The sequence below is a fragment of the Streptomyces sp. NPDC048473 genome, from assembly GCF_043200155.1.
Lineage (GTDB): Bacteria > Actinomycetota > Actinomycetes > Streptomycetales > Streptomycetaceae > Streptomyces.
In genome coordinates this window covers 55544-112796 of sequence record NZ_JBICXE010000027.1, presented here as the reverse complement: position 1 = coordinate 112796, position 57253 = coordinate 55544, and the positions used below count along the sequence as shown (strand labels likewise).

At 68.9% G+C, this 57253-nt stretch carries 48 protein-coding genes and 5 pseudogenes (2 of these 53 cut by a window edge); 29 read left to right on the top strand and 24 right to left on the bottom strand.

The features are described 5' to 3' along the window. From ACGFU7_RS33095 to ACGFU7_RS33070, 6 genes are all read left to right on the top strand, one after another. Positions 1 to 693 carry the 3' portion of an AraC family transcriptional regulator gene (locus ACGFU7_RS33095; protein ID WP_393700777.1) on the top strand. Its footprint begins 330 nt before the window's first position, so the window shows 693 of its 1023 coding nt (coding positions 331-1023); its start codon lies off the left edge, out of view; its stop codon occupies positions 691 to 693. Positions 694 to 1077: 384 nt separating this feature from the next. Further along, a complete protein-coding gene (locus ACGFU7_RS33090; protein ID WP_393700775.1) occupies positions 1078 to 2136 on the top strand; it encodes a 3-keto-5-aminohexanoate cleavage protein in 1059 nt (352 codons plus the stop codon). A 59-nt stretch (positions 2137 to 2195) separates the two neighbouring features. Next, positions 2196 to 3179, top strand: a complete 984-nt coding sequence (locus ACGFU7_RS33085) for a quinone oxidoreductase family protein (protein ID WP_393700773.1) — start codon at positions 2196 to 2198, stop codon at positions 3177 to 3179. Positions 3180 to 3218: 39 nt separating this feature from the next. After that, entirely contained in the window at positions 3219 to 4136 is a 918-nt protein-coding gene (locus ACGFU7_RS33080; RefSeq protein WP_393700772.1) for a TauD/TfdA dioxygenase family protein, read from the top strand. Between the two features lie 111 nt (positions 4137 to 4247). Then, positions 4248 to 5498 (top strand): MFS transporter, encoded by a 1251-nt coding sequence (locus ACGFU7_RS33075; protein WP_393700770.1) that lies wholly within the window; start codon positions 4248 to 4250, stop codon positions 5496 to 5498. Next, a complete protein-coding gene (locus ACGFU7_RS33070; protein WP_393700768.1) occupies positions 5495 to 6079 on the top strand; it encodes an RBBP9/YdeN family alpha/beta hydrolase in 585 nt (194 codons plus the stop codon). The genes ACGFU7_RS33075 and ACGFU7_RS33070 overlap by 4 nt, the downstream gene beginning before the upstream one ends. A gap of 523 nt (positions 6080 to 6602) precedes the next feature. Here the strand turns inward: ACGFU7_RS33070 and ACGFU7_RS33065 are convergent. The 4 genes from ACGFU7_RS33065 to ACGFU7_RS33050 all read right to left on the bottom strand — a co-directional run bounded on the left by ACGFU7_RS33065 (position 6603) and on the right by ACGFU7_RS33050 (position 13308). After that, complete coding sequence (locus ACGFU7_RS33065) at positions 6603 to 7724, bottom strand: PP2C family protein-serine/threonine phosphatase (protein ID WP_393700766.1); 1122 nt, start codon at positions 7722 to 7724, stop codon at positions 6603 to 6605. Positions 7725 to 7907: 183 nt separating this feature from the next. Next, entirely contained in the window at positions 7908 to 11642 is a 3735-nt protein-coding gene (locus tag ACGFU7_RS33060) for a S8 family serine peptidase (RefSeq protein WP_393700764.1), read from the bottom strand. A 285-nt stretch (positions 11643 to 11927) separates the two neighbouring features. After that, positions 11928 to 12143: a hypothetical protein gene (locus ACGFU7_RS33055; protein ID WP_393700802.1), complete on the bottom strand. Its 216-nt coding sequence runs from the start codon at positions 12141 to 12143 to the stop codon at positions 11928 to 11930. A 421-nt stretch (positions 12144 to 12564) separates the two neighbouring features. Further along, entirely contained in the window at positions 12565 to 13308 is a 744-nt protein-coding gene (locus ACGFU7_RS33050) for a GntR family transcriptional regulator (protein ID WP_393700762.1), read from the bottom strand. Between the two features lie 222 nt (positions 13309 to 13530). Here ACGFU7_RS33050 and ACGFU7_RS33045 point away from each other — a divergent pair, with 222 nt between their 5' ends. The 6 genes from ACGFU7_RS33045 (at position 13531) to ACGFU7_RS33020 (ending at position 19864) form a co-directional block, all read left to right on the top strand. After that, positions 13531 to 14688 (top strand): ABC transporter substrate-binding protein, encoded by a 1158-nt coding sequence (locus ACGFU7_RS33045; RefSeq protein WP_393700761.1) that lies wholly within the window; start codon positions 13531 to 13533, stop codon positions 14686 to 14688. Further along, entirely contained in the window at positions 14685 to 15581 is an 897-nt protein-coding gene (locus ACGFU7_RS33040) for an ABC transporter permease (protein ID WP_393700759.1), read from the top strand. The genes ACGFU7_RS33045 and ACGFU7_RS33040 overlap by 4 nt, the downstream gene beginning before the upstream one ends. Continuing rightward, on the top strand, positions 15569 to 16381 hold the full coding sequence (locus tag ACGFU7_RS33035; RefSeq protein WP_393700757.1) for an ABC transporter permease: 813 nt from the start codon (positions 15569 to 15571) through the stop codon (positions 16379 to 16381). Before ACGFU7_RS33040 ends, ACGFU7_RS33035 begins: the two co-directional genes overlap by 13 nt. Positions 16382 to 16384: 3 nt before the next feature. After that, complete coding sequence (locus ACGFU7_RS33030; protein WP_393700756.1) at positions 16385 to 17461, top strand: ABC transporter ATP-binding protein; 1077 nt, start codon at positions 16385 to 16387, stop codon at positions 17459 to 17461. Between the two features lie 61 nt (positions 17462 to 17522). Beyond that, on the top strand, positions 17523 to 18986 hold the full coding sequence (locus tag ACGFU7_RS33025) for an HAD-IA family hydrolase (RefSeq protein ID WP_393700754.1): 1464 nt from the start codon (positions 17523 to 17525) through the stop codon (positions 18984 to 18986). Between the two features lie 413 nt (positions 18987 to 19399). Then, positions 19400 to 19864, top strand: coding sequence for a hypothetical protein (locus ACGFU7_RS33020; protein WP_393700800.1), 465 nt, complete (start codon positions 19400 to 19402; stop codon positions 19862 to 19864). Positions 19865 to 19910: 46 nt separating this feature from the next. On the opposite strand, the pseudogene ACGFU7_RS33015 reads toward ACGFU7_RS33020, so the two are convergent. Continuing rightward, positions 19911 to 20073, bottom strand: a pseudogene (locus ACGFU7_RS33015) (LysR family transcriptional regulator); the annotation flags it as partial. Between the two features lie 158 nt (positions 20074 to 20231). Here ACGFU7_RS33015 and ACGFU7_RS33010 point away from each other — a divergent pair. From ACGFU7_RS33010 to ACGFU7_RS32990, 5 genes are all read left to right on the top strand, one after another. Further along, complete coding sequence (locus ACGFU7_RS33010) at positions 20232 to 20621, top strand: VOC family protein (RefSeq protein ID WP_393700752.1); 390 nt, start codon at positions 20232 to 20234, stop codon at positions 20619 to 20621. 363 nt (positions 20622 to 20984) lie between these two features. Then, positions 20985 to 22301: an ice-binding family protein gene (locus ACGFU7_RS33005; protein ID WP_393700750.1), complete on the top strand. Its 1317-nt coding sequence runs from the start codon at positions 20985 to 20987 to the stop codon at positions 22299 to 22301. 136 nt (positions 22302 to 22437) lie between these two features. After that, complete coding sequence (locus tag ACGFU7_RS33000; RefSeq protein ID WP_393700748.1) at positions 22438 to 22659, top strand: hypothetical protein; 222 nt, start codon at positions 22438 to 22440, stop codon at positions 22657 to 22659. A gap of 143 nt (positions 22660 to 22802) precedes the next feature. After that, positions 22803 to 23273: a transposase gene (locus ACGFU7_RS32995; RefSeq protein ID WP_393700747.1), complete on the top strand. Its 471-nt coding sequence runs from the start codon at positions 22803 to 22805 to the stop codon at positions 23271 to 23273. Beyond that, positions 23270 to 23593 (top strand): hypothetical protein, encoded by a 324-nt coding sequence (locus ACGFU7_RS32990; RefSeq protein ID WP_393700745.1) that lies wholly within the window; start codon positions 23270 to 23272, stop codon positions 23591 to 23593. The genes ACGFU7_RS32995 and ACGFU7_RS32990 overlap by 4 nt, the downstream gene beginning before the upstream one ends. Positions 23594 to 23880: 287 nt before the next feature. On the opposite strand, the gene zwf is transcribed toward ACGFU7_RS32990, so the two are convergent. From zwf to ACGFU7_RS32970, 4 genes are all read right to left on the bottom strand, one after another. Beyond that, positions 23881 to 25341, bottom strand: coding sequence for a glucose-6-phosphate dehydrogenase (gene zwf, locus ACGFU7_RS32985; protein WP_393700744.1), 1461 nt, complete (start codon positions 25339 to 25341; stop codon positions 23881 to 23883). 3 nt (positions 25342 to 25344) lie between these two features. Beyond that, positions 25345 to 26376: a phosphogluconate dehydrogenase (NAD(+)-dependent, decarboxylating) gene (gnd, locus tag ACGFU7_RS32980; protein ID WP_393700742.1), complete on the bottom strand. Its 1032-nt coding sequence runs from the start codon at positions 26374 to 26376 to the stop codon at positions 25345 to 25347. 1090 nt (positions 26377 to 27466) lie between these two features. After that, positions 27467 to 27841: a DUF664 domain-containing protein gene (locus ACGFU7_RS32975; RefSeq protein WP_393700797.1), complete on the bottom strand. Its 375-nt coding sequence runs from the start codon at positions 27839 to 27841 to the stop codon at positions 27467 to 27469. A gap of 528 nt (positions 27842 to 28369) precedes the next feature. Continuing rightward, positions 28370 to 28573, bottom strand: coding sequence for a hypothetical protein (locus ACGFU7_RS32970; RefSeq protein ID WP_393700741.1), 204 nt, complete (start codon positions 28571 to 28573; stop codon positions 28370 to 28372). A gap of 153 nt (positions 28574 to 28726) precedes the next feature. Here ACGFU7_RS32970 and ACGFU7_RS32965 point away from each other — a divergent pair. Continuing rightward, positions 28727 to 28876 (top strand): annotated as a pseudogene (locus ACGFU7_RS32965) (IS481 family transposase); the annotation flags it as partial. 6 nt (positions 28877 to 28882) lie between these two features. Here ACGFU7_RS32965 and sbnA read toward each other — a convergent pair. The 5 genes from sbnA to ACGFU7_RS32940 all read right to left on the bottom strand — a co-directional run bounded on the left by sbnA (position 28883) and on the right by ACGFU7_RS32940 (position 38127). Beyond that, positions 28883 to 29965: a 2,3-diaminopropionate biosynthesis protein SbnA gene (gene sbnA, locus ACGFU7_RS32960; RefSeq protein ID WP_393700739.1), complete on the bottom strand. Its 1083-nt coding sequence runs from the start codon at positions 29963 to 29965 to the stop codon at positions 28883 to 28885. A gap of 214 nt (positions 29966 to 30179) precedes the next feature. Further along, on the bottom strand, positions 30180 to 31250 hold the full coding sequence (gene sbnB, locus ACGFU7_RS32955; protein ID WP_393700737.1) for a 2,3-diaminopropionate biosynthesis protein SbnB: 1071 nt from the start codon (positions 31248 to 31250) through the stop codon (positions 30180 to 30182). Next, positions 31247 to 32251, bottom strand: a complete 1005-nt coding sequence (locus tag ACGFU7_RS32950) for a TauD/TfdA family dioxygenase (RefSeq protein ID WP_393700736.1) — start codon at positions 32249 to 32251, stop codon at positions 31247 to 31249. Before ACGFU7_RS32950 ends, sbnB begins: the two co-directional genes overlap by 4 nt. 23 nt (positions 32252 to 32274) lie before the next feature. After that, positions 32275 to 35529, bottom strand: coding sequence for an amino acid adenylation domain-containing protein (locus tag ACGFU7_RS32945; protein WP_393700734.1), 3255 nt, complete (start codon positions 35527 to 35529; stop codon positions 32275 to 32277). Between the two features lie 63 nt (positions 35530 to 35592). After that, positions 35593 to 38127, bottom strand: a complete 2535-nt coding sequence (locus tag ACGFU7_RS32940; protein WP_393700732.1) for a Pls/PosA family non-ribosomal peptide synthetase — start codon at positions 38125 to 38127, stop codon at positions 35593 to 35595. A gap of 510 nt (positions 38128 to 38637) precedes the next feature. Between ACGFU7_RS32940 and ACGFU7_RS32935 the strand changes: the two are divergent. Further along, positions 38638 to 38913: pseudogene (locus ACGFU7_RS32935) on the top strand (MaoC/PaaZ C-terminal domain-containing protein). A 239-nt stretch (positions 38914 to 39152) separates the two neighbouring features. On the opposite strand, the gene ACGFU7_RS32930 reads toward ACGFU7_RS32935, so the two are convergent. Further along, positions 39153 to 40547: a hypothetical protein gene (locus tag ACGFU7_RS32930; RefSeq protein ID WP_393700730.1), complete on the bottom strand. Its 1395-nt coding sequence runs from the start codon at positions 40545 to 40547 to the stop codon at positions 39153 to 39155. Positions 40548 to 40749: 202 nt separating this feature from the next. Here ACGFU7_RS32930 and ACGFU7_RS32925 point away from each other — a divergent pair, with 202 nt between their 5' ends. Further along, on the top strand, positions 40750 to 42060 hold the full coding sequence (locus ACGFU7_RS32925; protein WP_393700728.1) for a molybdopterin-dependent oxidoreductase: 1311 nt from the start codon (positions 40750 to 40752) through the stop codon (positions 42058 to 42060). Positions 42061 to 42385: 325 nt separating this feature from the next. Here the strand turns inward: ACGFU7_RS32925 and ACGFU7_RS32920 are convergent, their stop codons facing one another. Genes ACGFU7_RS32920 through ACGFU7_RS32910 form a run of 3 tightly spaced genes read right to left on the bottom strand, consistent with a single transcriptional unit; the run spans position 42386 to position 44570 of the window. Next, the gene (locus ACGFU7_RS32920; protein ID WP_393700727.1) at positions 42386 to 43195 is read right to left on the bottom strand and encodes a class I SAM-dependent methyltransferase; all 810 of its coding nucleotides are present in this window, start codon (positions 43193 to 43195) and stop codon (positions 42386 to 42388) included. Next, on the bottom strand, positions 43192 to 43869 hold the full coding sequence (locus tag ACGFU7_RS32915; RefSeq protein ID WP_393700725.1) for a DUF2064 domain-containing protein: 678 nt from the start codon (positions 43867 to 43869) through the stop codon (positions 43192 to 43194). Before ACGFU7_RS32915 ends, ACGFU7_RS32920 begins: the two co-directional genes overlap by 4 nt. Continuing rightward, the gene (locus ACGFU7_RS32910) at positions 43866 to 44570 is read right to left on the bottom strand and encodes a glycosyltransferase family 2 protein (RefSeq protein ID WP_393700724.1); all 705 of its coding nucleotides are present in this window, start codon (positions 44568 to 44570) and stop codon (positions 43866 to 43868) included. Before ACGFU7_RS32910 ends, ACGFU7_RS32915 begins: the two co-directional genes overlap by 4 nt. Positions 44571 to 44693: 123 nt before the next feature. Between ACGFU7_RS32910 and ACGFU7_RS32905 the strand changes: the two genes are divergently transcribed. After that, positions 44694 to 45623 carry a response regulator transcription factor gene (locus ACGFU7_RS32905; protein ID WP_393700722.1) on the top strand — a complete coding sequence of 310 codons (930 nt, stop codon included), beginning with the start codon at positions 44694 to 44696 and terminating at the stop codon, positions 45621 to 45623. Continuing rightward, positions 45620 to 46726, top strand: a complete 1107-nt coding sequence (locus ACGFU7_RS32900; protein ID WP_393700720.1) for a sensor histidine kinase — start codon at positions 45620 to 45622, stop codon at positions 46724 to 46726. Before ACGFU7_RS32905 ends, ACGFU7_RS32900 begins: the two co-directional genes overlap by 4 nt. Before the next feature lie 2 nt (positions 46727 to 46728). Here the strand turns inward: ACGFU7_RS32900 and ACGFU7_RS32895 are convergent, their stop codons facing one another. Next, on the bottom strand, positions 46729 to 47811 hold the full coding sequence (locus tag ACGFU7_RS32895; protein ID WP_393700718.1) for an NAD-dependent epimerase/dehydratase family protein: 1083 nt from the start codon (positions 47809 to 47811) through the stop codon (positions 46729 to 46731). 297 nt (positions 47812 to 48108) lie between these two features. On the opposite strand from ACGFU7_RS32895, the gene ACGFU7_RS32890 reads away from it, so the two are divergent. Beyond that, complete coding sequence (locus ACGFU7_RS32890) at positions 48109 to 48297, top strand: hypothetical protein (protein WP_393700717.1); 189 nt, start codon at positions 48109 to 48111, stop codon at positions 48295 to 48297. A 32-nt stretch (positions 48298 to 48329) separates the two neighbouring features. Then, positions 48330 to 49170: pseudogene (locus ACGFU7_RS32885) on the top strand (IS5 family transposase). A gap of 200 nt (positions 49171 to 49370) precedes the next feature. Here ACGFU7_RS32885 and ACGFU7_RS32880 read toward each other — a convergent pair. Continuing rightward, a complete protein-coding gene (locus ACGFU7_RS32880) occupies positions 49371 to 49829 on the bottom strand; it encodes a CBS domain-containing protein (protein ID WP_393700715.1) in 459 nt (152 codons plus the stop codon). 139 nt (positions 49830 to 49968) lie between these two features. Here ACGFU7_RS32880 and ACGFU7_RS32875 point away from each other — a divergent pair. After that, positions 49969 to 50335: pseudogene (locus tag ACGFU7_RS32875) on the top strand (SMP-30/gluconolactonase/LRE family protein); the annotation flags it as partial. Positions 50336 to 50453: 118 nt separating this feature from the next. Here ACGFU7_RS32875 and ACGFU7_RS32870 read toward each other — a convergent pair. Next, positions 50454 to 51695 carry a DUF4303 domain-containing protein gene (locus ACGFU7_RS32870; protein ID WP_393700713.1) on the bottom strand — a complete coding sequence of 414 codons (1242 nt, stop codon included), beginning with the start codon at positions 51693 to 51695 and terminating at the stop codon, positions 50454 to 50456. Between the two features lie 175 nt (positions 51696 to 51870). Here ACGFU7_RS32870 and ACGFU7_RS32865 point away from each other — a divergent pair, with 175 nt between their 5' ends. Then, positions 51871 to 52800, top strand: a complete 930-nt coding sequence (locus ACGFU7_RS32865; RefSeq protein ID WP_393700712.1) for a TIGR03619 family F420-dependent LLM class oxidoreductase — start codon at positions 51871 to 51873, stop codon at positions 52798 to 52800. 403 nt (positions 52801 to 53203) lie between these two features. Here the strand turns inward: ACGFU7_RS32865 and ACGFU7_RS32860 are convergent, their stop codons facing one another. Further along, positions 53204 to 53359: a hypothetical protein gene (locus ACGFU7_RS32860; RefSeq protein WP_393700710.1), complete on the bottom strand. Its 156-nt coding sequence runs from the start codon at positions 53357 to 53359 to the stop codon at positions 53204 to 53206. A gap of 329 nt (positions 53360 to 53688) precedes the next feature. On the opposite strand from ACGFU7_RS32860, the gene ACGFU7_RS32855 reads away from it, so the two are divergent. Further along, positions 53689 to 54831, top strand: coding sequence for a PP2C family protein-serine/threonine phosphatase (locus ACGFU7_RS32855; protein ID WP_393700709.1), 1143 nt, complete (start codon positions 53689 to 53691; stop codon positions 54829 to 54831). Positions 54832 to 54862: 31 nt separating this feature from the next. On the opposite strand, the gene ACGFU7_RS32850 is transcribed toward ACGFU7_RS32855, so the two are convergent. Both ACGFU7_RS32850 and ACGFU7_RS32845 read right to left on the bottom strand, forming a co-directional pair. Further along, positions 54863 to 55018, bottom strand: coding sequence for a response regulator transcription factor (locus ACGFU7_RS32850; RefSeq protein ID WP_393700707.1), 156 nt, complete (start codon positions 55016 to 55018; stop codon positions 54863 to 54865). Positions 55019 to 55166: 148 nt separating this feature from the next. Further along, entirely contained in the window at positions 55167 to 55544 is a 378-nt protein-coding gene (locus tag ACGFU7_RS32845; RefSeq protein WP_393700705.1) for a hypothetical protein, read from the bottom strand. Positions 55545 to 55770: 226 nt separating this feature from the next. On the opposite strand from ACGFU7_RS32845, the gene ACGFU7_RS32840 reads away from it, so the two are divergent. Both ACGFU7_RS32840 and ACGFU7_RS32835 read left to right on the top strand, forming a co-directional pair. Beyond that, positions 55771 to 56685 carry an NADP-dependent oxidoreductase gene (locus ACGFU7_RS32840; protein ID WP_393700703.1) on the top strand — a complete coding sequence of 305 codons (915 nt, stop codon included), beginning with the start codon at positions 55771 to 55773 and terminating at the stop codon, positions 56683 to 56685. Positions 56686 to 56911: 226 nt separating this feature from the next. Then, on the top strand, positions 56912 to 57253 hold the beginning of the coding sequence (locus ACGFU7_RS32835) for an SAM-dependent methyltransferase (protein ID WP_393700702.1). The gene runs 396 nt beyond the window's last position; the window shows 342 of its 738 coding nt (coding positions 1-342); it begins with the start codon at positions 56912 to 56914; the stop codon falls past the right edge of the window.

Here is a 57253-nt window from a genome sequence, read left to right as displayed (position 1 = left end):
CGCAGCCGGCTCTCCGGGGCGAACGGCCTGGCCACCCTCAAGGTGAGCCTCGAGCTGGGTGAGGCCGTGGCCGCCCGCCAGGCCACGGAGCTGGCCGTGGGCGCCTTCCACGGAGTCCTCCGCAGCTTTCTCGGTGCCCGGTGGCAGCCGTTGTCCGTGTGCTTCACGCACGACGCGCCGACGGATCCCGGTACCCACCGGCGCCTCTTCGGCCCCGTAGTGGAATTCGACAGGGACTTCAACGGGATCGTCTTCTACGCCAGCGATCTCAGGGCTCCCAACCCCATGTCGGACCCGCTGCTGCGGACCTACGCCCGGCAGTATTTCGAGTCCATCGCGGTCTCGAAGGACACCACCGTGCTGGACCGCGTGCGTGAGCTGATCGAAGTCCTGCTGCCCACCGGGCGCTGTTCGATCGAGCAGGTCGCAGACAGCCTCGGCATCGACCGGAGGACGATCCACCGGCACCTTGCGGCCTCGGGCGAGACGTTCTCCGCCGTTCTCAACGCCACACGTACCCAGCTCGCGGAGCAGCTCGCGGCGAACCCGCGCCGCTCGTTCACGGAAATTTCCGGGCTCCTGGGATTCTCGGCACCGAGTGCCTTCTCGCGCTGGTTCCGCGAGCGGTTCGGCTGCAGTCCGAGGGAGTGGCGGGTCCGCAGGACCAGGCAGCAGCCTTCCGGCGAGGAGTGACCACCAGAGTTTCCGCACAGGGGTGGGGCCGGCCGTTCACGCCCTGTCTCGGCATGACCCTGCCCGGGTCCGGGGGCAACGGCCGCGAGGGCGAGGCATGTCCCCAAGCGGCAAGTCTTCTGTCACCTTCGGTCAAGCGCGCACGTTAACCCGCCCTTAACGTTGCCTCACCGCAAGGGAAATGGCCGACCCCTCGGGGACGGGCAGAAACCCTGCCCGCAGCCGAATGTTCCCTTCCGGGCCCGCTGATCGTATCCGACCCCCGGCGAGCCCGGGGGCCCCGTCTGCAATCCCGCGTCCGCTCCTCGCAAGCCCTCCGGGCCGCGCATCGAAAGCAGTGATGCGTGCGGTGAGTGAAGACCCATCCGATAAAGGAGATGGACCATGCACTTCTTCGACGACTCCCTGTATCCGGAGAACCAGGAGAGGCTGGTCATCCAGGCCGCGCCCTACGGGCCGGAGTGGCTGCCCGGTGACGCCGATGACCTACCGCTCACCATGGACGAGCACGTGCAGGCGGCCGTCGACTGCTACAACGCCGGTGCCACGGTGCTGCACATCCACGTGCGCGAGCTGGACGGCCACGGATCCAAGCGCATCTCCATGTTCAACGAGCTGATGGCCCGCCTGCGCGAGGCCGTGCCGGACATGGTCCTGCAGATCGGCGGGTCGATCTCCTTCGCCCCCGAGGACGAGGGCGGCGACGCCAAGTGGCTCAGCTACGACACCCGCCACATGCTGGCCGAGATCACTCCCAGGCCCGACCAGGTGACGATCGCGATCAATACCAACCAGATGAATATCGTCGAGCTCTTCGACGACGAGGACATCGAGGGCACCTCGATCGCCAAGCCGGGGTACTACAAGGCCTATCGGGACATGGTGGTCGAGGCCGGGCCGGACTTCTACCTCGAGCACCTCAAGCGGCTCCGTGCCAACGGCATCCAGCCGCACTTCCAACTCGCCAACATGGCGCAGCTGGAGACCGTGGAGCGGCTGATCCGCAAGGGCATCTACAGCGGGCCGCTGGTGCTCAACTACGTTGCCATAGGCGGCGGGTTCGCCGGCCGGCACCCGGCCGACCTGATCGAGTTCATCCGCCGTGTCCCGGACGGCTCCGTGCTCACCATCGAGGCATCCATGCGCGCGGTGGCGCCGATGAACGCGATCGGCATCGCCCTCGGCACGCACGTGCGGGTGGGCAACGAGGACAACCTGTGGCGGCACAAGGGCGAGCGGATGTCCTCCGTGGAGCAGGTCGAGCAGATGGTCAAGATCGCCCATGCGCTCGGGCGTGAGATCGCCACCGGGCAGGAGGCGAAGAAGATCTACAAGATCGGCGATTGGTACTCGGACGCCGACGAGACCCTGGCCCAACTCGGCATGGTGCCCAACCGCCGCCCCGGCCGGCGCGGTTCCATGCTGCGCGATCTCAAGAGCTGACTCGACCCCACTGGCGGCGGCCCGGGTTCCTGCCCCGACGCCGCCCCACACACGAGCAAATGGAGCACGCCTTGGTACACGCCATTCGATTCCACGAAACCGGTGGCCCTGAGGTCATGCGGTGGGAACAGGTCGTCGTCGGCGACCCGGGTCCGGGCGAGGTACGGATCCGGCATGTCGCCGTCGGACTCAACTTCGCCGACACCTATTTCCGCACGGGCCTGTACCCGGCTCCACTGCCTGCGGGGCTCGGCGTGGAGGCCTCGGGTGTGGTCGAGGCCGTGGGCGAGGGTGTGTCGCATGTCGCCGCGGGCGACCGTGTGACCTACACCGGCAGTCCGCTGGGTGCCTACAGCACGGAGCGGGTCATGCCCGCGGATTCACTCATCAGGCTGCCGGACGAGATCGACTGCGAGACCGCCGCGGCGATGACCATGCGCGGACTCACCTCGGCGTACCTGCTGCGCCGGATCCACCCACTGAATTCCGGCGATACCGTGCTGCTCCATGCGGCGGCCGGCGGCGTCGGTCTGATCGTCTCCCAGTGGGCGAAGCTGCTCGGCATCACGGTGATCGGCACGGTCTCCAGCGAGGAGAAAGCCGAGGTCGCCCGCGCCCACGGCTGCGAGCACATCATCTACTACCGGCGCGAGAACGTGGCCGAGCGGGTGCGTGAACTGACCGACGGCAAGGGCGTCCCGGTCGTCTTCGACAGTATCGGCAAGGACACCGTCGCCGGATCCATGGCCTCGCTCCAACGCCGCGGCCTGCTGGTGTGTTTCGGCACGGCCTCCGGCGTCCCGCCGCTCGACGCCATGCAACTGGCCATCCACGGCTCGCTGTTCGTGACCCGCCCCGCGCTGGCCGACTACATCGCCGAGCCGGCGGAGCGGGACGCCCTGGCCGGGGAGCTGTTCGGGCACGTCGCGGCCGGTCGCATCAAGATCGAGACCAACCAGCGCTACGCCCTTCAGGACGCGGTACAGGCCCATCGTGAACTGGAAGCGGGACGGACCACGGGATCTTCCGTCTTCGTCCTCTGAGCTCGCCGTGCCACGCACGTGACCCCAAGGAGTGAGCACATGCCCCAGACCGTCCGCCCGATGGAAGACACGCCCGCCCTGGTGCGTCCGGGCGTCCTCCGTACCTCGATCAGGGTTGAGCCGCTGACCTGTACCATCGGCGCCGAACTGTCCGGTGTGAACCTCGGCGACGCCGCGCGCGACGGCGATCTGTTCGCCGAGATCAAGGCGCTGCTGCTGCAGTACAAGGTCCTTTTCCTGCGTGACCAGGACATCATGCGCGCCGAACACATCGCCTTCGCCGGGCGCTTCGGCCCGCTGGAGGACCATCCGGCGGTCGGCAGCGACCCCGACCACCCAGGGCTGGTCCGCATCTACAAGGATCTGGACAGCAAACCCGAGCACTACGAGAACGCGCTGCACTGCGACGCAACCTGGCGCGCGTGCCCGCCCATGGGCGCCGTGCTGCGCTGCGTGGAAACACCAGAGGTGGGTGGTGACACGATCTGGGTCAATATGTCTGAGGCCTATCGCAGGCTGCCGGAGCACATCAAGACGCAGATCGCGGGCCTGCGCGCACGGCACAGCATCGAGGCGACCTTCGGTGCCGTGATGCCGACGGAGCAACGTCACGAGCTGAAGGCCCGCTTCCCGGACCCGGAGCACCCAGTGGTGCGTGCCCACCCGGAGACCGGCGAGCAGATTCTCTTCGTCAACGCCTTCACCACGCACTTCGTCAATTACCACACGCCGGAGAACGTGCGCTTCGGCCAGGACTACGCGCCCGGAGCGGGCAGTCTCCTGAACTACCTGATCAGCCAGGCGGCCGTCCCCGAGTACCAGGTGCGCTGGCGCTGGCAGAAGAACAGCGTCGCCATCTGGGACAACCGCTCCACCCAGCATTACGCCGTCCAGGACTACTGGCCCGCCGTCCGCAAGATGGAGCGCGCGGGGGTTGTCGGCGACAAACCTTTCTGAGCCCCGACCAGAGACGAAAAGGTGATGCCAATGGGACTGCACACTACCGGCACAACGGTGCCGGGGACGTCTCCCGCCGCACCGGCTGTATCCCGTAGCTATGCGTGGCTGGTGTTCGCCCTCGGTTTTGGGCTTCTGCTGTCCGACTACATGTCGCGACAGGTCCTCAACGCGGTTTTTCCCTTGTTGAAAGCGGAATGGCTGCTCTCCGACGCCGAGTTGGGCTCTCTCAGTGGCATCGTGGCCTTGATGGTCGGAGTGCTCACCTTCCCCCTGTCGCTTCTGGCGGACCGCTGGGGCCGGGTCGAGGTCTTGGTCATCGCCGCGACGGCGTGGAGCCTGGCGACCCTGGGCTGCGCCATTTCCGCGAGCTACGGCCAGATGTTTCTGGGCCGGTTCATGGTGGGCGTCGGAGAGGCGGCCTACGGGAGCGTCGGCATCGCGGTGGTCCTCAGCGTGTTCCCCATCGGTTTGCGGGCCACACTCTCCGGAGCTTTCATGGCGGGGGGGTCGTTCGGATCCGTGCTGGGCGTGTCGATCGGCGGTGTGATCGCCCAGGAGTATGGCTGGCGCTGGGCGTTCGGCGCGATGGGAATCCTCGGTCTGGTCCTGGCCGCGGTCTACGGCCTCGTGGTCACCGAGAAGAGGCTGGGCCCGGCGTCCATGCGTAACAGCGCCGTGTCCGGCGAACACGCCCCCATCCGGACCCAACTGCCGCGGCTGTTCTCCTCGGTCTCCGTGGTCTGCGCCTACATCGGCAGCGGGCTGCAGATGTTCATCGCGATGGCCCTGCTGGCGTGGACACCCAGTTTCCTCAACCGGTACTACGACATGCCTCCTGCGAAGGCCGGCCTGGCCGCCGGGGTCTTCGCGCTGATCAGTGGCATTGGCATGATCCTCTGCGGGATCGTCGCGGACCGCCTCAGCCGGAAGGCCGCGGCCCGGAAGTGGATCGTTGCGATCGTCTGCGCTCTCGGGTCGTTCGTGCTGCTGATGGCGGGATTCCACCTGCCGGTCGGCCCGCTGCAGCTTGTGTTGATTGCGGCCGGGACCCTGGTGGCCGGTGGCACCGCCGGTCCGGCGGCCGCCATGGTTGCCAATCTGACCCCCGCCGCCATTGCGGCGACGGCTTTCGCCACCCTCACGCTGGCCAACAGCCTGCTCGGGCTGGCCCCCGGGCCCGCGGTGACGGGCATGCTCGCGGACCATCTGGGCCTGCTCGGCGCACTGCAAGTGATCCCGCTCGTCGCGCTCGCGGGCAGCGTGGCCTTCACCATCGGCAAGTTCTCCTACGAAAATGACCTGCGCCGCCTGGGGCTGCTCCCCGACCCGGCGCTCAAGACCCCGGAGTTGCAGTCATGAGTCTCAGCGCACAGCCGACGGTCGTCATCGTCGCCGGACTGCGCGATCACGTGCCGGACCACTGGCAGACCGTCCTCGCCGACAAGATCGCCGACGCCCGAACCGTTCCCCCGCTGAAGAAGGACAGTCTGAGCCGCGATGCCCAGGTCGCCGCACTGGACGAGGCGCTGTCGGACATCTCCGGGCCCGTCGTACTGGTTGCCCACAGTGCCGGAGTGATGACCACCGTGCACTGGGCGCAACGACACCGACGCCCTGTCAAGGGCGCACTGCTGGCGGCGCCGCCGGACTTCGACACCCCGCTGCCGGACGGCTACCCCACCCCGGAAGTCCTGCGCGAAAACGGCTGGACGCCGACGCCGCGGACACCCCTGCCCTTCCCCAGCATCGTCGCGGCGAGCACGAATGACCCCCTGGCCGCTGCCGATCGCGTCGCTGATCTCGCCAGGGCATGGGGGAGCCGCCTCGTGGACCTCGGCCCGGTCGGACACCTCAACCCGGCCTCCGGCTACGGCGCATGGCCCCGGGCGGAGGAGTTCGTCCGCGAGCTCGGCCAAGCCTCGTCCGGCATGTCCGACTGAACGGCGACGGCCTTGCCTCACGGCTCCCTCTTGCCCGGCGCGGGCAGGAGGGAGCCGTGTGCCGCCGGGCCTCCGTTGCAGACACGTCGGTGCGTCCCGCAGGCGCTGCCCCTGGCCGGCCTCTGCGTACCGGTCCCCACTCGCACGACCCCGCCCCTGGAGGCGCTGGTGAGTACCGATACCGACCTGCTGTGGCCCCCCAGCCGCTCGACGGCCAAAAGTTCCAACATCGCCGGCTTCATGCGCTGGCTGAGCGAAACGCGGGGACTGTCCTTCTCCGACTACGCGGAGCTGTGGCGGTGGAGCACCACCGAGGTGCCTGCCTTCTGGTCGGCGGTATACCACCGACGAGCGCCCGGCCTTGATCAGTGTCTCCGAAGGCGGCGTTCCGGTGGAGATGTCGTGACGGCAACTCGGACGCGACGTCGCCGCTGTCGCCGCATCCCTTACGCGCCGATGCATTCCGTGTTCTTCATGCCGTCCGAGGGGTCGCGCGTTTGCGTGTACATGCGCCGCGTTGCGCTCAGCGGAGCGGTGACCGTCGGACGGACAGCACCGCGACGTCGTCGTGCTGGCCGCCCTCTCCGGCGAACGCACGCGCGTCGTCGTAGAGGGCGTGCGGCAGCTCGGTGGGAGAGAGCGACACGCGCTCGGTGAGGCGTTCGGTGACGGGGTAGAACGTACCGTCGGCGGCGCGGGTCTCGGTGAGCCCATCGGTGGTCAGCAGCAGCGTCGCGCCGGGTGGGAAGGCGAACCAGTCGACGGTCGCGGGTTCGGCGGCGAGTTCGGCGAGACCGAGGGGGACGCCGGAGCCGATGGCCGGCGTGGTGACGGTGGTGCCGTGCAGCAGCTGCGGCGGAATGTGCCCGCAGTTGATGACTTGTACCTCGTCATGCGCGTCGACGTTGACGATGAGCGCTGTGACGAACCTTTCGTCGTCGCCGGTCTGTGCAGCATAGGAGTTGTGCCGTACGACAGAGGCATCGAGGGCATCGACAAGCGCGGTCAGGGTGGGCTCCCGATGGGCCGCCTCACGGAAGGCGCCGATGACGGCGAACGCGGCGCCGACCGCGGGCAGGCCCTTGCCCTGGACGTCGCCGATCAGAACCCGGGTCCCCCATGGGGAGACGACGACGTCGTAGATGTCGCCGCCGACGAGCCGGTCCTCCTGCACGGGCTCGTACACGCCGTCGACCAGGACGTCGTCGGTGAGCAGAGGCAGAGGGCGCAGGATGTGGCGCTGCATCGCTGCGGCGGTGGAGCGAAGCCGCAGCGTCTCGTGCTCGCGGCGGATACGACGGTGGCAGGCGTAGACGGAGACCACGCCCAGGGCGAGGGTGAGCAGCATCATCAGGATCCTGTCGAGCCACGACCGTCCGTCACCGTGCCGGACCACCATGGTGACGGCCACCACAAGCGTGGTCCATGCAGACACAAACTTCGTCTGGCGTACGGTGCACAGCGCCGACGCCGCCCCCGGCAGGAACACAAGGAGTCCCAGAAGCCACACCGGGGACGCGGACAGGGCACCGAGGGCCATCACCAGGGCCGTCACTGACACCACGCCGATCATGACTTCGGCATTGCGCGGTGGTGCGACGACCTCGAAAGGATGCGCGAATTTCTTCGGGTGAGTACGGGTCACGGGGCCTCCCGGGCAGGTGGTGTACTCCCCGTACGTTAGGCAGGCCCAGCCACGGGCGAGCCGCGCCCCGCCGGACGATGTCCTCTGTGCGGTGAGCAGCACTACGTGCAGGGTGCGGCCCTTGCATCGCTCACGCGGCAGGTGGGAGCCGCGCCGCCGACTGCGCGGCTCCCACCCGGTCGGTTACTTCCGCACGCCGACCGCGCGGATGATCTCCTGCCTGACCGAGCCGCCCTTGTTGTCGGCGGCCGAGGCCCGCACGGAGATGTACCGCGCGTCGCTCGGCACCCGCACGGAGCCGGCCCAGGCGGCGGACTTGCCGCGTACGCCGTCGAGTTCGACGGATGTCCACGTCGCGCCGTCGTCGAAGGAGACCTCCAGCGTGGAGCCGGTGATCTTCCCGGTGTCCGTCGCGCCCTTTATGTACTCGGAGAAGATCCCGAGGTCCAGCCGCTTTCCGGCCCGCACATCACCCTGCAGGTCGGTGTCGACGTCGAACCCGAGGTTGAGCATCGGCAGATACGTATACCGGTCGGCCGGCGTGGCGGACGACCTGAAGGTCCATTCGGAGTGGCCCTTCGTGGAGAGCCGCCAGACCTCCGGGTCCAGGGTGGTGTCGGTGACCACCTTGAAGTCCTGCTCGGTCGGCTTGACATTCCAGGCGTACGCCCCTGAGCTGGTCCTCCGGTCGACCTGCACCCCGTCCACGTACACCTCGGTGAACTGGGTCATCGAGCTCGCGTGCCACACATCGCCGAAGCCGGTGTGGTCCGGTCCCGAGTCGCCCCAGCCCGGCGTGTTGAACTCCAGGTCGTTGCCCGCGCGCCGCTGGCCCCAGCCGAGACCAGTACCCAGCCACGGGTGCCAGACCGGCTTGAACCAGTCGGTCCCGGAGCGCGTACCGCCGCGGTAGTGCACGACGCCGCTGCGCTCCTCGAGGGCGCCCGGGCCGCTGGACATGGACTCGTGCCAGCCCTGGTCGGGGCCGGTGCTGATGTAGTCGGTGCGCTCCGCGGGGAACTTGATCCTCTCCTGGAAGCCGATGCCGTAAGGGAAGGTGTCGGTGATCGAGTAGCGGAACTCGCCGCCGTCGGCGGGCTTCGGCGCGTGGAACTTGTTGTTGACCACGGCCAGTTCCCTCTTGCCTGGCCGGTACGTCAGATCAGCGGGGATCGCCCCCGGGTAGCCCTTGCTGAGGTCGTAGACATACGGCGTGAACTCGGTGCCGGTCAGTTCCACGCCCCGGCCGAGCCGAGCGGCCTCGATCAGCCGCGCCCCGTCCTGCGCGTTCACCGTCGCGCTGTACAGCGGACGTGTCGCCCCGTCGGCCCCGCTGAAGTCGGCCATCAGCCGTCCGGCAACCTCGTCGGTGACGAACAGCGCCTTGGCGCCCGCGTCCTGTGCGTTCTGGGCCAGTTTGGCGGACGTGATCGCGTCGGTACGACGCACGACGACCGCTTTGCCCGCCACGTCCTTGCCGGCGTAGTCGGCGGTGCTTCCGGCGCCCGCGTCCACCAGGGACATCCGCTTCTTCCCGGTGAACATGTCCGATCCGTACTGCACGGCAGTCTCGCCGAGCCGCTTGCCGCCTGCTTCGACATCGAGTTGCGGCTGGCCGAGCCGCCAGACGGTCCGGTACTCGAAGGTGCCCGTGGCGGGCTTGCGGGTCGGCGCCGCGAAGATGCTGTCGTACGTCGGCGGGACCTGCACGGCCTGCGTGAAGGAATCGCCGTTCGCAGCCCGGTTCAACTTCATCATCAGCTGACGGGTCTCGGTCCGCCGGTCCACATCGGCCCGGATCTCCCGCAACTTCGTCCCGTCGAGGGTGACTTCGCGGTCACGGTCCATGGTGACCTCGGGCTCGGTGAGAAGACCGAGTCCGAGAGAGTCCTTGCCCCTGCTGCCGCGCACGTCGAGGAAGCTGGACAAGGTGTACATGCCGGGCTGCAGACGCAGCTTGAGCGTGCCGGATTCGCCGACCGTGGCAGGGAAGGGGTCTGTGTCCTTGGCCAGCTCCTTCACAGCCACGTATGCGGCGGATGCGGCACCGTCGCGGTCCTTGACGTGGACCGTGAGGGTGTAGCGCTCGTTCTCCTTGGTCAGGCCGAAGGCCGTGTGCGCCACCACTGTGCTGCCGTCCTTGGCGACGATCCGGCCGGAGGTGGCGCCAACGGGCGCGGCGGTGCCGTCACCGGTGACCGTGGTCTGCGCGGTGCCATGTGCCGGCACGGTGAGGGTGGAGTCGGCGAGGGTGACCACGCCGGCGGGAGCGCCCTCGGCGGTCAGCGCCAGGGTGACCGGCTGGTCGGAGGCGTTGGTGTAGGTCAGCGTCTTCGTGACCGGCTTGTTCGCCTCGTAGGGCCAGCTGGTGAAGCCGAGGTCGGCGCTGCCGGTCGCGGTGATCTGCGCAGCGATCGCGGACGGGACGTCCACGCGGCCCGCACCCACCTCGTACGAAGTGCCGCTGATCTGCTTGGACGTGCTCATCAGCCCGTCCTTGAGCTGCTGTCCGCTCCAGTCGGGGTGCTTCTCGGCGAGCAGCGCCGCCACGCCCGCGACGTGCGGGGTGGCCATGGACGTGCCGCTCATCGATGTGTACGGGCCGCTGCCGCTCACGAGCTGTGAGCGCGCCGCGAGGATGTCCACGCCCGGCGCGGACAGGTCGGGCTTCAGCGCGTTGTCGCCGAGGCGCGGGCCCTGGCTGGAGAAGTACGCAAGTTTGTCGGCGGAGTCGACCGCGCCGATCGTCAGCGCGGAGTCGGCGGCGCCGGGGGAGCCGATGCTGCCGGGGAAGCCTGCGTTGCCGGCCGCGATCACGAACAGGGCGCCCGTGTCCTTGGAAAGGGTGTTCACCGCCTGGGCCATCGGGTCGGTGCCGTCACTGCCCTGCCGCGATCCGAGGCTCATGGAGATGACCTTGGCGTGGACGTCCTTGGCAGCCCATTCCATTCCGGCGATGATCTGCGAATCGAATCCGGAACCCTGGTTGTCCAGAACCTTGCCGACGGCGAGTGTGGCGCCGGGCGCGACGCCCTTCTCCTTGCCGTCGGACGCCGCACCACTGCCACCGACAGTGGACGAGACATGCGTGCCGTGGCCGTGCCGGTCGGCGACCTCCTGCCCGTCGATGAAGCTCTTGGTCTCGCTCACCCGGTCCTTGAGATCGGGATGGGTCAGGTCCACGCCCGTGTCGAGGACGGCGACCTTGACGCCCTTGCCGGTCAGCCCGGCCTCCCAGGCCGCGGGGGTGCCGATCTGGGCGTTGCTGGCCTCCATCGCGGCGTCGACGCGTGCGTCCAGCCAGATCTTCGCGACGCCTCCCGACAGACGCGCACTGCCTGAAGTCGCGCCGCGTGCCCCGGAGGTGACGTCCGGTGCGACCGTGCGCCAGAACTCCCCGGACTTCGACGCCTCCAGGGCCGCACCACCTATGCTCGGCAGCCCACGGACCTGACGGGCTCCGTGGGGCGTCGCGCTCCGGGCGTTCTTCGTGTACGTCACGATGAGCGGGAGTCCGTCGGATGACGGGTCACCGAGCCCCTGCTCGATCAGAGCGGTGACGTCGAAGAGTTCGGCGTCGAGGACGCCTGACTGGAGGTAGGGCCGGGCCTCGTCGGGTATGACGGTGATCCGGCCGTCGGACATCTCGCTGCGAACCGCTCCGGTCGCGCCCTTGGGACGCTCCACGGCGACCGACTTCCGGCCCGCGCCGAGGTCGGTCACGGTCACCTTGTCACCGGTGATCAGGGTGACGGTTCGAGCGGTGCTGGGTGCGTGCACGGGTGATGTGGCACGGTCGGTGCCCGCCCCCGCCGTCCCCGATGCCCCGGCTGCGACGGCCTGCCCTGCCGGCAGCAGTATGAGCGACAGCCCCGCTGCGAGCAGCCGGGACCTCCGCCTCGCGGATGATCTGGTCATGGATGACTCTCCTCCACGCACCCGGTGAATGGGTGGTTCCAGGTGCTGCGAAGAGTTTTCGCGGGGGCAACTTGCGTGTCGACCGTTCTGCGCTGGCGGATATCTGCCTTGGCAGAGACCCGTCAGTGACGGCCATGGAGCACGGACTCGCCCTACGCCCAGCCGTGGCGGCGGGCGTACCAGCCGAGCTGGACGCGGATGGTCGCCCCGGCCTGGACCATCAACCCCTGGACGCGCCGTTGCACGGTGCGCGCCGACATTTCCACCTGCGCGGCCACCGCGGGTTCAGCCTGATTCTCCGGTCCCGCCCAGCACGTCTTGTTCCGGTGCTGGTTCGGTGCTGACTTGCGTGCCGCTGTCCTGGGAAAACTGCAGGTCGTAGCGCTGATGCGATGAGTTGTCGTACCACTCGATGGTGGTGCCGATGAGGCTTGCGGCGACGATGCGCTTGAGTGAGCGGGTGATCGGCGGGGCGGATGCCGATGCAGCCATGAACACCACTTCCGGACGTTGGCGGGGACGGTTTCGTGTCGCCACACCGTAGGAAGGGGCAGGTCAGGGGCGTATGTGGTGGGACACCATAGTTCTCGGGTCGGGTGTGCGCGGGGCCACCATGACAGGCATGTCGAGACTGCTTCGAGGACCGTATTGAAGGCCGGCAAGCGCCTGTCCGAGTTGCGTTGTCCAGCATGGTTCAGTGCCTTGGTGCTGACTCCCGTGCTGGTTTGGTGCTGACCTGAAACCGCATGTCAGCGCCCCTGATCGCCTATCCCGTGCTGACTTGGTGCTGACTACGCAGTGTTGAACTTCGGCATTCGGAGCGGATCGGGCGGACGCCTTCCTGTTCCCGGACACTACTGCCTGCGCCGGGATCGCGATCCAGGTGTGTTTCCCGGTGACCGCGGGATCCACCGGTGCTCCTTCACTGATCAGCTGCTTCGCGGGCCAACGCGTTGTTCCCGGTCGAGTTGTGCACGCTGAAGCTCACCGCGTCCGGGCGGTAGCGGTCGTCCGACCACTCCACCGGCCGCCCTTCGCGTGTCGTGGTGAGCCGACGGATGCGCAGGAGTGGGCTTGTGCGGCGGATGTTGAGCAGTTTGGCGTCCTGGGCTCCGGCTGCCACCGCGTCGATGACGTGCTCGCCGTAGGCGAAGACCAGGCCCGTGTCGTCGTAGAGGCGCTGGGTGACGGAGGGACAGTCGGGCTCGATCGTCTCCACGGCGGGGGAGATCCAGTCGGCGTACACGGTCCGCTCGAGCAATACCGGCTCGTCGTCCAGGCCACGCAGTCGCAGAACGTGCAACACGTATGTACCCGCCTGTAGTTGGAGGCGTTCGGCGTCCTGTTGGGTCGCTGGGTGATACTCCTGGGCGATGACGCGTCCGGTCGCCTCTCGCCCCATGGCACGCGCCCACTGGGCGAAGCTGTGCAGTTCGGCGAAGCTCTGGCTGCGGCGGCTGGCCAGCACCACGCGGCGGGCGCCCTGTCGGGAGCCGATGAGTCCCTCGGTGGTGAGGGCCGCGACGGCCTGACGGATGGTGCCGCGCGAGACGCCGTAGTGGGTGGCGAGCTCCGTCTCCGAAGGCAGTCGGCTGCCGACTGTGTACTCGTCGCGGTCGATCGCCCGCCGCAGCTCATCGGCGATCTGTTCGTGTCGCGCCGGCATGCTTCCCCTCTGAGTCTGTCGCTGTGCACAGCGTGAGCAGCCTAATCGAGATCCGGCGGTGCCGCGTTCCGGGTGAGATTCCTCAGGAAACCTAGGGGCATCATTTTGCTGGAGTTCACGAGAAGGACATCTGGGGCGGGCCTACTGAGGCCAACTTGTTCAGACAAGTCATCCGCAATCTGTGTCTGTTCTGCATCCCCTCCCGCCTCCCCTGGAGCAGTCGTGACCGTGTCCCTTCCGCGAACAGCCGTGCTCGGCGGTTCCCTCGCCGTCGTCGCCGCGCTCGCCCTGAGCGCCTGCGGCGCCGCCCCCGACAACGCGTCGACCACCGCCGACGGCAAGAGCGCCGCCACCGCCACCTCCGCCGCCGGGTTCGGCGGCATGGAGAAGCTGGTCGCCGCCGCGAAGAAGGAGGGCACGCTGCAGGCCATCGCGCTGCCCCGCGACTGGGCCAACTACGGCGCTCTCATCGACGGCTTCGAGAAGAAGTACGGCATCAAGGTCGAGGTCGAGAACCCGGACGGCTCCAGCCAGGACGAGATCAACGCCGTCACCTCCCGCAAGGGCCAGGGCCGCGCGCCGGACGTGCTCGACCTCGGCAGCTCCTTTGCGCTCAGCGCCGCCCAGCAGGGGCTGCTCGCGCCGTACAAGGTGACCGCGTTCGGCGACATCCCGGAAGGGCAGAAGGACGCGCAGGGGCGCTGGTACAACGACTACGGCGGCTACATCTCCATCGGCTGCGACGCGAAGCGCGTGAAGACGTGCCCGACGACGTTCGCGGACCTGCTCAAGCCGCAGTACAAGGGCCAGGTTGCGCTCAACGGCAACCCCACCAAGTCCGGTTCGGCCTTCGGCGGGGTGTACGCGGCCGCGCTCGCGTCCGGCGGCTCCTTCGACGACATCCAGCCCGGCCTCGACTTCTTCGCGAAGCTGAAGAAGAACGGCAACTACACGCCCGTCGAGTCGACTCCGGCCACCGTGGAAAAGGGCGAGACGCCGATCAGCATCGACTGGGACTACCTCAACGCCGGCTACGCCGACGAGTTCAAGTCCAAGAGCGTGGACTGGAAGGTGTCGGTGCCCAGCGACGGCCAGTTCTCCCAGTACTACTCCCAGGCCGTCAACAAGGACGCCCCGCACCCGGCGGCCGCCCGCCTGTGGGAGGAGTACCTCTACAGCACCGAGGGCCAGAACCTGTGGCTCAAGGGCTACGCCCGGCCGGCCCTGATGACCGCCATGGAGAAGGCCGGCACCCTCGACAAGACGGCCGCTGCCAAGCTGCCCGAGGTCTCCGGGACGCCCTCCTTCCCGACCGAGGCCCAGCAGAGCAAGGCCAAGACGGTCCTCGGAGCGGGCTGGGCGAAGGCCGTCTCCGAATGACGGACACCCTCACACGGGTCGACACGGCGACCGCCGCTCCTGCGAAGCGGCGGCGCCGTCCCCTTGGCCGGCTCGCCGTCGTCCCGCTGCTCGCCTTCACCGCGCTCGCCTTCGGGCTGCCGGCCTGGGCCATCCTGGACGGTGCCTTCACTGTCAAGAACCAGGCCACGGGGACCAGTTCGTACAGCACGGCCAACCTGACCCTGTCGCTGCAGGGTGCGTATCTGACGGCTCTGATCGGCAGTGTCAAGCTGTCCGCGGTCTCCGCCGCCCTTGCGGCCGTTCTCGGACTGCCCCTCGCCCAGGCCGTCGTCACCTCCCGCTTCCGCGCGCTGCGCGAGGCCGTGCTCACCGCGTCCGGGGTTCTGGCCAACTTCGGCGGCGTCCCGCTGGCCTTCGCCTTCGTCGCCACACTCGGCAACGCCGGTGTGCTGACCCGGCACCTGGGCCTGACCGACAAGGGCTGGGACCTCTACAGCTTCTGGGGACTGGTCATCGTGTACCTGTACTTCCTGATCCCGCTGATGGTCCTCACCATCACCCCCGCACTGGAGGGCCTGCGCACCCAGTGGCGCGAGGCCGCGCAGAACAACGGTGCGACTCCGGTGCAGTACTGGCGGCACGTCGCCCTGCCCGTCCTCGCGCCCTCTCTCCTCGGCGGTCTCGTGCTGCTCTTCGGCAGTGCCTTCGCCGCGTACGCCACCGCCGCCGCCATGGTCGGCAGCTCCATCCCGCTGGTCACCCTGCAGATAGCCGATGCGATCTCCGGCAACGTGCTGGTCGGCCAGGAGAACGTGGCGCTCGCCCTCAGCTTCGACATGGTCCTGGTGGCGGGCCTGGTCATGGCCGTGTACCTGCCCCTGCAACGACGGAGCGCGCGATGGCTCGCCTGAACCCGTGGCGGTGGGGCGTGTTCGGCCTCGCCGGACTGTACTTCCTGGTGCCGCTGGCCGCGTCCGTGGTCTTCACGGTCGACGTGCCCGGGCAGGGCATCACCTTCGACGCCTACAGCCGGATCTTCTCCACGAACGGCTTCAGCGCCAGTCTGCTCCTCTCGCTGGAGCTGGCCCTCGCGGCGATCGCCGTCGTCCTGCTGCTGATGGTGCCCGCCATGGTCGCGCTGCGGCTCGGCGCGCCCCGGCTGCGGCCGGTCGTCGAAGTGGTGTGTTCCCTGCCGCTGGTCGTGCCGCCGATCGCGTTCGTCGCCGGCATCGGCACCGTCCTGAGGTGGGGGCCCGAACACCTCTCGCGTACGCCGCTGTTCCAGACGTTCGTGGCGATCCAGAACCCGGACTTTCCCGTGATCCTCGTCCTGGCGTACGTTGTGATGGCGCTGCCGTTCGTGTACCGCGCCCTGGACGCGAGCCTGCGCGCCGTCGACGTACGCACCCTCGTCGAGGCCGCCCGCAGCTGCGGAGCCGGCTGGCCGCAGACACTCGTGCAGGCCGTCCTGCCCAACCTGCGCGGCGGGCTGCTCAACGCCTCCTTCCTCACCCTCGCCCTGGTCCTCGGCGAGTTCACCGTCGCCCAGCTGCTCGGCTTCCAGCCGTTCGCCGTGTGGATCGTGAACGTCAGCGGCTCGCAGGCCCAGCTCTCCGTTGCAGTCTCCGTGCTCAGCCTGCTCGTCACCTGGGCACTTCTCCTCGCGCTCGCCGGTGTCGGCGGGCGTTCCCGTACCACTTCCCGGGGATGAACCATGACCGTCACCACGCTTGAGAAGAAGGCCGGCGAGAAGGCGGCCACCGTCGAATTCCAGGGCCTGCGACGGGAGTTCGGGCCGACACTCGCTCTCGACGGACTCGACCTGACCGTGCAGCCGGGCGAGCTGCTGGCTCTGCTCGGTCCGTCCGGCTGCGGCAAGACCACCGCGCTGCGCATGCTCGCCGGGTTCGAACAGCCGGATGCCGGTGCCGTGCTGGTCGACGGCGAGGACGTCAGCCGCATCCCCGTCCATCGCCGCGGCGCCGGGATGGTCTTCCAGTCGTACAGCCTCTTCCCGCACCTCGACGCGCTCGACAACGTGGCCTTCGGACTGCGCATGCGCAAGGTGCGTACGGCCGAACGGCGGGAGCGTGCGGCCGAGTTGCTGGAGCTCGTCGGCCTCGCCGACAAGGCGGAGAGGTTTCCGCACCAGCTCTCGGGCGGCCAGCAGCAGCGCGTCGCCCTGGCCCGCGCCCTCGCGCTGCGCCCGCGCGTCCTGCTGCTCGACGAACCGCTGTCCGCGCTCGACGCCAAGGTACGGCTGACGCTCCGCGAGGAGATCCGGCGGCTTCAGCAGGAGCTCGGCATCACCACGCTGTTCGTGACCCACGACCAGGAGGAGGCCCTGTCCACGGCGGACCGGGTCGCCGTGATGCGCGCTGGACGGCTCGAACAGTGCGCCGCCCCGGCCGAGTTGTACGGACGTCCCGCCACCGCCTTCGTCGCCGAGTTCGTGGGCACAATGAGCCGGATTCCGGGACGACTGGCCGAGGGGGCCGTCGAGGTGCTGGGGCGGCGGCTGCCGGTGGACGGGCAGGCGCCGACGGTGACCGAAGTGGACGTCCTGGTGCGGCCCGAGGCCGTGGAGGTACGCGCAGACGGCGACGGGGACGCGCGCGTGGTCGCCACCGCGTTCCTCGGCGCTGCCACCCGGGTCACCGTACGGCTCGCCGACGGCACGGAGGTGAAGGCCGACCTGCCGACGCACGAGGCGGTCGCGCTCGGCTCCGGGGCCGCAGTGAGCGTGTCACTGCCGCAGCGGCCGGTGTTGGTGGCCGAACGCATGCGTTGACCACAGAACACACCCCTCACGCAAAAGAGACAGAACCCACCCCCACGTGAAAGAGAGCACCGTGACGCGACTCCCACTCCAGGCCGTGCTGTTCGATATGGACGGCACGCTCGTCGACACTGAGCGGCTGTGGTGGGAGGCGGTGGAACAGGTCGCCGGGCGCTCCCTGACAAAGGCGGACCAGCCGGAGGTGCTCGGTCGGCCGGTCGAGCACACCGCCGCGTGGCTGAGCGCGGCCACGGGCCGGCCGTTCGCGGACGTCGCCGCCGCGCTGCACCGGGAGTTCACCGACCGCGTCCGCACCGGCATCGTGCTCCGCCCGGGTGCACTCGCCCTCCTCGACGCCCTCGCCGTCGAGGGGATCCCCACCGCGCTGGTCACCGCCTCCTCCCGGGCCGTCGCAGACACCGTCCTCGCCTCCCTGGGCGCCGACCGGTTCGCTGTGTCCGTCACCGCCGACGACACCGAGCGCACCAAGCCCGCACCCGACCCCTACTTGGCCGCCTGTAGCGCCCTCGGCGCCGACCCCGCCCGCTGCGTGGCGGTCGAGGACACCCGGACCGGCGTCGACTCCGCCGAGGCGGCCGGGTGCGCGGTGCTCGCGGTCCCGTCACTGGCGCCGATCGAGACGGCGCCGGGACGGACGGTGCTGGCCAGCCTGGAAGGGGTCACTCCCGAGCAAATGCGCGCCCTGGTCGCCCCTCGGCTGCGCGTGCTGAGCTGGAACCTCTGGCACGGCGGGACGAGGGTCGACGACCACCGGTCCAAACAGCTCAAGGTCATCCTGGACACCGGGGCCGATGTCGTGGGCCTGCAGGAGACCGGCGGCACCGCGGCCCAGGAACTCGCCGAGGCGCTCGGCTGGTACCACCACCGGGCGGGCGAAAACCTCGGCATCATCAGCCGTCACCCGGTCACCGCTCGCCTCGGCGACCCCGCCGTCGGCTTCTACGGAGCGGCGGGCGTCCGCATCCGCATCGACGGAGCGTACGAAGTGGACGTGTGGACCGTCCACCTCCACTACACGCCGTACGGGCCCTACGAGGCCGCCTTCGACGGACTCCCGGCTGCCGAGCTGATCGCTCGCGAGGAGGTGCGGCTCGCGCAGATGCGGGACGCGCTGCGGTGGATCGCCGAGGCGTCCGACGCCACGACGCCCGTGGTGCTCGTCGGGGACTTCAACACCCCCTCCCACCTGGACCGGCCGGACGTCGCCTGGCCGGTGACGAAGGCCGCGGAGGAGGCCGGCCTGCGCGACTCCTACCGCGAGGCCCACCCGGACCCGATCGCCGACCCCGGCCACACATGGTCCCCCATCCACCCCGAACACGAGGACGGCAGCGGCCGCCCCGAGCCACAGGACCGCATCGACTACGTCCTCCACAACGGTCGGGGCCTCGGAGTCCTCGACTCCCGCACCGTCGTCACCGGCACTCCGTGCGCCTGGCCCGACGTCGCCGGCAACGACTGGCCGTCGGACCACGCGGCGGTGCTCACGACCTTCACCCTGGGCCGGCCGGAGTGACCCACGCCGTCCACCGTCATAGCTCGGCTGAAGCTCCTTCCCAAGGGCTCTCCCGTAGTCCCTGGCAGGCGCACGACGACGGCACGCAGAAGGACCAGAGCCCCCGGCCTTACCCAGAGAGCCGATGCCCCGGCCCGGTATTCCCGAACTGCGCCTACGGAACCGAGCGCCTGGCTGTCAGCGGCAGGCCGGATCATGCCCGATCACGGGGAACAGAGGCGAAAGCGACGAGGCGTACGTCGTCGACCTGTGCAATCAGGTGCTTGGCGAAACGGCCCTGACGCAGCACAGGTTCGACTGGCTCCTGGGAGACCCGGGGGCGAGCGGGCGGCGCGCCAGGCTGCCCGTCGACGCCTACTGGCCCCGCTCGCCAACTCGTCGTCGAATACCATGAGTTGCAGCACGACCAGCCGATGTCGCACGTCGACAAGCCGGACAGGCTGACCATCAGCGGCGTCCACCGCGGCGAACAGCGGACCCTGTACGACGCCCGACGCGACACCGAGATCCCCGCCCACGGCCTGCGGCTCGTCGCCATCCGCCCCGCCGACCTCGACGCGGACAGCCGCGGCTGCCTGCGCCGCAACCCGGAGTCGGACATCACTGCACTGCACAAGATCCTGGCGCACGACAGTGACGAGGACCGGGTCACGGACGCCTTCCGTACCTGGCTGCCGGCCCAGGGCTGGACACTGAGCACCTCGCCCAGGTCGTCCTTGCCGGATGCCACCAACTCCTCGGCGGCGCATATCCGTTCGGACAGTTCCCCGAACTCGGCGGTCGCCCGAGCGAGCACGTACTCGATGGTCGCACCGGCTGGAAAGCCCGGCTCCTGCGGCAGGAACCCCACCTGGCCCGCGACCGCGCGGACGACCTGACCGCGCCGCAGCGGCAATTCACCCGCGAGGCCGCGCAACAGCGTCGACTTCTCCAGCCGGGCCACTCGATGGCTGAGCGTGGACCGGACGACGTGGCACCGCTCGGCGGCGCGGGTGAAGCTCGCGGTCTCCGCCACCGCGAGGACGTAGCGCATCTGCTGGAGATCCAGTGATCCATCGTGAAACACGATGGGTCGGATGACAAACATGCGTTGGACCAATGGATGCCTGCTCGGCGATGCTGAAGTCAAGGGCAGGCCACGGCAGTCAGCGACCAGCCACCGCCCCGGACCGGCGAGGTCCGGAGCCGCCGGCCCCGTCCTGCCACCACCGGCGCCCCGGCCGACCCGACCCTGCGGAGACACCCATGCGCGTGATTGCCTTCGACCACCTCGTCCTGAACGTCGCCGACATCGAGCGCTCGCTCGCCTTCTACACCGGCCCGCTGGGGCTGCAACCGGTGCGGGTGGAGGAGTGGCGGGCCGGCAAGGTCTCCTTCCCGTCCGTGCGGGTGAGCCCCACCACCATCATCGACCTCGTCGAGGCGCCCGACGAGCGGCCGGAGGGCTCCAACGTCGACCACATCTGCCTGGTGGTCGAGCCGCTCGACTGGCAGCAGGTCATCGATTCCGGCGTCTTCACGGTGCTGGACGGTCCCGGTAAGCGCTTCGGCGCCCAGGGCACCGCGGTCTCCCTCTATGTGCAGGACCCGGACGGCAACACCGTGGAACTGCGCTGGTACCCGCAGGACGCCTGAGGGCCCCCACGGCGGCCTGACGAGGCAGTTTCACGGCGCCTCCAAGGAGCGACACGGACGTGACGCCAACAGTGGCAGCGGAGGCAGATGCGCCAATTGGCGCATTGCGTGTCAAAGTTCTACAGCTGTCAAGTTCTGGTGCTCGTCGTACCGGTGTTGCCTGTGCAGTCACTTAAGGCACGTGATCCCGCGTAGACCGATCAGATAGGACCGCATTTCCCCTTTCGGGTGAAATGGCGCCATGGCCATTGACGCACTCCCTTGTCAGTGGGCTACTTCGCGTAACGAACAGTTGTGGTGGTCGACGGACAGGCTGGCCCGATGTGCTCCCGTCGTCGACCCGATGAATTCAAGGAGTCCCTTATGGCGGTCTCACCGAACCAGGGATCCACCGGCGGCGGCGACGCAGTGACACTCACCGGCAGCCACTTCACCGGCACCACCGGCGTGCGCTACGGCTCCAGCCCGGCTCCGAGCTTCACGGTCGTCAGCGACACCACCACCGCCACCATCACCCCCTCCGGCCATGGCCCCGTGCCCGTCTCCGTGACAACCCCCGGAGGAACGGGAGTCGTCGGCACCTTCTACTACCTGCCGCCGCCCTCTTTCCGACTTACTCCACCACCCGCGGGCCCCCTGGCAGGCGGCAACACAGTGACTCTCGCAGGCCTCGGCCTCGACACCACGAGCGAGGTCCGATTCGGAACGCAGGCCGCCGCGTTCACCGTCGACTCCGACGGCCATCTCACCGTGACCGTCCCCGCGGCGCTCTCCGCGGGCCCGGTCGCAGTTACCGTAAGTACCAGGGGCGGAATCGCCGGCGGAGTCACCTACACCTACCTCGGCCCGCCTTCCATCGCCGTCGTCACCCTCGACTCAGGCCCGGTGGACGGTGGGAATCTTGTCGTCATCACCGGGACGGCGTTCTCCTACACCACCGGCGTCTCCTTCGGCGGCACACCCGCCATCTCCTACCGGATCGCCTCGGACACAGAGATCGATGCCCTGGTACCAGCTGGAGCACTCGGCTCGGCCGATGTCTCCGTCACCACCCTCGGCGGCACTACCACCGCCTCGGGCGCCTACACGTATCTGGGACGCTTCGCGGTGCTGGGTGGACAGTCCGTCACCAACACCGGCCTCTCAAGCGTCACCGGAGACCTGGGAGTGAGCCCAGGAGTGTCCATTACCGGATTCCCGCCCGGCCAGGTGAACGGAACCATCCACAACGCGGACGCGGACGCCCTTCAGGCCCACGCCGATCTGATCGCGACGTACGACAACGCCGCCGGCCGGATCCCGGATGCCGGCATCTCCGGAGACCTCGGCGGCCTGACGCTGACTCCCGGCGTCTACAACGCGGCCTCTTCCATCGGGCTCACCGGCACGCTCACGCTGGATGCCCAGGGCAACCGCAACGCCGAATGGATCTTCCAAATCGGATCGACCCTGACGACTGCAACCGCAAGCAGCGTGCTCCTCACCAACGGCGCCACGGCCCGCAATGTCATCTGGCAGATTGGAAGTTCAGCAACCCTGGGCACCGACACCGCCTTCGTAGGCAGAATCCTGGCCGCGATCTCGATCACTGTGACCACCGGTGTAACCGTCAACGGCCAGACCCTGGCCCGTGACGGGAGCGTAACCCTGGACACCAACACAATCGCCCGCCCCTGGTGAAGGACCGACACGCCCCGAGAGACGCGGCAGCCGCCTGAGGCAACCTGGACCCTGCTCAGGTCGTGCCTGTTCCCGTAGGGGCGGCCCGACCGTCGTACGGGGTGAGCGGCGGCCGGTGCGTGCCGCACGACGCGGATTGCTGGTTCTCCGATCGGATCACGCGGCGCAGGGTGGTCCGCGTGGCGGCGAGATCGTCTTCCGTCGCGATCAGCCGGCCCTGCAGTTCGTTGCGCGCCCGCTCCTGGGCGAGGGCGTCTTCGAGACGCTGGTTGACGACGGCGAGTTCGTCGACGCGGGCGCCGAGGTCGGCGCGACCTGGTCGATCTGCTGGCCCAGGGAGCGGCGCAGGGTGGCTTGAGGCGTTCGGCTTTCTCGCGCAGCCGTCGGTTGTCCTCCCGGGTGATCTGTTGTTCGACCTTCCAGCCGGCCGGAGCCTTCCGGGCACCCTCCTCGCGCGGCTGACGGGTCTGGCGCCGGTGGGCCTGGCAGTTCGCGCTGGAGATGCTCGACGGACTGGCCGCCATCGGGCTGCGGCCCGCGGTGCTGGTCGCGGATGCCGGCTACGGCGCGAACGCCGACTTCCGGCATGCCCTGGAAGACCGTGGTCTGGCCCACGCACTGCAGGTCAAGGGAGAACTGACCGCGCATCCCGAGACGGCCGAACCCCACTGGCCACCCCCTGACGGCCTCGTGCCCCGGCCGCTGCCCCGCTACCGCACCCGCTCGGTGAGCCTGCGCGAGCACGTGCTGGCTGCCGGACGTCACCAGGCGGTGACGGTCACTTGGCGCAAGAGCTCGAAAGCCGCGATGACCTCCCGCTTCGTGTTCCTGCGGGTCCGGCTCGCGGGACGTCGTCCGAAACCCGCGCCCGACGGTGTCATCGGCCTGCCCTGGCTGATCTCCCAGTGGCCCGAGGGCGGATCTCGAACCTGCCTGCCGACATCCCGGCACGGGATCCGGTCCGGTTCGTGAAGTTACGCCGGCGCATCGAACACGACTACCGGGAGCTGAAGGCCACCTTCGGACTCGACCACTTCGAAGGCCATTCGGCATGGATCGGGCGAGTGGTGGCGAGACGGTCGGGTGTGGTCGGCGTCGCCGTTGTCATGGCCCGCCGTGCTGCTTGGGACGAGGACGATATAGCAGCGCGGGTCCGCGGCCTGTGGGTCAACGCCCGCATGACCGTTCCGTCGGGGAAGCCGCTGGGCGACTTCATTGATCCGTTCGCCCTGGAAGTCCACCGAGCCATTGACACCGACCCTTCGTCTGACGGCACTGTGCTGCCGACCTGAGTCGAGCGGGACCATGACATCCGGCTGAGGAAGATCGTGGATGACGCTGCGGGCGGAGCGAGCCAGCTGGTGATGCTGGGGGCTCCTCCAGGGGCAGGACGAGGGCCCACTGGGAATGCAACCGGCAGCTTCCCGACGACTCCCCGGGGGCGGCAGTTGCCGGCCGCCGCGCCACGCGTAGCCCGTGGGGATGACGCCAGGGGCGCCATCCGGAGCAGCCGGGCCGCGCCGCGGCCCCGGGGCACGGCTCGGCAGGCACGGCGCGGACGGACCGCGCCGGTTGCGGGTCAGCGGCGGTCGGGCAGACTCCAACGGTACGGAGCGATGAGCCGGTCGACCGACTCGGGGCCCCAGGAGCCCGGGGTGTACGGCTCGACCGGCGGCGGGTTCGCCAGCAGCGGGGCGGATGCCTCCCACAGACGCTCGATCCCGTCGGAGCGGGTGAACAGGGACTGGTCTCCCAGCATCGCGTCCAGGATGAGGCGTTCGTATCCTTCGAGCGCGTACATCGAGTTGAAGGAGTCGCCGTAGTCGAAGACCATCCCGGCTTCCTCCAGGCGCATGGCAGGGCCGGGCTCCTTCACCAGGAAGCGGGCGGCGATCCGGCCGGGGTCGTCGAAATCGATCACCAGCTCGTTGTTCCGGACTTCTTCGGAGCCGCCCTGCGCGGACAGCGGGAACATGCGCAGGGCCGGTTCCCGGAATCCGAGCGTCACGACGTGCCGTCCTTCTCCGAGCGACTTGCCCGAGCGCAGGAAGAAGGGCACACCGGCCCACCGCCAGTTGTCGAGTTCGACGCGCAGCGCGATGAACGTCTCGGTGTCCGACCCGGGATCGACGCCCGGCTCGTCGCGATACCCCTCGTACTGGCCACGGACGACCTGTGCCGGGTCCAGGGGCCGCATGGACTGGAAGACCTTTTCCTTCTCGTCCCGCAGCGACTTCGCCGTGAGTACGGCCGGGGGCTCCATCGCCACGAATCCCATGAGCTGGAAGAGGTGAGTGACGATCATGTCCCGGAAGGTGCCCGTGCCTTCGAAGAACTGTGCCCGGCCCTCGATCCCGATCTTCTCCGGCACGTCGATCTGCACATGGCTGATGTGGTCGCGGTTCCAGATGGGCTCGAAGAGACCGTTGGCGAACCGGAGGGCGAGGATGTTGTCGACGGACTCCTTGCCGAGGAAGTGGTCGATGCGGAAGATCCGGGACTCGTCGAACACGGAGTGGATCGTCGCGTTGAGGGCCTGGGCCGAGGGGAGATCTGTGCCGAAGGGCTTCTCCACGATGACGCGGGCGTTCTCGGCGAGGCCGGTCGCGCCCAGCATCTCGATCACGGAGGCGAAGGCCTTCGGCGGCACAGCGAGGTGGAACAGCCGGCAGGGTTTGCCTCCGACGGCCTGCTCGGCCTTCCGTACGGCCGAAAGGAGCGGCTCGGGGTCGTCGGGGTCCGCCGCGCCGAATGTCAGCGCTTCCTCGAACTCCTGCCACTCCGGGCCTTCCGGCTTCGATCTGCCGAATTCGGCGGCCGCCTCCCGGGCCCGTTTGCGGAAGTCGTCGTCGCTGAGCGCGGCCTGGGACGGTGCCGAGCCGACGATCCGGTAGCGGGCCGGCAGCAGCCCGGCCTTGGCGAGATGGAAGAGTCCTGGCAGGAGCTTGCGCCGGGCGAGGTCACCGGTCGCACCGAACAGCACGATGACGTGGTCTTCGGGGACCGGACCACTGCTTTCGGACCGGGGGCCGCTGGTCATGGTTCACCGCGCCTTCTCGGCGTGACCGCCGAATTCGCCGCGCATCGCGGACAACACCTTGTCCCTGAACTCGCCCAGCCCGCGCGATTCGTACCGCTCGATGAGCGCGGCGCTGATGACGGGCGCGGGCACGCTCTCCTCCACGGCCGCGACCACCGTCCACCGGCCCTCTCCGGAGTCGGAGACCCGGCCGGCGAAATCGTCGAGTTCGGGCGAGCGGGACAGCGCGTCGGCCACGAGGTCGACCAGCCAGGAGCCGACGACGGAGCCGCGGCGCCACACCTCGGCGACCTCGGCCACGTCGATCTCGTACTGGTAGGCCTCGGGCTCGCGCAGCGGGGCGGTCTCGGCGTCGACGGAGCGCGAACGCAGGCCCGCGTCCGCGTGCTTGATGATGCCGAGCCCCTCGGCGATGGCGGCCATCATCCCGTACTCGACCCCGTTGTGGACCATCTTCACGAAGTGGCCTGCGCCGCTCGGGCCGCAGCGCAGATAGCCCTGGGGTGCGGTCCCGTCGGTCCGGGTCCTGCCGGGGGTGGGTTCGGCGTCCCCGGTGCCCGGGGCGATGGCGCGGAAGACGGGGTCCAGCCGGGCCACCGCCTCTTCCTCGCCGCCGATCATCAGGCAGTAGCCCCGCTCCAGGCCCCAGACACCGCCCGAGGTCCCGCAGTCGACGTAGTGGATCCCGCGCGGAGCGAGCTGCTTCGCCCGGGTGATGTCGTCCCGGTAGTACGAGTTGCCGCCGTCGACGACGGTGTCACCGGGGTCGAGCAGGGCGGCCAGCTGGTCCAGTGTCGGCTGCACCACGCCGGCGGGGAGCATCAGCCAGACGTTTCTGGGCTTTTCCAGCTTGTCGACCAGGTCGCGGAGGGAGGAGGCCGCGGTCGCCCCCTCCTTCTCGAGCTCCTGTACGGCCTCCCGGTCGAGGTCGTAGACGACACAGCGATGGCCGTCACGCATCAGCCGGCGCACGAGATTGGCGCCCATCCGGCCGAGCCCGATCATGCCGAGCTGCATGGGTGTGTCAGTGGTCATGGCCGACTTCCCGTTCTTCAGAGCGCGGTGGTGACGAATGACTGCGTTGGCGGACGAGCCGTGGCCGGGCTCCGGCCCCTGGGCGGTGCCGTCATGTCTCCCTTGCTCTGCGCAATGTGCACGCCGGGGGTGCGGAACGATAAGCCACGAGGGGCACCCCAGTGAGCGCCGAACTGTTCGGCCGTTCAGAACCTTTGAGGGCTTCCTGAACCACATCCGGAATTTCAGCAGTCAGGCCCGGGTCCTGGGCCTACTTTATGAGTGCATTCTTTGACCTTGGGATGACGCTCAGTCAATACCGCGAGGAGATTTTAACAGTTCCGGTGTCCTGTTCTCGGTCTGCGAGGGTCAATATCTTGAAGGGTTCGCCATCCGAAAGAGATCTGTATTCGCCGCTCATCACAACCACTCCCGACCACACTCACCCTGAAGTGGGCTCACCTTCGGTGGCCCGCTTGGTGTGTCCGGCCTTGCGAGCGGCCTCGGTCAGTGGCCCCTTGCTCGTGACCGAGCCCCTAATTTAGCGCCGGCGAATGATGGGACCGGGCATGCCGGGCCGCACAGGGGCCGGGAATCCTGTCTTCTTTGCGCATCTGCTGCAGCAGACCGGAGGCAAGGGGTTCTCGACTCCCTTGCGGTCGAACACTTCATCTTATTCACATTCGAGAAGACGGCTTATCATGAACATGGCTCCATCGGGTGGGATATCGAATCTGATCAAGTCAGTCAGCAGTAATTTGCCATCACCCTGGAAGTAAAGGACGGTGCTGGTAGGTTCTCTGCACGCTATGCAGGTGGCGTTCACAATTTCCCCACCGTTCCTCGCCAATGTCACTGAGTTACTCATGGCCACCCGTCCCGAAGCGGCGGGGCCACCTTCAGCAGACATTTCCATTTTCACCCCCTCACCCCTCAGGTCGCACCCCAGCGCGGCGGCGTTCTCGCGGAGTGTCCGGTTTGATCAGTAACCAAGCAGGTGATGGTTCGTCGTTGGAAGCCCGGGGGCGAAACGTAGGCAGGCACGGCTTTCGGTGATCACGAGGTGTCAAGTCCCTGATCACCACGACGGAAGACCGGGCCTGCCCGCTCATCATCGCCCACTCTCACCGGCTCCTGGCCCGCCTGACCGACGTACCCGATCCACGCCGGGCCCGGGCGGCGCCACCTGCTGGCGGCGCGAGTTCTCCACCTCCGCCTCCCAGGCGCCGAATGCCTCGGCCCTGGTCGAGGCGCTCGCGTCGTATGCTGCTTGAAAATCGATCTTGTCGGACCAGACCATCGGCGCGTCGTTGTCCTCGAACACCCGGCGGAAGAAGGCACGCTCCACTTCCGCCATGTGCCGCACCAGACCGAGCAGCGAAAGCGTCGACGGCGGCATCGACTGCTGTCGCAGTATCTCATCGGTGAGCCCCTCGCACTTCATGGCGAGGGTCGCCCGGTGATAGTCGAGGAAGGTCCGGAGCATCTCGCGCTCATTGCCCAAGTTGGGCGGGCCTATGCGATTGTCAGTACTCACGGTGTACTCCTCCTGTGTGTTTGCGCTCAGGGCCAGAATCTACTGGTCCAGGTTGTCCCAGGTGAGCCCTCACTTGCACGGTTCTTCTCTTCTTCCGTCGGCTCCACCAACGCCATCGCCAGCTCTCTCTCGACACGCTGGGCCGGACTGAGATGTCGTTTCTGGCCAGGTTTCCCCTGAACGAAACACCGGACACCGCCGACAGGATCGGGACACGGCGGGCTGGGAAGTGGACTTGGCGAAAACCAAACCAGCCCCAAGACCGACACCGAATAGCGGTCTGTCCATGGAGGACATCAACAGACACCGGTTCAACGCCCGCCGCCGCGCCACTGGCCTCGATGAGGCCCCTGGCTAACTCGTACACCACCGGGCTGATCTTCTTTGGTGCCTGCGGCCGCATCTGCCCCCTGCCGCAGAGCCCGGGACCAGCGGACCGGTCGGCCCCGAGGCCGTCAACTGCTGTGCAGGACAGGCTTAATCAGCTCGCTGGGGCCGCTTGCCGACGATATCGGCCAGCGAGGCCGTGGTGGTCCGCGGGCGCCGTTGAAGGTCGAGTTCGGGGCGGAGAATCGGGCGGGCCAGGAGCCGGACCAGGACGCGGAGGGCAAACCCGTAGGCCACCACCAGCCCGTGCCCGTTGGACTGGGCGCACCACAGTGTGAGGCCGAGGACCGGCACAGCGAGCGCAAGCAGCCGATGTTTCGGAGCGTCGGCTGGGGCGCTGACGCGCAGCAGGAGGGCTGCGGCCAGGGTCGCTCACCCCCGGTGAAACTTCCCACTGTTGGTGGACACCGGGTGGGCGACTCTGAAGTCGATGAACGAGTGCGCTGGGAATGGGCCTACCTGCGGCCCTGGACCAGCAACAGCGAACGCGCCGCGGCCCTGCCGGACTTCCTCCGCACCTACAGCCACCACCGCTGCCAGACCGCGCTCGGCGGCCGGCCTGCCATCAGCCGTGTGAACAACACTGCGAGCCAATACATCTGGCTAGGTCTTACGATCCTGGAGCTGATGGTGCTGGTTGCCATTGCGGTCGCCGGTCTGCAGGTCCAGCCGTCGGCCCCACCGTGTCGGTGGCGTGGGGGAGGCTGTCCAGGGACCGGCGGCCACCTCCTCGGAGTTGAGCACGTCCTCGCCGTAAAGATCCTGCAGCCAGTTGGTCTGGTAAATGGTGTCGAGGTATCGCTCGCCGAGGTCCGGGCTTACGGCCACCGCGGTGAGTTCGGGCGCGTCATGCCGGGCCAACCAGTCCATTGCTCCGCTGACCACCGTGCCGGTGGAGCCGCCGAACAGGAATCCGCGTCTGGCCAGACGATGGCAGGCACGGATGGTGTCCGCCTCCTCGACACGTATCACCTCATCCACATAGGACTCGTCGAGCAGCGGCGGGCGCACGCTCATCCCCAGGCCGGGAATCATCCGGCGGCCTGGCGAACCGCCGAAGGACACCGAGCCGACGCTGTCCACTGCGATGATCCGCACCGGCCGGTGCCACTCCCGGAAGTAGCGCGCGCAGCCCATCAGGGTTCCGGTGGTGCCGGCCCCGACGAACAGCACGTCCAGCTGCGGGAACTGACGGGCGATCGCCGGCGCTGTCTTGCGGTAGTGCGCCTTCCAGTTGCTTGGATTGGTGTACTGGCTGAGCCACACGTACCGGTCGTCGGAAGCGCACAGCGCGCGGACGTACTCGATCCGCGCGCCGAGATAGCCGCTGTTGGCCTCCTGCCCGGCTATCACGTGCACCTGGCTGCCCAACGCCTCCATCATCATCCTGGTCGACAGGTTGCCGCGGGAGTCCGTCACGCACAGGAACCGGTAGCCCTTGCTCGCCGCGATCATGCTCAGCGCCACGCCGAGGTTCCCGGACGAGGACTCGACCAGGATCGATTCCGGCGTCAGGACTCCATCCCGCTCAGCTGTCTCCACCATCTCGGTCGCGGCCTTCAACTTGATCGAGCCGGCGAAGTTGAAGCCCTCACACTTCAGGAAGAGCGAGTGCCCGAAGATCGACCGAAGGTCGACATAGAGCTCCTCTTCGTTGAAGGCGTAGGGAACGGATATGACGGGCACGATGGTCTCCTCTATCTGGAGCAGAGCACTTTCGGAACGTCCATCCGGCCCGTGGGCGGGCTTCTCGCTCTTGCGGGCGGGAGCCTGTGCCCAACCAAGCCGGACGGGGCCCTGCGTCAGTGGCCGCTGTCTCGTACGTCAGGACCTGCTGCGACTTGACCGGTGATCTCTCCTGGGATCAGCCCTGGGTAAGCCTTCTGGGCTTATCGCCGGCTCATCCGTACCGGCTCAGTTCGTGGAAGAAGTCGTCGACGACGTGCAACTCTCCGCTGCGGACCACTTCGTCGTAGACGTACTTGCCCACCGCGAGGTCGAGCACCCCGAGGCCGAAGGGCGAGAACACCACCGGCCGGTCTGCCGGCACCATCACCCGCCCGGTCATCACGTCGTCCAACGTGCCGTGCAGGAAGTCCCGGTTGCCCGTGAGCTGTTCGGCCAGATGTGGCGAGGTGTCGGCCTTCAGGCAGTGCTCGATGTCATCGACGATGTTGGTCGAGGCGAGCAGGATCTCCGGCGCGAGGTCGCGCAGCGACACATGCAGCACCAGCGGATTGTGTGTGAACCATGACAGGTCGCTGACATGCGGCTGACCGGCGACCGTGGCGAAGACCACCAGGTCGCTGTTTCGGATCAACTGCTCGGCGCTGTCGTGCACGGTGATCCGGCCGGTGGTGCCCGACTGCTCCAGGTAGCACCGGAAGCCTGCCGCGCTGTCGGCGGACAGGTCGTGCACGCCGATCTCGTCGAACGACCAGCCGGTGCCGACCAGGAAGGTGTGGATGTAGCGGGCGATCAAGCCCACCCCGAAGAACCCGACACGCATCGGGCGCGGCCGGTCGCGGCTGAGCCAGTCGGCCGCCGACGCCGCTGACGCGGCCGTCCTGGTGGCGCTGATGATCGAGCTTTCCAGACAGACGAACGGGTAGCCGGTGTCATGGTCGTTGAGGATCAGCACGGCCGAGGCCCTGGGGATGCCGGCCGTCACGTTCTCCGGGAAGCTGGAGATCCACTTCAGGCCGTCCACCCGCACCTTCCCGCCTATCGAGGCGGGCAGCGCGATGATCCGGGAGGACGGGCGGTCGGGGAAACGCAGGAAGTACGACGGCGGGTTCACCGAATCGCCGGCGCCGTGCACCCGGTAGGTGGCCTCGGCCAACTCCACGATCCGTTTCTCGTTTCCGCGCAGCGCGCGCTGGACCTGGGCACCGGAGATCACAGCAAACGGTGGCACGGTGATCGGCGCGACCCTTGCGGCCTCTGTTGCGGTGGAACTGATGGTGGTCATTCTGTGGTCACCTCGACGGTCGGCGAGCAGTCGGCCAGACGCACCGGGTCGGCCATGGCGACGAGCACTTCGCGCGGTCCCTCGAAGGGCTCCCTGCTGTGCGCAGTGCGGACGTTGTCGACGAGCATCAGGTCGCCGGCCTGCCACGGTTCGCGTGCGGTGTTGGTCTCGTAGACGCTGTTGAGCAGCTGCACGACGTCCTCGCCGATCGGGTCGCCGTTGCCGAAGCGGGTGTTGAACGGCAGCCCGTCGGCGCCGTAGACGTCCACCAGGTACTCGTGCACCTCGGGGGCCATTGTCCACTCGTTGAGGAACGCGATCTGGTTGAACCAGCAGCGCCGGCCGGTGACCGGGTGACGCACCACGGCGCTGCGGCGCTGTCTGGTGCGCAGTCCACCGTCGGGCTGCCACTCGAACGTGATCGCGTTGGCGCGGCAGTAGCGCTCGACGGCGCCACGGTCCTCGGTGCCGAACGCCTCGGCGATGGACGCACCGATCTCGTCGTTGTAGCTGCGGGTGAGCAGCCAGCCCTCGCGCTCGAACCGCTCGGTCAACTCGGCGGGCAGCGCGTCGAGCACGGTCGGTGAGTCGGCCACCGCGGTCGCCCCGCCGTCGGTGGGCGCGCTGAGACAGGCGAACATCATCAGGCCGGGGAACTCAAGCGTGTAGCTCAGTTCGTGGTGCATGCACATCGGCTGGTTCGGCGGCCACTTCGATGAGGAGTACACGCCGTCGGAGTAGGTCTGCCGGGGCGCGAAGGCCTCCTTCTCGGTCATCAGACCGGTGGCCAGCTTCGAGAAGACGGCGCCGGTCCCGGCCGCGTCGCGCAGCCCGAGGCCGCGGACCAGGACCGAACCGTGCTCGGCGACGACAGCGCGCAGTGCGTCCCGGTGCTCGGCCGCCCAGCTCGGTGCGTGGCCGGTGGCCTCGGCCCGCAGCAGCGGAGGTTTGCCGGGTTCCAGTTCCACGTCGACCAGCGACGCCGTGGACATGAACGACATCTCGATCTCCTTTCAGCTGACACTCAGGAAGAAGCGAACAATTCGGCGGCGCGCAGCACGGCCTTTGCCGCCTCGGCCGGACGGGTACGCAGGAAGTAGTGGCCGCCGTCGGCGAGCTCGTGCAGGTCGACCTGCTCGGCCAGGAGCTGCCAGTCGCGATACCGGCGCGGGTACTCCGCCGTGCTCGGGTCGTTGGCGGCAACGACCACGGTGACCGGCGCGGACAGCTTCAGCGCCGGCGGGCGCTCCAGGGCGTCGGCGAAATAGCGGTGCGCGGACACGCAGTCGTGCCGGTAGGCGGCACCGACGTGCTCGGCGTGCTGCGCACTCAGCTCACCGAGCTCGGTGTACCCGCCGTCCGCGCTCAGTTTCGCGGCGATCTCGGTGTTGCTTCGCCCGGTCAGCTCGGTGATGGTGGCGCGCCGGTCGGCGGCGTTACCGAGCAGCTGCGCGCCGAGGAACACCCGCTGGACGTCCACCCCGCGCTCCTGCAGCTGTCTGGCTGTCTCCACGGCCAACGCGGTGCCCGAGGAGTGGCCCCACAGCAGGACCCTGGTCAGGCCACGCCGGATGATCTCGACGACGACCTGCTCGACCACCTGTGTCATCGGCGCGAGCGGCTCGCTCTCGGCGGCCACGTCGTGACCGGGCAGCTCGACGGCGTAGACCGCCGGCCCGCCGCCCGGCAGTGCCCTGGCCATCGGCTGGAAGTTCACCGCGTTGCCGCCGGCGCAGGGGAAGCACACCAGGGCAGCGGCCTGCGCACCGTCCGATTCCGACAGTGGCTGAAGCAGCCCGGAGCGCCGCTCGGACCTGCCGTCGACCAGCCCGGCCAGATCGGCCAGGATCGGGTGGCGGGTGACGTCCTTGAGGGACACCGCACGGCCCAGGGTGATCGCCAGCTTCACTGCCGACAGCGACGTGCCGCCCCGGTCGAAGAAGTGGTCCCGCCGTCCGATCTGTTTCTGCGGGATGCCGAGCACCTTCGCCCATGCGGCCGCCAGCTGCTGTTCGGTCGGCGTATTCGGCGCGTGGTAGTCGTCCTGGACGACGTCGATTTCTCCGGCGAGCGCCCGCAAAGTCTTCCTGTCGATCTTGCTGTTGGCCGTCAGCGGCAGACTTTCCCGCCAGTGGAAGGCCGACGGGACCATGTACTCGGGCAGCGACTCACCGAGCCGGTCCAGCAGGACGTCGACCTCGAGTGGCCGCCGACCGGAGTAGAACGCCACCAGGTGCTTGCTCTGGTCGGCCCGCTCGGTGACCACCACTGCACCGTCGCGAACACCGGGCACCCGCAACAGGGTGTTCTCGATCTCGCCGATCTCGATCCGGAAGCCACGAATCTTCACCTGGGTATCCCGGCGGCCGAGGAACTCCAGCTTGCCCTCGGGCTGCCAGCGGCCGTAGTCGCCGCCCCGGTAGAGCCGGGCGCCCTCACGGTGCGGGTCGGCCAGGTAGGCCTGCCGGGTGCGCTCGGGGTCGTTGACGTATCCGCGGCCGACGCAGACGCCGGAGAAGACGATCAGACCGGGGGCGCCGAGCGGCACCGGGGTCAGGTGCTCGTCGACGACGTAGACGTGCACGTTGTTGACCGCGGAACCCAGCAGGACCCGGTCTCCGTCCGGCACGCGGTCCATGACCTCGTGGTTGGTGTCGTCCGAGGTCTCGGTCAGCCCGTAGGCGTTGACCAGCTTGATCCCGGGCTGGGCGGCGAACCAGCGCTGCGTGAGCTCCTTCTTCAGTGCCTCGCCGGTGACCGACACGCACCGCAGGTCCGGCAGTTCGCGGGGGTGTTGCTTCAGACAGGACACGACGACGTCCAGGTAGGAGGGTACGACCTGGAGGACGGCGACCCGGCCGTCAATGATCTTGTCGACGAACCGCTGGACGTCCAGGATCACCTCCTGCTCCACCAGCAGGGTCTGCCCCCCGACCAGGAGCCCGGACACCAGTTGCCACAGCGAGATGTCGAAGCACTGGGGTGCGGTCTGGGCGACCACCTGTCCCTCGCTGATCTCCAGGTCGTCGATCTTGGCGTAGAGGTGGTTGAGCATGCCCGCGTGCTCGCACATCGCGCCCTTGGGCTCACCCGTGGAGCCGGAGGTGAAATAGATGTAGGCGAGCTGGTCCGGTGCGACGCGGAGGCCCAGATCATCGTCGGCACGGTCCTCTTCGCAGGCTGCGCCGACGAAGAGCTTCTGGATCCCGGACAGCGAGTCGAGGGCCTGGTCGAGCGTGGCGGTGCTGCCCGGTTCGGTCAGCACGAGCCCGCACGCGGCACGCGCGAGCATGGCCGCGATGCGATCGGCCGGGAAATGCGGCTCGATGGGCAGGTACACGCCACCGGCCTTGAAGACCGCGAGCACGGCGGCCATCCAGTCCAGGTTGCGCTCGGTCACCACCGCGACGACACCCTCGGGGCGCAGCCCGCGCGCCAGCAGGGCTCGTCCCAACCGGTTGGCACGCGCGTTGAGTTCCCGATACGTCAGCTGCCGCTCCCCGTGCACCGCCGCGACGGCGTCCGGGTGTGCCGCCACCCGCTGCTCGAACAGCTCGTGGAACCGGCGGTCCGGCAGCTCCCGGCGCGGACCGGCGAGCCCTTCGAGCTGAAAGCGGAGTTCCTCGGCGCAGAGCAGGCTCAGCCGCCCGTGCTCGGCGTCCGGATCGGCGGCGATCAGCGCGAGCGCGGAGACGTGGTACCCGGCGATCCTGATGGCGCAGTCCGCGTCGAGCGCGTCGGTCCGGTACCGCAGACGCAGCACGCTGTGGCCGCCGTGTTGCGAAAATCCCACCCACAGCACGGCGTTACCGGCGAGTTCGCCGCGCGAGCCGTGCGGATCGAATACGGTTTCGACCGATGGTTCGGCCAGGCCCAGCTCGCGCCTGAGGTCATCGACCGGAAAGTCCTTGTGCAACAGCACATTTGATGCGACTCGATGGGTGTCCAGCAGCAGCGCCCGCCACGAGTCGGGTTCGGTTGTCAGCCGGCAGGGCAGCGGCCGGCCGCCCTCCACAGTGACGTAGCCGGTCGTGACCTCGTGCTCACCGGACAGTGCGGCGAGCACCTTGGCGTGCGCGGCCAGCAGCACCGATTCGAGTGGCACCGCCAGGTCGTTGGCCAACCTGCCCAACGCTGCCACGACGTCGTCCGGGACCGTCGCCTCGTGCTCGCCGACGCCCGTCACCGGGTTGAGTGTCCACCGCGGGATTGCGGTGAATCCACCGGCGACGAGCACAGCGCGCCAGAACTCCCGGTCGGCCTGCACTTGCATTCCCATCTGGTCGTCCCTCTCCATTCACCGTCGCCACCGTGCTGTTCATCGCTGACAAGGGCGGCGCTGCTACCCCTTCCGCGTCAGCGCCTCGGGCTGATAAGGGGCATCTCGCATCTCCGCGGCGGGGTTTCCTCCCCAGCGTGCGTGCCGTGGGACTTCCTCGCCTTTCATGAGAAAGGAGTCGGGGGCGAGCACCGCGCCGTCGCCCATCGTCACGCCGTAGTGGACGTGGGCTCCCACACCGAGGGTGCAGCCGGCTTCGATGATGCTGCGATCGGACTTGAAGGTGCCGTCCTCCTGCGAGTGGCACTGGATCTTGCTTCCCGCATTGAGCGTGCAGTCGTCCCCGATGGTGGTGAGCGTCCGCTCCGTCAAATAGCAGCCGTCATCGAAGACCCTGCTGCCGAGCCGAACACCCAGCATCCGCCAGATCACGTTCTTGAAAGGGGTGCCGTTGAAGACGTTGAGGTACGTGTCGGGCACCTTCCAGAGGCGCTCGTGCCACCAGAAGTACGGGTCGTAGATGGAACACAACTGCGGTCGCAGCGCGCGGAATGCCGCGATACCGCGTTCCACCAGTACGAAGTAGACAGCGGTGAACCCAAGACTGGACATCAGGAACACAGCGATCAGCACATGCCCGTAGGAGTCGTACAGTTCGACGTTCGCCAGGCCGAGCATCGTGAGCACGAAGAAATGCAGCCACCGCACGAGCAGGAAGAAGACCATCGAGCGGATGTTGTAGCGGTTCTTTGCGGCGAGGCTGCGGCGCAACTCGTCGCCGGTCCGAAGATGGTCGAACCGGGAGTCGCGCTCCACCGACCGGGGAATCTCGAAGCACGGTGAGCCGAGCAGGCCCACACCCTCGCGCACCTCACCGTCGAGCGGAACCATCACCTTCGTCGCAAGGAGACAGTTCCCGCCCGTCCTGGCCCCTGACGGATAGGCGATGTTGTTCCCGAGGAAGTTGTATGGCCCGATCGAGGCCCGGGACACCCGGAAGGACGTGCTCGAGAAGTCGGCGTTGACGATGGAGAGCCCGTCAGCGACCATCGTCCCGCTGCCGACAGAGCACAGATACGGGGTCTCGTGTTGCACTTCCGTGCCGAAGTTCGACCCGGTCTGCTCGACCCGGGACAAGTCGTATCCGAGGCCGCGCAAATAATGGACGATGTAGGAGCTGTCACCGAACAGCCATTTGAAGAACTTGATGTTGGTCATGCGCCCGATCGCCCGGTGCGCCGAGTAATGAAACCCGTACAGCGGATAGACCTTGTCCGGCTTGACGACCAGGTTCAGCAGGCGCGGAACGGTGAACAGTACGGCCAGACCCACGACGACGAAGCCGAAGAACAGCACCATGGAAAGGATCAGCGCGTCGATGTAGAGATCCGGCGATGTGAACCCCACCGTGCTCGGGCCCAGCCGGTTGTGCAGCGCCGGGACCAGAGTCACCAGCATGTACGCGCCCCCGACAGCCAGAGGCACGTAGAGGAAAAACAGCTGAAGCACGGTGATGAGGCCGAAGCCGGCCCGGCGCAGTGTGCCGCACTTGGCCGGCCCGATCCTCAGGTAGTCGTGCTCCGTGAGCTGTGCCGGGGATCCGTGCCAGCGCTGGCCGTCCGGGACCACCTGGCCGCTGTACAGCGTGGACGTGTGGCCTAGTTGCGCCCCGTCGCCCATCGACGTGTCGATGTCGAGCACGGTCTTCTCGCCGATGAGCACGTCCCGGCCCAGGGTGACCCGACCGGTCTGGATACGGCCGGCGTGCGCCCGGTAGCAGAGGAAGAACGAGTCTTTGCGGATCACCGTGCCGGCGCCGATCGTGAGCAGGTCGGGGCAGACCGGAACGTTGCGGGAGAGGATCGTGACCCCCTTGCCGATCCGTGCGCCCAGGGCTCGCAGGTACAGCACGTACAGGGGATTGCCGACGAAGAAAATCATCGGGTTGGCGTGGATCAGCACCTTGACGGTCCAAAAGCGCAGATACGTCAGACCCCAGACCGGGAACTCGCGCGATTTCCACCGGCCGATGAGGAGCCACTTGGCCACGATCGGGAAGGCGCACAGACCTACGAATCCGACGCCGCCGAAGACGAACGATCGCAGGTAGATGCCGGTCACATCCGAGCTGGCGGAGACCCATGCATAGCCTCGGTCGGCAACAAGTCCGGCGAGGAAGGAGTATCCCAGAAAGAGCAGGAACTGCAGGGCTCCGCAGAGGGCGTACTGCACCGTGCCGGCTGGGGGCACCACCTCGGTCGACGCCGGGACCGGCGACTCGACAGGGGTGGGCGCGGCGTCCGCGAGACCCGTCGCCAGGCTTCGGATCGTTGGGTGCCGGTAGATATCCTTCATCGACGCCGATGGGAGGTCCGCCCGCTTCCTGACCCGTGCGCAGAAATGGGCCATCACCAATGAGTTGGCGCCGAGGTCATCGAAGAAGTGGCTGTCGACCGACACCCGTTCGACACACATGACGTCGGCCAGCACCTCGGCGAGGTTTGTCTCGATGCCGGTCTTCGGGCCGGTGTTCCTGCGCTTGTCGATCGCAGATTCATCCGGCCCGGGCGTCAGGACTTCGACGGAATTCTCCTCCATACGAGCTCCTTGAGGAACTTTCGAGCGTTGTCGGCCATTTCGGCCGGCGCCTTGTACTCGCGCTTTTTCGATAGCCGGAGCGAGTAGTCCGGAAGTCACGAGGTCGGGATCCGTTGTCCGATTCCCAAACCGTCGCCTTAGTCTCAGCTGTCCACCGTCGGGCTGCCACTCGAGCCCGATCGCGTTGGCACGGCAGTAGCTCTCGACGGCGCCAGGGGTCCTCGCTGCCGGACGCCGGCCTGGGGCTGTGGCGGCAGAGGGCCGGTCGGGTGGGGGTATCCGGAAGTTTCCTGTGGGCTGGACCGTTGCGCTCGCGGCCGCGATCACGGTCACGCTCCGTGATCGTTTACCCGGTGGCTTCAGGATGTGGCTGACGTATCACGAAGCGACCCTGCAGGTCAGAGTCGGCACACGCCGGTCCGTGCTGACTCGGCGCGGGAGAGTCCAACCCGCACTGCGTCCACAGGCCACCACCGACCGACAGAACTCGAGGACGTGACAGGACACCCGATGACCAAGGTCTTCCCTTCCCCCGCCGCGCTCGCCGCGGCCGTCGGCACCCACGTCGGTACCGGTGAGTGGATCTTCGTCGACGCGTAAGGGATCGACCTGTTCGCCGAGTCCACCGGCGACCACCAGTGGATCCATGTCGACCCCGAGCGTGCCGCCACCGGCCCGTTGTTCGAGCAGGTCATGGACAAGATCCGCGTCCCCGGCTCGGCACGGGCAAACCTCGGCGGCTGCCGGCCCGCGTCGGTGCCGACGAGGCGTACAGCAACGGCGTGATCCGTTCCTATCTGCGGCGACGCGTCATCGGGTACGTGATCCCGGAGAAGAGTGACACCAAGTCGGCCCGCCTGCACGGGGGTTCACATGGCGGCCGACCTCCCGCCTTCGATAGAGCCCGGTACAAAGCTCGGAACGCCGTGGAGCGGGCGGTCAACAAGCCTCAACAGTTGCGAGCCGTCGCCACTCGCTACGACAAGCACACGTGCGGACGTGTCGCACACGGTCTGACTCCGCGGCTACCATCCGGTCCAGAGCAGGTGGTTGACCGCCAGGGCCACGACTGCCTGTGCGGCCAGCCAGCCACGTCGGCGCGGTGTGGGCAGGAGTGCGGTGGCGGGGAGCAGCCAGAGGATGAACGGTTGCCAGATCCGTTCCGTCTCCGCCTTGCTCATCCCGGACAGGTCGGCGGCCAGCAGCGCGAGGAGCGCCGCCGACACGAACAGGATCAGGCGCTGCGGCGAAGCCGTCGTCCCGGTTCGCAGGGTGCGTACGGCTCCGGGGGCGCCCGCCGCGGTCCGGCGCAGGCCCGCGAGCGTCGCCGGTCCGACGGCGATCGCGGTGCAGGCGAGGTTGGCCCAGACCCAGTAGGAGTACGGCCGGAATCCCCCCGCCCCCTGGTAGTAGCGTTCGACGAGCAGGTGGTACGCCTCCCACCAGTTGAAGCCCGCGAGCGTGAAGGCGACCGGCACTACCAGAGCTCCCAGTGCGAAGAGGGCGAGCGGCCGGGCGGTGCGAGTGAGCACGAGGACGGCGAGGAGCAGGAGAGCGATGAGCGTCAGACCGTAACTGAGGTAGCAGACCAGGCCGTACAGCAGACCTGCACCCAGCGCGGCGGCTGCGGGGCTGTGGACCGTGCGGGTCGCGGCCAGGGCCAGCAGGGTGACGCACCAGGCGGCCACGGCGGTGAAGTAGCCGTCGGCCGAGGTGCCGGTCCAGACAGCGACCGGTGCGAGGACGATGAACGGTGCGGCGCGGCGGGCGGTGTGCTCGTCCGCCAGGGTGCGGACGGCGATCAGGGCGGCCACCGCGGCGGAGGTGCCGGTCACGATGCACCAGACCCCGGCCCAGGCACCACCGCCGAGCCCGATGCGGTCCAGCAGGACGAAGGTGAGGGTGGCGCCCGGCGGGTGTCCGGCGACATGGGTGGGCCAGTTGCCCGGCGGTCCGATCAGGATGTGGCCGTTGAAGCTGTGCAGCGCGGCGCCGATGTCGTCGAAGCGGCCGATGACTCTCAGGTACTCGTGCTTGGTGGTGAGACGTTCGGCGATGCCACGTCCCCAGCCGTCGATCAGCGCGAGCGAGAAGACCCAGGCGAGCGAGGCGGCGTAGCAGCTGAGGAGCAGAGTTCGCCAGCGCAGCCGGACGGCGAGGGCGGGGCCGTACGCGACGACGGCTGCGGCGACGGCGGGTGCGGCCGCTGTGCCGGGGCCGGCATGCGGGTACCAGGACGCCAGCAGCGGTGGCCAGTGGACGTAGAGGGTGTGGTCGGCGTTCTCGATGGCCCGGCCGACGAGCGCGGCGACGGTGACCAGTACGACGCCCGCGCCGGCGGCTGCCAGGTCGCGGCGGTGACCGGAGCGTTGTGCGGGCATCGGCTCGGTGATGTGCTCGGTGCGGTCCTCGGTCTTCACGCAGGGCACCGTACGCACGGCGGGGCGGCGGGGACGGGTACCGGCGGGGCGCGTCACCGAACCGTCAGATTCCGGACCGCTGCGATGGGCTGGTGGGCAGGACGGGCCGGGTGCCGGACCCGTACGTTCCTAGGGGTGACGTCATCGTTTCGTCAGGAGTCGCACCCGTCCCGCCCCGGCGCCCCGGGCATAGCGTCGGGGCATGGGCGACCGCCGTCGGAACAGTCCGACACCTCCCGCTTCCCTTTTCCGGCTCTCCTCCGGCCGTGCCGCGACGGTCCTCGAACGGCTCCCCTCGGCGCCCGGGTTCTGGCGCAGTCCCGTGCGGGGGGTCCGGTTCACCGCGGTGCTCGGCCTCGTCCTGCTCGTCGGGATCACGCTGCTCTTCGTGACGGGCCTGTTGTCGTACGCCGCCTACAATCCCGGTCTGAATCCGGTCAACGACAAGACGCCGGACAAGGGGCTGCTGGGTTTCTACCTCTTCGCCTGGCCGACCGGGCCGCATTGGCTGTACCGGCTGACGCAGGGGCTCCACGTCACCGTGGGGATCGTGCTCGTCCCGGTCCTGCTGGCGAAGCTCTGGTCGGTGGTTCCCAGACTCTTCGCGCTGCCGCCGGCCCGCTCACTCGGACACGCACTGGAGCGGATCTCCCTGCTGCTGCTGGTGGGCGGGGCGCTCTTCGAGTTCCTCACCGGGCTGCTCAACATCCAGCTGGAGTATCTGTTTCCGGGCTCCTTCTACCCGTTGCACTTCTACGGGGCGTGGGTGTTCTTCGCCGCGTTCCTCGCCCATGCGGGGCTGAGGGTGCCGCAGGCCGTTCGGGCACTGCGGTCGGGCGGACTGAGCGGGACGGTTCAGGGTGACCGGCTGGAGTCTCCCGCCCCCGCCGCGCCGACGCTGTCCCGGCGCGGCGCGCTGACCATGGTGGGTGCGGGCTCACTGGTCCTGCTGGTCACGTCGGCCGGGCGGAGCTTCGACGGACCGCTGAGGCGTCTCGCAGTGCTCACCCCGCACGGCGCCGCCGAGCCGGGCTCCGGACCCAACGGCTTCCAGATCAACAAGACGGCCGCCGCGGTCGGTGTCACCACGACCGATACGGGGGAGGGCTGGTGGCTCACCGTCAGCGGGCCGGCCGGGGACCTCCGGTTCACCCGGGAGCAGCTGCTGGCCATGGACCAGCACAGCGCGGCGCTTCCGATCGCGTGTGTGGAGGGCTGGTCCACCTCGGACCAGTGGTGGCGCGGCGTACGACTGAGGGATCTGGCGGCGCTCGCCGGATACCCGGACCGGCCACCGGGGGTGCTGGTGGAATCGGTTCAGCGCAGCGGGCCGTTCCGCCGGGCGGCGCTCCGCGACAACCAGGTGCGCGACCCGCGTTCGCTGTTGGCGATGCAGGTCAACGGCGAGGATTTGTCACCCGATCACGGATACCCGGCACGGATCATCGTCCCGGCCGCACCCGGCGTGCTCAACACCAAATGGGTGGCCCGGCTGACCTTTGGAGAACTGTGAACAGAGCGGCCCCCCGCAACCTCTTGCGGCGTTGGTACGGGGAGGGACCACTGCACCTCGTCCTGATGGCCGCTTCCTTCGCTCTGGCCGGATATGCGGGTGTGCGGCTGCTGGCGGGGGACACGCTCGGCGTGATCGTGTGGTTCGTCGGCGCGGCCCTTGTGCACGACTTGGTGCTGGTTCCTTTCTACGCGTCGGCGGACCTGCTGCTGCGCCGGTCTCTCCGCCCGCGTTCCGGCTGGGTGAACTTCGTCCGGGTGCCGGCTTTCCTCTCCGGACTGCTGCTGCTCGTGTGGTTCCCGCTGATCACCCGGCAGACGGAGCACTACGAGCCGGCAAGCGGGCTGTCCCCCGATGTGTTCCTGGGGAACTGGCTGCTGATCACGGCCGCGCTGTTCTTGGTGTCGGGGCTCTGGCTGGTGGTCCGGACGGTCCGGCTGCGTCGCAGGGAGACGAAGAAGCGGCCGTCCGCCTCCCACTGATCGACGGAGTGCAGCCCGTGGGGGCGGGCGTATCTCAGCAGCGCAGGTGTGCCGAGCCGGGCCCACGGGAATGGGGCGGTCTGTGCCGGTCCGGAGCCGGAAGCGCGTCCGTCGTCCAGCTGTACCCGGACCCGTTCGTCGATGTCCTGCGGCGCGGTCTCGGCGATGAGGAGTCCGCCCGGGGCGAGCAGGTCCGCCGTGCGGTGCAGAAGGTGACGCGGATCGCCTCCGATGCCGATATTGCCGTCGACGAGCAGAACGGTGCCCCAACGCCCCTCGCCCGGCAGCGGTTCGAAGACGGACCGGTGCAGGGCGGAACCTCCGAGCCGCAGGGTACGGTCGACCGCGGCCTCGCTGACGTCGATGCCGAGTGCGCGGTGACCGTGGGCCGCCAGCGCGGCGACCAGCCGCCCGGGCCCGCACCCGATGTCCAGGACGGGGCCCTCGCAGCGGCACAGCGCCGACAGGTCCGCGGCGTCCGCGCCGGCGCACCAGCGTTCGACGTCCAGCGGCAGCAGCCAGCCGTCCGTACGGCGAAGGAAGAGCGGCCCGTGTCCGTTGCGCAGGGCGTTGGCGTACGGGTCGGTGCTCCATGAGGTGACGTCCGGGTGCGGCGGGCTCATCACACCGCGGTCCGGACCTGTGCGGCTCATCGGACCGCCGCCTCGGTCAGCCGGGCGAGCTCGGCGGCGAACCGCCCGTGCGGCGCGAGGGCGGCGACGTACACGGTGTCGGCCGCCGTGTCCACGTCCCGCAGCCGGGGAAGATCGCGAACGGTCAGTCCGGCATCGACCAGCCGGCGCCGTTGCACGGCACCGGTCTCGGGCACGGACATCGGTACACCGCGCAGGAGTTCGGGATCGGGTTCGGCCAGGCCCAGTGCCCAGAATCCGCCGTCCTCGGCGGGGCCGAACCAGGCGTCGCAGCCGTCCCAGGCGCTGGGGGAGAGCGCGGGGGCCAGATCGGCCGCTGTGACCTGTGGGGTGTCCATTCCGATCAGGAGCGTCGGCCCCGTGCAGGCGCCGAACGCGGCGGCGAGCCGTTCGTCGAGACCTCCCGCGCTCTGCGCCACCACCTCGATGCCGGGCGGCAGCCATGGTCCCGGCGCGCCGTCCAGGACGACCGCGCGCCGCGCGGCGGGCAGCGCGCTGACGGTGCGCAGGGTGTCGCCGAGCGCCGCCTCGGCGAGTCGCGCGGCCTCGCCGGGGGAGAAGGGCGGAGTGAGCCGGGTCTTGACCCGGCCGGGCAGCGGCTCCTTGGCGATGACCAGCAGGGTCGTCGCCCCGGCCGGGGCCGGGCGGGCAGCGCCGGGCTCAGGTGAGCTCATCGAGAGGCCCCCGCCCGGACCGGTGGCTCACTCAGCACGGCGCGCATATCGCGCACCGCGTGCCAGGTGCCCAGCCATGTGCCGGTGACCTTCGACTTTCCCGTCCGCGCAAGGTACGGGACGTCCGTCTCGGTGACCCGCAATCCCGCGTCGGCCGCGCGCACCACCATCTGCAGCGGGTACCCGCTGCGCCGGTCGGTGAGATCGAGCGCCAGCAGATCAGCCCGGCGTGCGGCCCGCATCGGCCCGAGGTCGTGCAGCCGCAGCCCCGTGCGGCGGCGCAGCATGCGGGCCAGCGCCGCATTGCCCGCCCGCGCGTGCAGTGGCCAGGCGCCGCGCTCCTCGGGGCGGCGGCGGCCGAGCAGCAGGTCGCTCTCACCGTCGGCGACGCGGCGGACGAAGCCGGGCAGCAGCCCGGGATCCAGCGAGCCGTCGCAGTCGCAGAAGCAGACGAACTCCGCCTCGGAGGCGAGAAGCCCGGCCTGACAGGCTGCGCCGAAGCCGCGCCGCGGTTCGTGCACCACGGTCGCGCCGAGAGAGCGGGCCAGTTCCGCCGAGCCGTCGGTGGAGCCGTTGTCCACGACGATCGCCCGCCAGCCACGAGGGACCGAGGCCAGCACCTTGGGCAGTGCGGCGGCCTCGTCCAGACAGGGCAGGACGATGTCGGCACGGGGGCCGGAAGTATCGGAGGGAAGGATCACCCGGATTACCCTACGGAGCGAAAACCGACAATTCGGGTTCCGGATTCTTACGAAATATGGACGTCGTCAGGCGGCGGCACATGGGCGTCCCCGGTTCACCGCTGCGGGTGCCAAGGTGGTGACATGCAGACGACTCCGGACACACCGCCGCCCGTCCCCGCCGGCGGGGCGCCTCCGGCCCTCCCCGGACAGCCGGCCCGTCCGGCACTCGGGCGCGGTCACCCGGGGCCCGGAGTCCCCCTGCCCGGGGCGTCTCCGGCAGAGGAGAGGCCGTTGCCGGCGCCCGGTACGAACCCCGGCGCCCCCGCCCGCGGCCACGTACTCGTCGTGGACGACGACCCCACCGTCGCGGAGGTGGTCACCGGATACCTGACCAGTGCCGGATACGACGTGGCTCGAGCAGCGAACGGCCCGGCCGCGCTCGAGCAGTACGCCGCCCGTCGCCCGGACCTGGCCGTCCTGGACCTGATGCTGCCTGGGATGGACGGATTCGAGGTCTGCCGCCGCATGCGGGCACACGGACCGGTGCCGGTCATCATGCTGACCGCGCGCGGCGACGAGGACGACCGCATCCTCGGTCTGGAGACGGGGGCGGACGACTATGTGACCAAGCCGTTCAGCCCCCGCGAACTCGTCCTGCGCGTCGACTCCGTGCTGCGCCGCGCCAGGGCGGCCGCAACACCCTCAGGCCGCTGGGCACTGCTGGAAGGCGCGGGTCTCGTCCTCGACCCCGCGGCCAGACGCGCGACGTGGGAGGGCCGAGCGCTGACCCTCACCCTGCGGGAGTTCGATCTGCTCGCATTCCTCCTGCGCCACCCGGGCCGGGTGTTCACCCGGGAGGAGCTGATGCGCGGGGTCTGGGGCTGGGACTTCGGGGACCTGTCGACAGTGACCGTCCACGTCCGCCGTCTGCGCGGGAAGGTCGAGGCCGATCCGGCCCGCCCGGAGCTGATCCGTACGGTCTGGGGCGTCGGCTACCGCCTGGACCTTCCCCCGGATCCGGCCGCTGACACCACCGCCTCCATCGATTCCGGCTCCGGAACGCCGTCATGACCGACATCCTCCTCATCGCGCTCTTCGCCTTCCTGGGCGCCGCTGCGGCCGGACTGCTCGGCGCACTCGTGCTGCGGCTCTCCCGGCATCGTTCGCTCGTCGTCTCGCTGACCGTCGTGGCCGCCGTGGCCGTCACCGCGATGCTCGCCGGGACACTGGCCGTCGCCTGGGCGATGTTCCTGTCGCCGCACGACCTGACGGTGGTCACGACCGTCGTCGCCATGGCCGCCGTCGTCTCGCTCGTCACCGCGATGCTGCTCGGCCGCTGGGTGGCAGCGAGGAGCCGCGATCTGACCCTCGCCGCCCGCTCCTTCGGCGACGGCGGCACCTTCGCGGCCCCCGAGGCTCCGGCCACCGCCGAACTCGCCGCTCTCACCCGCGAACTGGCCTCCACCAGTGCCAAGCTCGACAGTTCACGCGAGCGGGAGCGCGCCCTGGAGACCTCGCGGCGTGAGCTCGTTGCCTGGATCTCGCACGACCTGCGCACCCCGCTCGCCGGTCTGCGCGCCATGTCCGAGGCGCTGGAGGACGGCATGGCCGTGGACTCGCCGCGCTATCTGCGGCAGATACGCACCGAGGTGGAGCGGATGAACGACATGGTCGGCGACCTCTTCGAGCTCTCCCGCATCCACGCCGGCTCGCTCACCCTGAGCCCCACCCGGATCTCCGTCTACGACCTGGTGGGCGACGCGCTCGCCGGTGCGGACCCGCTGGCCCACGAGCACGGCGTGCGGCTGGTCGGCGACCGGATCGAGGCGGTGCCCGTCGAGGTCGACGGCAAGGAGATGGGCCGGGTCCTGGACAACCTCCTGATCAACGCGATCCGCCGAACCCCCGCCGACGGCACCGTCGCCGTGGCCGCGCACCGCGCGGGCGGCGGGGTGGTTCTCTCGGTGACCGACGGCTGCGGCGGCATCCCGGAGGAGGACCTGCCCAGGGTCTTCGACACCGGCTGGCGCGGCACCCATGCCCGTACGCCGCCAGCCGGCGCGGGACTCGGACTCGCTATCGTGCGAGGGATCGTCGAGGCACACGCCGGCCGGGCGGAGGTCCGCAACGTCACCGGCGGCTGCTGCTTCGAGGTGACCCTGCCGCTGGCGTGAGCTCAGGAGGACAGACCCGCGGCCGCCTCCCGCAGCGGCGCCGACGCGAATTGCGCCATCCCCTCGGCGAAACCCACTTCCGGCTTCCAGCCCAGTTCGTCCCGCAGCCGTTGCGAGTCCGCTGTGACATGGCGTACGTCTCCGAGCCGGTACTCACCGGTGATCACCGGCGCCGGGCCCCCGTGGGCCGAGGCCAGGGCTGCGGCCATCTGGCCGATGGTGTGCGGCTGTCCGCTGCCGGTGTTGTACGCGGCGAAGCTGCCCGGCCCGCGTCCCGCGACCGCCTCCAGCGCCACCGCGTTCGCGGCGGCCACGTCCCGCACATGGATGAAGTCCCGCCGCTGGCCGCCGTCCTCGAAAACGCGGGGCGACTCCCCCCGGGCCAGGGCCGAACGGAAGAAGGAGGCGACACCGGCGTACGGGGTGTCGCGCGGCATCCCCGGTCCGTACACGTTGTGGTAGCGCAGCGACATCGTGCGTCCGCCCGTCGCGCGCGCCCAGGCCGCGGCGAGGTGTTCCTGGGCGAGCTTGGTCGCCGCGTACACGTTGCGCGGGTCGGCGGGAGCGTCTTCCGTGACCAGCCCGGACTCCAACTCGGCACCGCAGTCCGGACAGCGCGGTTCGTACCGGCCCGCTGCCAGGTCGGCCTCCGCCCGTGGGCCCGGCCGGACCCCGCCATGACGGGGACAGGAGTAGCGGCCCTCCCCGTAGACCACCATCGATCCGGCGAGCACCAGACTCCGGACCCCCGCCGCGGCCATCGCGGCAAGCAGCACGGCCGTTCCCAGGTCGTTGCATCCCACATACTCCGGGGCGTCAGCGAAGTCCTTCCCCAGGCCGACCATCGCCGCCTGGTGGCACACCACGTCGATGCCCAGCAGCGCACGGTCCACGGCCTCGCGGTCACGTACGTCCGCCACGATCAGCCCGCCGTCACGGCCGTCGCCGCTGGACGGGGACGCGGTGCCGCCGTGCGCCGAAGGGAGCAGAACGTCCAGCACCACCGCCTCGTGCCCGGCCGACACGAGGGTCCGCACGATCTCCGAACCGATGAACCCGGCGCCGCCGGTGACCAGTACACGCATACGCCCACGTTAGGCCGTCCGGAGCCGAGCCGTCCGCTTCTGAGCCGGCACGTCACGAGACCGTAAGCGATTTACCTGGACGCGGTGTAGGCCGCGGTGGCCTTCGACGGTATGCCGTCGAGCAGAGGGAGGGTCCGTTCTCTTGTCTGAGGGTGTGGGTGCAGATGCCTCCGGCTCCTCGATCAGCAACAGCGGCGCGATCAGCCTGGACTGCCGTACGGCGCGACGAGCGACTCACGTACGGTCGTCGTGACAATCACTCACCCCTACATCCCAACATCCCAAGGAAGCTCCGCTGTGAAGGTCCTGCTCTGGCTGCTGCTCCTGGCCGCCTTCCTGTTCAACCTCATCTCCTATTTTCTCTGGGACGGCTCATTCCAGGCCCTGATGAGCGTCGGCTCCGGCCTGATGTGCCTGGCCGCAGCCGGAGGGCTCTGGCTCCTCCGCAGCCGACGCGCGGAGCCCTGCTCCTCGGTTGCATCTTGAGATGACCCCGTGTGGTGGATCATGGTCGGGTGATACGTCGCCACGGACTGTCGGATGCAGAGTGGGAGTTCGTCCGGCCGTTGCTGCCCGAGTCATTGCGTGGCCGCAAGCGGTTGGATGACCGGAGGGTCCTCAACGGGATCGTGTGGAAGTTCCGTGCCGGGGTGGCCTGGCGAGATGTGCCCGAGCGGTATGGCTCGTCGGCCACGCTGCACACCCGTTTCCGCCGGTGGGCCAAGGACGGCACCTTCGAGCAGATGCTTCAGGCTGCGCAGGCCCAGGCGGACGCGGCAGGAGACATCGACTGGCTGGTGTCGGTCGACTCCACCATCGTGCGGGCCCACCAGCATGCCGCCGGAGCCCGAAAACGGGGCGACGGGCACGGGGACGTTCCCGGGGCGGCCTGACCAGCAAAATTCATCTGGCCTGCGACGCTTTCGGCCGCCCGCTCGCCCTTGTGGTCACGGGCGGCAACACCGACGACTGCGCCCAGTTCACCACACTCATGGCGGAGACACGGGCGCCCCGGATCGGCCGGCGCCCCCGGGTGCGGCCCGGGCCGATCCGGGGGCGCCGGCCCACGTCACCGGCGACAAGGGCTACAACTCGAAGGCGATCCGTACCTGGCTTCGTCGGCGGGGCATCGCTCACACGATCCCCGAGCGGGCCGACCAGATCCGCAACCGCCTCCGGCGTGGCAAACGCTGCGGTCGGCCTCCGGCCTTCGACCAGCAGATCTACAAACGGCGCAACGTGGTGGAACGATGCTTCAACCGCCTTGAGCAATGGCGCGGCATCGCCAGTCGTTACGACAAGACCGCCGTGTCCTACCAGGCAGCCGTCACTCTCACATCCCTGCTGATGTGGGCGTGAGATTTGAGGACAACTCCTGGCCCCAATTCCCAGAGTGGTCCCAGATGCATCCCGGACGCCCCAGCGCTGTGCTCTGTGGCCTGCCGCAGGGCCACAAGCCCCACATGGGGCGTCCGCGACTGGCTGTGGTGCTTTGTTTCCGGGCGCACCAATGAAGCTGCTCGCTTCGGCGACTGTCTTCCGGGGTTCGGCGAGACGCCTCAACCTGCGGACTGACCGGAAATTTGAGCACTCGCGTACACCCGGCTCGCAAACTCGGCGATCTGTTCGTCGCTCAGATTCTTCGCAAGATTGGCCTCCGTGATCATGCCGACCAGACGGTGGCCGCTCTGGACGTCGATCACCGGCAACCGCTTGATCTGGTGTTCCTCCATGGTCGTCAGGACTTCGGTGGCGTCCGCTTCTGCATCGATCCAGTGCACCTTGGCATTGAGCGATCCGGCCTGCACAGTCGCCGGGTCGACGCCCTCGGCGCAGCACTTGACGACGATGTCACGGTCGGTGATCAAGCCTGTGAGCTTGTTGTTGTCGCCGCAGATGGGCAGGCAACCGACGCCCAGATCGCGCATCATCTTCGATACCTCGAACAGCGACTGGTGCGCACCGACGCACTGCACGTTACCGGACATGATGTCTCGTGCTCGCAGCTTCTCAGCCATGATTTCCTCCCGTTCTCGACAGCGTTGTGTCCTCCGCCATCGATCACAACACGAATGGCTCAACACCGCTCCCCGGAAGCGTCAGCAGGACAGGTGACTCAGGCCGGCCGCGATCGCGCACGGATCCAGGCGCTACTAGGACCCGGCGAGCGGCCGCCGCACGGTCGTGGCCACCGAACAGCACGCAGACGCGGCGAAACCCCGTGCGGGCGGCGGCCTGGTGGTCAACCTCGGGGACGGCATCGGCCTGCACACCGCGGACGGGGCGTACTCCTGGCTCGTGCACGACCCGGTAGCCGGCCGCCGCGGCCGTCGCCCCAGATGGAGCCCTGTGGGCGGGCACCATGCGCTATGACGAGCAGCCGGGCGGCGGCACCCTGTCCCGTATCGCGCCCGACGGCAGCGTCGGCAGCGCCCGCTTGCGGGGCCGCATGTGGCATCCGGCGGCCGAGCGCCTCGGAACGGGGGACACACCTGATGAGATGCTCTTCGCCGCCGATCGTCCACGTACTGGTCAGCGATACGCGTGGCGGGCGCTGCAGCCGTGCGCCGGGATGTCGAAGCCGAACGCCCACCACCGGTTGGTGACCGCATTTCGCCCGCAGGCTGCCCGAGGTCGTGCGGTCAGGCGCTGACAGTGGCTGCGGCGTCGCGCACCAGGGGATCCGGGTCGTCCAGGCGCAGGCGCGTCAGCTCTGCGGCGTAGCGTCCGCGCTGCTCCGCGTCCAGCGGTGCGTCCGACAGTGCGACGAGCGCGTGGCGCCGGACGACGGGCAGAGCCGAGGCCAGTCCGGCGAGCGCGGTCTCGACCTCGTCCGGGCCGATCGCGCAGAAGCCTCTTCCCGGGGAGAGCTGTCGGAGGACGGCGTCATGCCAACCCTGGTGCGTCGTCAGAGCGTTCTCGAGTGGGGTGTAGTCGAGGAGGCCGTGGGCGCCGTGGTCGCGGAATGATGTGTAAGGGGCGGTCAGGCCCCGAACCGCCACCTCCGGGGGAACGCTGTCGAGTCGCGTGGCCACCAGGTCCATCCGGCCGAGGCGAGCGAGCGCTGCCGCGGCCCAGGCCCGGTCGGGCTCGCTCAGGCGCTTGCTCGTCATGGTTCGTTCCAGCGCATCGAACACCTCGGTCGAGGCGACACCGATGTCGGCCAGGAGTTTCGCCCAGCGCCACCTCTCACGCGAACGGCCCAGACGCTCCAGCGCGGCGGGGACAGCGACTGTACCGAGCGTGCGGAGCCACTCCACGGCCCGCTCGGACGGCAATGGCGAAGAGGGCGACTCGACGATGGCGACGAGCTCGCTCACCTGCCGCTCCGGCGGCAGCGCGACCAGTCGGTCCGCCTCGCGTTGCTCGGCGTCCAACGCGGGGAAGTGCTCACGGATCTGAGCCCGGGTCAGGCTCAACGGGACGAGCTCCCACGCCTCGTCCATCGCGACGACAACGAAATCCCGGTCCACGACTCCGTCGGCCACCAGCTGCTTCCGCGCTGCCTTGCAAGCTTTGGCGGCAGTACGCAGGTAGCGCTGGCGGATCGCATCCCAGCGCCGTCCGTCGTCGGCCGTCGCTGCTGCCTCCAGCCGGCCGGCCCACTCGTCCTCGGTCTTGCCCGGGTCGAGCTGCCACGGCCAGTCGGCAGGGCTCCAGCGCAACGCCGCTGCATCGAGCGTGTCGGTGGCGACCATCGCGAGCCTCTCCTCACTCGCCACGCCGACGAGCGTCCAGGCTATGGTGCCGCCGGATTCCGCGTAGAACTCATGGACGGCCGCGCCGTAGATGCGGTCGTCGGGATGCTCCGCACGAATGCGGTGGACGAAGCCAACGATCTGTTCCCTCATCGCCGCTTCGAGCCCAGCCCAGTCGAATCGCATCCGGGGACCTTATCAAGGGCGGCGAAGGCATGGACCGGCATGTGAGTGCCACCCTCGGCGAAGGTGATCGCGTCCCGTGCCACCGAGCCCTGATCATATTTCGATGGACATCGAGTGGAGAACAAATAGGTGTCTTACGGTAGTTGCACCGCAGTCATCATGAAGGAGTGCATACATGTCGATTTCACTCGGTCTCGGTCTCCCGCAGATGAAGCAGTACGACATCGGCCGTGATGTGGCCACCGTGGCACGTGCGGCGGAGGAGACCGGATACGCCAGCCTGTGGGTTTTCGAGCGTGTCCTGTTTCCTGAGCCCGCCACCCAGGGGCTGTACGGCGTTCCGGGGCTGCCGTGGCCCGACCAGTACCGCAGTGTCGCCGACCCACTGGTCACGCTCGCGCTGGCCGCCGCAGCGACCGGCCGGGCCCGGCTCGGCACCAGTGTCCTGGTCGCACCGTTGCACGTGCCGTTCCAGCTGGCCCGTTCGCTCGCCTCCCTGGATGTCGCGAGCGGTGGGCGGGTGATCGCGGGCCTCGGCACGGGATGGTCTCTGGATGAGTATGCAGCCGCCTCCGTCGCGCCTTTCGAGAGGCGTGGCGCGGTCCTGGACGAGCTGCTGGACGTGTGCGCGGCCGTCTGGGGTCCGGACCCTGTCTCGTACGAGGGTGAGCTGACCACCATCGCCCCGTCCGAGGTCGGCCCCAAGCCGGTGCGCCCCATCCCGGTCTTCCTGCCCGCGAACAGCCCGCGCGCCACCCGCCGTCTGGTGGACCGGGCGGACGGCTGGATCCCCGTGGCCATGGGCGCCGCTCGGCTGGCCGAGCAGTGGCAGCGGGTACAGGACGTGGCTGCCGAGCGCGGTCGGGAGCGTCCGATCGACGTCTGCGCCCGTGCCAATGCGCGGTACAGCGCCAAGCCGTTCGAGGGTGCGGGCCGACAGCCCTTCCACGGGAGCGTGGCGCAGATCGTCGAGGACCTGGTGGCACACGCCGGAACGGGCGTACCGGAGATCATGCTGGATCTCCAGGGCACGACGCGAGACGCCGCGGAGCTGATCGATGTGGCGGCCGAGGTGTACGAGGCGGCGCGAGCCGCGGGCGTCTGACGATGGTGTGATGGTGTCCTGACCCGCTGCCCGGCGAGGACGGACTGCGGAGGCCGTCGTGCGGCCGCCCTGTTCATGTGTTCCGGTCGTGCGCCGGCGTCGGTCGATGGGGTGCCGGGACGAACGCGACCGCTGCCGGTCTTCGTACGCCACAACCTGCTGCGCTGGTTCCGGCGCCGTACGCCCGCCCCCTCGCCGACTCCTTCGCCACCTTCACCGAGCCCGGCATCGGCCGGGCGGCAGTCGAAACTGCTGGAACGGGCGGGGTGGCAGGTGCAGCTGGAGAGCGGCGGCTGCTGCGGCAGATCCAGCCTCTCCAAGGGCCTGGTCGACGACGCGAAGAACAAAGCACGCCAACTCGCCCATGCCCTGCACGGATCGACTCGCACAGCCGCCGCCTGCGTCAGCTCTCGGTATCCTCCGTGCGGCGCTCACCCTCCGCCTGGGACGGCTGGGTGCGCGTCGTGGCGGGGTGCCGCTCCTCGGCCGGATTCATGTCCTCTTCCAGCCTCTCGCCCTCTGCTTGCGACGGCGTCGGGTACTCGTAGTTCTCGCTCATGGCCGCCTCCCCGGTCGGAACGTGTGCATACAAAACGAGCGTAACGCGTCGTCCGGCCGGCGGCCCGGGCTGCGCCCATTGCCCAGCGCAGCCGGCCGTGAGTTCTCCGCCGACGGACGTGGCGGGGGAGGGGGCAGACTCGGCGTAGGGCGCTGGAGTGCTGGTGACAGACCTGTTCCACCTCGGACGTCCGGTCGGTCAGCACGGCCACGACGCGTCGGCGGAGCCCCGCGCTCAGCCCCTCCCCGGCAGGTCGGCGAGGGGCTCACCGGGCCCGGCCCGCCCCGGCCGACTCGTCAGCTGCCCGGGGGCGGTGCACTGTGGAAGACGTGGGCCTCAGTGAACGTTTTGCCCGTCTGCGGGAGTCATGGCGGCCGAGCCATGCCCTGCTGACGATTCCCGTTGCGCTCATCATCGTGATCACAGCCGCGGACATCGTCATGCCGGAGGACGTCCATCTGGGACCTCTGCTGGTCATCGCGCCCGCGATCACTGCCTCATTCGCCGGCCCTCTGCTGACCGGAGCGATCGGGGTCCTGGCCGTGGCGGCCCAGGCATACATCGGCCTGCACTTCGGCGTGCTGTCCTCCCGGAACGTGATGGTGCAGATCATCGCCCTCGCTGTGCTCTCGGCCATGATCGTGTTCTTCTGCGTGGTACGCGAGCGGCACAGACGGGAGCTCGCCCAAGTGCGGTCGGTGTCCGAAGCCGCACAGCACGTCCTGCTGTGGCCACTTCCGGACCGTATCGGCCCGCTACGGATCGCCTGCCTGTATCTGGCTGCCGAGGACGAGGCCCAGATCGGCGGTGACCTCTACGCAACCACCCGCATCGAAGGCGGAACCCGGGTGATGATCGGTGACGTGAGAGGCAAGGGCCTGGCCGCCATCGGAGAAGCCGCCCTCCTGCTCGGCGCCTTCCGCGAGGCCGCCCACCAGCACACCGGCCTGCCCGCACTGGCCGAGGCCCTCGAACAGAGCGTTTCGCGCTACCAGGCCGATTTCGAGCCGGAGGACGAGGCAGGGGAACGCTTCGCCACCGCCCTGCTGCTGGAGATCCCCGACGAGGGCCACATCAGCCGAATGACCAGTTGCGGACACCCCGCACCCCTGCTGCTGAGCCCAGGACACGCCGTCACTGTCCCGAGTCTGCACCCGGCGCCCCCGCTGGGGGTCGGCGGCATGGGACCGACGGGCTACGCCCTCGACGTGTTCACCTTCGAGGACGGAGACACCCTCCTCCTCTACACCGACGGCGTCATCGAAGCACGCGACCGGGACGGAGACTTCTACCCGTTCGTGGAACGGGCCGCCCGGTGGACCGAGAGCTCCCCGGAGGCACTACTGCACCACCTGCGAGGCGACCTCCTCGCCCACGCCGGCGGACATCTGGGCGACGACGCAGCTTTCATCGCGATCCACCGCAGACCCATCCCTCATACGGGACGCCACCACGGAAACCACCCATCCTGACGGCTTCCGCCGGGGGCGTTGCCGTTGCTGTTCACATTGCTCGGGCCAGAGCCGCTGCCTCGCCTCTCGATTCCACGTTCAGCTTGGTCAGGATGTTCGCCACGTGGAACTTCACCGTCGACTCGCTGATGTGCAATTGCTGCGCGATGGCCCGGTTGCGCTGTCCCTGCGCGAGATGCCCCAGCACCTCCAACTCGCGTGCGCCCAGCGCGGCGAGGGGGTCCGTGGCCGGTGCGGCCGGCGTCGCGAGCGGGATGGCGGCCGTGACCGTCGTACCCCAGCCGAGCAGAAGGCGATGTCGTCCGGAGCCGGGGCAGGCGAGCCGTTGTTCTCCCTTACCAGCACCAGGAGCGCGCCCTTGGACGTCGCCTCGCCGGCCACGGCCAATACGGGACACTCGGCCCCGCCGAGGACGGGCCGACCAGCGGGTGGCCGGGCGCCACCGTCGCGACCAGCCGGTCCATCTCCGCTGCGCTCATCCGCCCCGGCACCTCAGGATCACCCGTCGTCTTGAACGGCGAATGCGCGCAATGGGTGGACAACTCGGCGGCGGCCAGGTGCGGGACGGTGTCGCCCAGGGTCCGGGAGAGCCGTGGCAGCAGCAGGTCCGGAGGGGAGGCAAGCAACTCTGCCGCGGCATTCAGCGCGGCCACGGCGTTCAGGGTGTCGAGGGTCCGTGGCGTGGTCTTCGGCCCGGTTCCGATCAGCTCCATGGCAGCCAGCGTACGACCGGCCTTCACCCGGGCGGCTCGCCTTTCGGGCAGGTGGAACCGCCCGAAAGGCGAGCCGGGTCCGCGGCCGCAAGGATCGACGCTGGATCACGTCGCCGACCACGGCACACGGCATACGACATGCGGCCGCTGAACGCGGAGCCACTGAATGCGGAGCCGCTGAACACAAGGCCACTGAACACACAGCTCATCGACCAGGGAGACAGAGATGGAAGCGATCGTTTTCGAGGAATTCGGCGGACCCGGTGTTCTGCACCTCGCGCAGAGCGCCGACCCGCACCCCGGCCCTGGACAGGTCCGGGTGAAGGTGAGGGCGGCGGGGGTCAACCCGGTGGACTACAAGATCCGTAAGGGCTGGATGGAGCAGGTGTTCCCCACCGCCCTCCCCGCGACGCCGGGCAGCGAATTCGCCGGGGTCGTCGACGAGGTGGGCGACGAGGTCACCGAATTCGCGGTCGGTGACGAGGTCCTCGGCTGGAGCGCCACCGGCGCCTACGCCACCCACGCGCTGGCCGACGCCGACGCCATCGCCCCCAAGCCCACCGAGCTGAGCTGGGAGAACGCGGCCGCCCTGCCCGTCGTGACCGAGACCGCGGCGCGAGTGCTCGACGAACTCGGGGTGGGCGACGGCGACACCCTGCTGCTGCACGGCGCGGCCGGAGGCGTCGGCTCGGCCGGGGTTCAGCTGGCGCTGGCCCGCGGCGCGACGGTGATCGGTACGGCCTCGCCGGCCAACCACACCTATCTGCGCGAACTGGGTGCGATTCCGGTGGCGTACGGGGAAGGCCTGGTCGACCGGGTACGAGAGGCCGCCCCGCAGGGCGTGGACGCGGTTTTCGACGCGGCGGGCCGGGGCGCGCTGCCCGACTCCATCGAGCTGCGCGGCGGCACAACCGACCGGATCGTCACCATCGCCGACATGGACGCGGCGAAGTACGGGGTGACGTTCTCGGCCGGCGGCACCGAGCGGAGCAACGCGCGACTCGCGGAGAACGCCCGGGCCGCGGCGGCGGGCCGGCTGAGGGTGCCGGTCGCGCGGACCTTCGCTCTCGGCGATGCGGTGAAGGCGCATGAACTGAGCGAGGGAGGGCACGTACGCGGGAAGCTGGTACTGCTGCCCTGACCGGCCGGGCAGGCCGGCGGTGCGATGTCCCCTGTGCCGACGGCCAGTTGGGCAGAATGCCGCCCCTGCAACGGCCGGTGCGTGACCGGCTCCGCGCCCCGTGGACGTACCCGCCGCTGAACCGATGGGTGCCGCTGAGCATCCAACATCTGCTTGCCCGTCACGGCGTCCGGTCCGCGGCTGAAAACAACATGCGTGCCACTTTCGGTGCTGTCAGGCTGCGCCGGTGAACCGTGAACAGATCTCCAGGCTTGCCCATGCCGACCACCCGATCAAGTCCCCGTTCGACGACGAATCGGTGCGACAACTGCTGGAACGTGGCGTCCCACATGGCGACGAGCGGGTGCTCGACCTGGGCTGCGGCAGCGGGGAATGGCTTCTGCGCGCCCTGAACACACACCCGCACCTGCTCGCCGAGGGCGTCGACAACTCCGAGGACGCGCTTCGGCAGGCCAGTGAGGCCGCGAGCCACCTCGGCGTCCGAACGCGCCTCGCACTGCACCACCAGGAGGCTGCAGACTTCCGTTCCACGCACTCGTTCGACCTGGTACTCAGCGTCGGGGCCACG

Bases quoted from the DNA above. Each gene is read 5' to 3' on its own strand.
- ACGFU7_RS33080 (WP_393700772.1), top strand. From the start codon at position 3,219: ATGCCCCAGACCGTCCGCCCGATGGAAGACACGCCCGCCCTGGTGCGT.
- ACGFU7_RS32975 (WP_393700797.1), bottom strand. From the start codon at position 27,841: ATGCTCCGGACCTTCCTCGACTATCACCGGGCGACCCTCGCCATGAAG.
- ACGFU7_RS33050 (WP_393700762.1), bottom strand. From the start codon at position 13,308: ATGCCGGCGCGACACGAACAGATCGCCGATGAGCTGCGGCGGGCGATC.
- gnd (WP_393700742.1), bottom strand. From the start codon at position 26,376: ATGACCACTGACACACCCATGCAGCTCGGCATGATCGGGCTCGGCCGG.
- ACGFU7_RS33035 (WP_393700757.1), top strand. From the start codon at position 15,569: ATGGCTCGCCTGAACCCGTGGCGGTGGGGCGTGTTCGGCCTCGCCGGA.
- ACGFU7_RS32845 (WP_393700705.1), bottom strand. From the start codon at position 55,544: ATGGAGCTGATCGGAACCGGGCCGAAGACCACGCCACGGACCCTCGAC.
- ACGFU7_RS33005 (WP_393700750.1), top strand. From the start codon at position 20,985: ATGGCGGTCTCACCGAACCAGGGATCCACCGGCGGCGGCGACGCAGTG.
- sbnB (WP_393700737.1), bottom strand. From the start codon at position 31,250: ATGACCACCATCAGTTCCACCGCAACAGAGGCCGCAAGGGTCGCGCCG.
- ACGFU7_RS32840 (WP_393700703.1), top strand. From the start codon at position 55,771: ATGGAAGCGATCGTTTTCGAGGAATTCGGCGGACCCGGTGTTCTGCAC.
- ACGFU7_RS32895 (WP_393700718.1), bottom strand. From the start codon at position 47,811: ATGCGTGTACTGGTCACCGGCGGCGCCGGGTTCATCGGTTCGGAGATC.
- ACGFU7_RS33010 (WP_393700752.1), top strand. From the start codon at position 20,232: ATGCGCGTGATTGCCTTCGACCACCTCGTCCTGAACGTCGCCGACATC.
- ACGFU7_RS32880 (WP_393700715.1), bottom strand. From the start codon at position 49,829: ATGGCTGAGAAGCTGCGAGCACGAGACATCATGTCCGGTAACGTGCAG.
- ACGFU7_RS33060 (WP_393700764.1), bottom strand. From the start codon at position 11,642: ATGACCAGATCATCCGCGAGGCGGAGGTCCCGGCTGCTCGCAGCGGGG.
- ACGFU7_RS32905 (WP_393700722.1), top strand. From the start codon at position 44,694: ATGCAGACGACTCCGGACACACCGCCGCCCGTCCCCGCCGGCGGGGCG.
- ACGFU7_RS32900 (WP_393700720.1), top strand. From the start codon at position 45,620: ATGACCGACATCCTCCTCATCGCGCTCTTCGCCTTCCTGGGCGCCGCT.
- ACGFU7_RS32995 (WP_393700747.1), top strand. From the start codon at position 22,803: ATGCTCGACGGACTGGCCGCCATCGGGCTGCGGCCCGCGGTGCTGGTC.
- ACGFU7_RS33020 (WP_393700800.1), top strand. From the start codon at position 19,400: ATGTCGCACGTCGACAAGCCGGACAGGCTGACCATCAGCGGCGTCCAC.
- ACGFU7_RS32950 (WP_393700736.1), bottom strand. From the start codon at position 32,251: ATGTCGTTCATGTCCACGGCGTCGCTGGTCGACGTGGAACTGGAACCC.
- ACGFU7_RS32860 (WP_393700710.1), bottom strand. From the start codon at position 53,359: ATGAGCGAGAACTACGAGTACCCGACGCCGTCGCAAGCAGAGGGCGAG.
- ACGFU7_RS33040 (WP_393700759.1), top strand. From the start codon at position 14,685: ATGACGGACACCCTCACACGGGTCGACACGGCGACCGCCGCTCCTGCG.
- ACGFU7_RS32915 (WP_393700725.1), bottom strand. From the start codon at position 43,869: ATGAGCTCACCTGAGCCCGGCGCTGCCCGCCCGGCCCCGGCCGGGGCG.
- ACGFU7_RS33030 (WP_393700756.1), top strand. From the start codon at position 16,385: ATGACCGTCACCACGCTTGAGAAGAAGGCCGGCGAGAAGGCGGCCACC.
- zwf (WP_393700744.1), bottom strand. From the start codon at position 25,341: ATGACCAGCGGCCCCCGGTCCGAAAGCAGTGGTCCGGTCCCCGAAGAC.
- ACGFU7_RS33090 (WP_393700775.1), top strand. From the start codon at position 1,078: ATGCACTTCTTCGACGACTCCCTGTATCCGGAGAACCAGGAGAGGCTG.
- ACGFU7_RS32870 (WP_393700713.1), bottom strand. From the start codon at position 51,695: ATGCGATTCGACTGGGCTGGGCTCGAAGCGGCGATGAGGGAACAGATC.
- ACGFU7_RS33070 (WP_393700768.1), top strand. From the start codon at position 5,495: ATGAGTCTCAGCGCACAGCCGACGGTCGTCATCGTCGCCGGACTGCGC.
- ACGFU7_RS32865 (WP_393700712.1), top strand. From the start codon at position 51,871: ATGTCGATTTCACTCGGTCTCGGTCTCCCGCAGATGAAGCAGTACGAC.
- ACGFU7_RS32920 (WP_393700727.1), bottom strand. From the start codon at position 43,195: ATGAGCCGCACAGGTCCGGACCGCGGTGTGATGAGCCCGCCGCACCCG.
- ACGFU7_RS32940 (WP_393700732.1), bottom strand. From the start codon at position 38,127: ATGGAGGAGAATTCCGTCGAAGTCCTGACGCCCGGGCCGGATGAATCT.
- ACGFU7_RS33085 (WP_393700773.1), top strand. From the start codon at position 2,196: ATGGAGCACGCCTTGGTACACGCCATTCGATTCCACGAAACCGGTGGC.
- ACGFU7_RS32945 (WP_393700734.1), bottom strand. From the start codon at position 35,529: ATGGGAATGCAAGTGCAGGCCGACCGGGAGTTCTGGCGCGCTGTGCTC.
- ACGFU7_RS32925 (WP_393700728.1), top strand. From the start codon at position 40,750: ATGGGCGACCGCCGTCGGAACAGTCCGACACCTCCCGCTTCCCTTTTC.